The 57,100-nt window shown below is 70.7% G+C and carries 44 protein-coding genes and 5 pseudogenes (2 of these 49 only partly in view); 18 read left to right on the forward strand and 31 right to left on the reverse strand.

Annotated elements, in window-relative coordinates:
• The 6 genes in view from ACZ6C6_RS08165 to ACZ6C6_RS08190 are tightly spaced (at most 55 nt apart) and all read right to left on the reverse strand, a layout consistent with a single transcriptional unit that may run on beyond the window.
• A protein-coding gene (locus ACZ6C6_RS08165; protein ID WP_469200323.1) for an alpha-mannosidase crosses the window boundary here: on the reverse strand, positions 1 to 2,523 show its 5' portion. It extends 495 nt beyond the left edge of the window; only the first 2,523 of its 3,018 coding nucleotides appear in the window; the start codon lies at positions 2,521 to 2,523; the stop codon falls past the left edge of the window.
• Positions 2,524 to 2,562: 39 nt separating this feature from the next.
• Positions 2,563 to 4,629: an endo-beta-N-acetylglucosaminidase gene (locus ACZ6C6_RS08170; protein WP_469200325.1), complete on the reverse strand. Its 2,067-nt coding sequence runs from the start codon at positions 4,627 to 4,629 to the stop codon at positions 2,563 to 2,565.
• A 55-nt stretch (positions 4,630 to 4,684) separates the two neighbouring features.
• The gene (locus ACZ6C6_RS08175) at positions 4,685 to 5,938 is read right to left on the reverse strand and encodes a glycoside hydrolase 5 family protein (RefSeq protein WP_469200327.1); all 1,254 of its coding nucleotides are present in this window, start codon (positions 5,936 to 5,938) and stop codon (positions 4,685 to 4,687) included.
• 46 nt (positions 5,939 to 5,984) lie between these two features.
• A complete protein-coding gene (locus tag ACZ6C6_RS08180) occupies positions 5,985 to 6,845 on the reverse strand; it encodes a carbohydrate ABC transporter permease (RefSeq protein ID WP_018524349.1) in 861 nt (286 codons plus the stop codon).
• Complete coding sequence (locus tag ACZ6C6_RS08185; RefSeq protein ID WP_469200329.1) at positions 6,842 to 7,759, reverse strand: carbohydrate ABC transporter permease; 918 nt, start codon at positions 7,757 to 7,759, stop codon at positions 6,842 to 6,844. Before ACZ6C6_RS08185 ends, ACZ6C6_RS08180 begins: the two co-directional genes overlap by 4 nt.
• Positions 7,760 to 7,767: 8 nt before the next feature.
• Positions 7,768 to 9,054, reverse strand: coding sequence for an ABC transporter substrate-binding protein (locus ACZ6C6_RS08190; protein WP_469200331.1), 1,287 nt, complete (start codon positions 9,052 to 9,054; stop codon positions 7,768 to 7,770).
• A gap of 364 nt (positions 9,055 to 9,418) precedes the next feature.
• Here ACZ6C6_RS08190 and ACZ6C6_RS08195 point away from each other — a divergent pair, with 364 nt between their 5' ends.
• The gene (locus ACZ6C6_RS08195; RefSeq protein ID WP_469200333.1) at positions 9,419 to 10,450 is read left to right on the forward strand and encodes a LacI family DNA-binding transcriptional regulator; all 1,032 of its coding nucleotides are present in this window, start codon (positions 9,419 to 9,421) and stop codon (positions 10,448 to 10,450) included.
• 114 nt (positions 10,451 to 10,564) lie between these two features.
• Positions 10,565 to 10,654: pseudogene (locus ACZ6C6_RS08200) on the forward strand (IS5/IS1182 family transposase); the annotation flags it as partial.
• 315 nt (positions 10,655 to 10,969) lie between these two features.
• Here the strand turns inward: ACZ6C6_RS08200 and ACZ6C6_RS08205 are convergent.
• The 3 genes from ACZ6C6_RS08205 to ACZ6C6_RS08215 form a co-directional block, all read right to left on the reverse strand.
• The gene (locus tag ACZ6C6_RS08205) at positions 10,970 to 13,348 is read right to left on the reverse strand and encodes a glycoside hydrolase family 65 protein (protein WP_469200335.1); all 2,379 of its coding nucleotides are present in this window, start codon (positions 13,346 to 13,348) and stop codon (positions 10,970 to 10,972) included.
• Positions 13,345 to 14,085 (reverse strand): beta-phosphoglucomutase family hydrolase, encoded by a 741-nt coding sequence (locus ACZ6C6_RS08210; protein WP_469200337.1) that lies wholly within the window; start codon positions 14,083 to 14,085, stop codon positions 13,345 to 13,347. Before ACZ6C6_RS08210 ends, ACZ6C6_RS08205 begins: the two co-directional genes overlap by 4 nt.
• A 280-nt stretch (positions 14,086 to 14,365) precedes the next feature.
• Positions 14,366 to 15,025: a TetR family transcriptional regulator gene (locus ACZ6C6_RS08215; RefSeq protein WP_469200339.1), complete on the reverse strand. Its 660-nt coding sequence runs from the start codon at positions 15,023 to 15,025 to the stop codon at positions 14,366 to 14,368.
• 174 nt (positions 15,026 to 15,199) lie between these two features.
• Here ACZ6C6_RS08215 and ACZ6C6_RS08220 point away from each other — a divergent pair, with 174 nt between their 5' ends.
• From ACZ6C6_RS08220 to ACZ6C6_RS08230, 3 genes are all read left to right on the forward strand, one after another.
• Complete coding sequence (locus tag ACZ6C6_RS08220; protein ID WP_469200341.1) at positions 15,200 to 16,003, forward strand: SDR family NAD(P)-dependent oxidoreductase; 804 nt, start codon at positions 15,200 to 15,202, stop codon at positions 16,001 to 16,003.
• Between the two features lie 38 nt (positions 16,004 to 16,041).
• Entirely contained in the window at positions 16,042 to 16,821 is a 780-nt protein-coding gene (locus tag ACZ6C6_RS08225) for a glucose 1-dehydrogenase (RefSeq protein WP_469200343.1), read from the forward strand.
• A gap of 913 nt (positions 16,822 to 17,734) precedes the next feature.
• A complete protein-coding gene (locus ACZ6C6_RS08230) occupies positions 17,735 to 18,946 on the forward strand; it encodes a PP2C family protein-serine/threonine phosphatase (protein ID WP_469200345.1) in 1,212 nt (403 codons plus the stop codon).
• A gap of 585 nt (positions 18,947 to 19,531) precedes the next feature.
• Here the strand turns inward: ACZ6C6_RS08230 and ACZ6C6_RS08235 are convergent.
• Complete coding sequence (locus ACZ6C6_RS08235) at positions 19,532 to 20,164, reverse strand: FMN-dependent NADH-azoreductase (protein WP_469200347.1); 633 nt, start codon at positions 20,162 to 20,164, stop codon at positions 19,532 to 19,534.
• Positions 20,165 to 20,282: 118 nt separating this feature from the next.
• On the opposite strand from ACZ6C6_RS08235, the gene ACZ6C6_RS08240 reads away from it, so the two are divergent.
• Entirely contained in the window at positions 20,283 to 20,909 is a 627-nt protein-coding gene (locus ACZ6C6_RS08240) for a TetR/AcrR family transcriptional regulator (protein ID WP_469200349.1), read from the forward strand.
• Between the two features lie 429 nt (positions 20,910 to 21,338).
• The gene (locus ACZ6C6_RS08245; protein ID WP_469200351.1) at positions 21,339 to 22,073 is read left to right on the forward strand and encodes a dienelactone hydrolase family protein; all 735 of its coding nucleotides are present in this window, start codon (positions 21,339 to 21,341) and stop codon (positions 22,071 to 22,073) included.
• Between the two features lie 373 nt (positions 22,074 to 22,446).
• Here ACZ6C6_RS08245 and ACZ6C6_RS08250 read toward each other — a convergent pair whose 3' ends face one another.
• Complete coding sequence (locus ACZ6C6_RS08250) at positions 22,447 to 23,370, reverse strand: aminoglycoside phosphotransferase family protein (RefSeq protein WP_469200352.1); 924 nt, start codon at positions 23,368 to 23,370, stop codon at positions 22,447 to 22,449.
• A 65-nt stretch (positions 23,371 to 23,435) separates the two neighbouring features.
• Positions 23,436 to 23,866, reverse strand: a pseudogene (locus ACZ6C6_RS08255) (IS110 family transposase); the annotation flags it as partial.
• A 131-nt stretch (positions 23,867 to 23,997) separates the two neighbouring features.
• Here ACZ6C6_RS08255 and ACZ6C6_RS08260 point away from each other — a divergent pair.
• Together ACZ6C6_RS08260 and ACZ6C6_RS08265 are read left to right on the forward strand one after the other, a co-directional pair.
• Positions 23,998 to 24,360 (forward strand): VOC family protein, encoded by a 363-nt coding sequence (locus tag ACZ6C6_RS08260; RefSeq protein WP_469200354.1) that lies wholly within the window; start codon positions 23,998 to 24,000, stop codon positions 24,358 to 24,360.
• Between the two features lie 898 nt (positions 24,361 to 25,258).
• Positions 25,259 to 25,993, forward strand: coding sequence for a hypothetical protein (locus ACZ6C6_RS08265; protein WP_469200356.1), 735 nt, complete (start codon positions 25,259 to 25,261; stop codon positions 25,991 to 25,993).
• Between the two features lie 347 nt (positions 25,994 to 26,340).
• Here ACZ6C6_RS08265 and ACZ6C6_RS08270 read toward each other — a convergent pair whose 3' ends face one another.
• Positions 26,341 to 27,042, reverse strand: a complete 702-nt coding sequence (locus ACZ6C6_RS08270) for a 2-phosphosulfolactate phosphatase (RefSeq protein WP_469200863.1) — start codon at positions 27,040 to 27,042, stop codon at positions 26,341 to 26,343.
• A gap of 584 nt (positions 27,043 to 27,626) precedes the next feature.
• On the opposite strand from ACZ6C6_RS08270, the gene ACZ6C6_RS08275 reads away from it, so the two are divergent.
• Positions 27,627 to 28,730 carry a DmpA family aminopeptidase gene (locus ACZ6C6_RS08275; RefSeq protein WP_469200358.1) on the forward strand — a complete coding sequence of 368 codons (1,104 nt, stop codon included), beginning with the start codon at positions 27,627 to 27,629 and terminating at the stop codon, positions 28,728 to 28,730.
• 247 nt (positions 28,731 to 28,977) lie between these two features.
• Here ACZ6C6_RS08275 and ACZ6C6_RS08280 read toward each other — a convergent pair whose 3' ends face one another.
• From ACZ6C6_RS08280 to ACZ6C6_RS08300, 5 genes and pseudogenes are all read right to left on the reverse strand, one after another.
• Positions 28,978 to 31,125 (reverse strand): protein kinase domain-containing protein, encoded by a 2,148-nt coding sequence (locus ACZ6C6_RS08280; RefSeq protein ID WP_469200360.1) that lies wholly within the window; start codon positions 31,123 to 31,125, stop codon positions 28,978 to 28,980.
• Positions 31,126 to 31,395: 270 nt separating this feature from the next.
• Complete coding sequence (locus ACZ6C6_RS08285) at positions 31,396 to 31,620, reverse strand: hypothetical protein (RefSeq protein ID WP_469200886.1); 225 nt, start codon at positions 31,618 to 31,620, stop codon at positions 31,396 to 31,398.
• Positions 31,621 to 31,825: 205 nt separating this feature from the next.
• Positions 31,826 to 32,023: pseudogene (locus tag ACZ6C6_RS08290) on the reverse strand (oxidoreductase); the annotation flags it as partial.
• Between the two features lie 394 nt (positions 32,024 to 32,417).
• Positions 32,418 to 32,861: a hypothetical protein gene (locus ACZ6C6_RS08295; RefSeq protein WP_469200362.1), complete on the reverse strand. Its 444-nt coding sequence runs from the start codon at positions 32,859 to 32,861 to the stop codon at positions 32,418 to 32,420.
• Between the two features lie 327 nt (positions 32,862 to 33,188).
• Positions 33,189 to 33,908: a TetR/AcrR family transcriptional regulator gene (locus ACZ6C6_RS08300; RefSeq protein ID WP_469200364.1), complete on the reverse strand. Its 720-nt coding sequence runs from the start codon at positions 33,906 to 33,908 to the stop codon at positions 33,189 to 33,191.
• A gap of 129 nt (positions 33,909 to 34,037) precedes the next feature.
• Here ACZ6C6_RS08300 and ACZ6C6_RS08305 point away from each other — a divergent pair, with 129 nt between their 5' ends.
• Positions 34,038 to 34,985, forward strand: coding sequence for an NAD-dependent epimerase/dehydratase family protein (locus tag ACZ6C6_RS08305; RefSeq protein WP_469200366.1), 948 nt, complete (start codon positions 34,038 to 34,040; stop codon positions 34,983 to 34,985).
• A gap of 446 nt (positions 34,986 to 35,431) precedes the next feature.
• On the opposite strand, the gene ACZ6C6_RS08310 is transcribed toward ACZ6C6_RS08305, so the two are convergent.
• Positions 35,432 to 36,286 carry a hypothetical protein gene (locus tag ACZ6C6_RS08310; protein WP_469200367.1) on the reverse strand — a complete coding sequence of 285 codons (855 nt, stop codon included), beginning with the start codon at positions 36,284 to 36,286 and terminating at the stop codon, positions 35,432 to 35,434.
• A gap of 133 nt (positions 36,287 to 36,419) precedes the next feature.
• On the opposite strand from ACZ6C6_RS08310, the gene ACZ6C6_RS08315 reads away from it, so the two are divergent.
• Positions 36,420 to 36,692 carry a hypothetical protein gene (locus ACZ6C6_RS08315; RefSeq protein WP_469200865.1) on the forward strand — a complete coding sequence of 91 codons (273 nt, stop codon included), beginning with the start codon at positions 36,420 to 36,422 and terminating at the stop codon, positions 36,690 to 36,692.
• On the opposite strand, the gene ACZ6C6_RS08320 is transcribed toward ACZ6C6_RS08315, so the two are convergent.
• The 4 genes from ACZ6C6_RS08320 to ACZ6C6_RS08335 all read right to left on the reverse strand — a co-directional run bounded on the left by ACZ6C6_RS08320 (position 36,595) and on the right by ACZ6C6_RS08335 (position 41,944).
• Complete coding sequence (locus ACZ6C6_RS08320) at positions 36,595 to 36,804, reverse strand: hypothetical protein (protein ID WP_469200369.1); 210 nt, start codon at positions 36,802 to 36,804, stop codon at positions 36,595 to 36,597. The genes ACZ6C6_RS08315 and ACZ6C6_RS08320 overlap by 98 nt on opposite strands.
• A 282-nt stretch (positions 36,805 to 37,086) precedes the next feature.
• Positions 37,087 to 39,033, reverse strand: a complete 1,947-nt coding sequence (locus ACZ6C6_RS08325; RefSeq protein WP_469200371.1) for an alkyl/aryl-sulfatase — start codon at positions 39,031 to 39,033, stop codon at positions 37,087 to 37,089.
• An 84-nt stretch (positions 39,034 to 39,117) separates the two neighbouring features.
• On the reverse strand, positions 39,118 to 40,314 hold the full coding sequence (locus tag ACZ6C6_RS08330; protein WP_469200373.1) for an acyl-CoA dehydrogenase family protein: 1,197 nt from the start codon (positions 40,312 to 40,314) through the stop codon (positions 39,118 to 39,120).
• Positions 40,315 to 40,348: 34 nt separating this feature from the next.
• The gene (locus tag ACZ6C6_RS08335) at positions 40,349 to 41,944 is read right to left on the reverse strand and encodes a class I adenylate-forming enzyme family protein (RefSeq protein WP_469200375.1); all 1,596 of its coding nucleotides are present in this window, start codon (positions 41,942 to 41,944) and stop codon (positions 40,349 to 40,351) included.
• Between the two features lie 118 nt (positions 41,945 to 42,062).
• On the opposite strand from ACZ6C6_RS08335, the gene ACZ6C6_RS08340 reads away from it, so the two are divergent.
• Positions 42,063 to 42,659, forward strand: a complete 597-nt coding sequence (locus tag ACZ6C6_RS08340; protein ID WP_469200377.1) for a TetR/AcrR family transcriptional regulator — start codon at positions 42,063 to 42,065, stop codon at positions 42,657 to 42,659.
• Between the two features lie 48 nt (positions 42,660 to 42,707).
• On the opposite strand, the gene ACZ6C6_RS08345 is transcribed toward ACZ6C6_RS08340, so the two are convergent.
• Positions 42,708 to 44,132 carry an MFS transporter gene (locus ACZ6C6_RS08345; protein WP_469200378.1) on the reverse strand — a complete coding sequence of 475 codons (1,425 nt, stop codon included), beginning with the start codon at positions 44,130 to 44,132 and terminating at the stop codon, positions 42,708 to 42,710.
• 290 nt (positions 44,133 to 44,422) lie between these two features.
• On the opposite strand from ACZ6C6_RS08345, the gene ACZ6C6_RS08350 reads away from it, so the two are divergent.
• From ACZ6C6_RS08350 to ACZ6C6_RS08360, 3 genes are all read left to right on the forward strand, one after another.
• Positions 44,423 to 45,649 (forward strand): serine hydrolase domain-containing protein, encoded by a 1,227-nt coding sequence (locus ACZ6C6_RS08350; protein WP_469200380.1) that lies wholly within the window; start codon positions 44,423 to 44,425, stop codon positions 45,647 to 45,649.
• Positions 45,650 to 45,982: 333 nt separating this feature from the next.
• The gene (locus ACZ6C6_RS08355) at positions 45,983 to 46,618 is read left to right on the forward strand and encodes a TetR/AcrR family transcriptional regulator (protein WP_469200382.1); all 636 of its coding nucleotides are present in this window, start codon (positions 45,983 to 45,985) and stop codon (positions 46,616 to 46,618) included.
• 130 nt (positions 46,619 to 46,748) lie between these two features.
• The gene (locus ACZ6C6_RS08360) at positions 46,749 to 47,135 is read left to right on the forward strand and encodes a YrdB family protein (protein WP_469200384.1); all 387 of its coding nucleotides are present in this window, start codon (positions 46,749 to 46,751) and stop codon (positions 47,133 to 47,135) included.
• 128 nt (positions 47,136 to 47,263) lie between these two features.
• On the opposite strand, the gene ACZ6C6_RS08365 is transcribed toward ACZ6C6_RS08360, so the two are convergent.
• Together ACZ6C6_RS08365 and ACZ6C6_RS08370 are read right to left on the reverse strand one after the other, a co-directional pair.
• Complete coding sequence (locus tag ACZ6C6_RS08365; RefSeq protein WP_469200386.1) at positions 47,264 to 48,121, reverse strand: hypothetical protein; 858 nt, start codon at positions 48,119 to 48,121, stop codon at positions 47,264 to 47,266.
• 204 nt (positions 48,122 to 48,325) lie between these two features.
• Positions 48,326 to 48,808, reverse strand: coding sequence for a hypothetical protein (locus ACZ6C6_RS08370; RefSeq protein ID WP_469200388.1), 483 nt, complete (start codon positions 48,806 to 48,808; stop codon positions 48,326 to 48,328).
• A gap of 801 nt (positions 48,809 to 49,609) precedes the next feature.
• On the opposite strand from ACZ6C6_RS08370, the gene ACZ6C6_RS08375 reads away from it, so the two are divergent.
• Positions 49,610 to 50,545, forward strand: coding sequence for a GNAT family N-acetyltransferase (locus ACZ6C6_RS08375; RefSeq protein ID WP_469200389.1), 936 nt, complete (start codon positions 49,610 to 49,612; stop codon positions 50,543 to 50,545).
• Positions 50,546 to 50,643: 98 nt separating this feature from the next.
• A pseudogene (locus ACZ6C6_RS08380) lies at positions 50,644 to 50,932 on the forward strand (dihydrofolate reductase family protein); the annotation flags it as partial.
• Positions 50,933 to 51,059: 127 nt separating this feature from the next.
• Here ACZ6C6_RS08380 and ACZ6C6_RS08385 read toward each other — a convergent pair.
• From ACZ6C6_RS08385 to ACZ6C6_RS08405, 5 genes and pseudogenes are all read right to left on the reverse strand, one after another.
• Entirely contained in the window at positions 51,060 to 53,177 is a 2,118-nt protein-coding gene (locus tag ACZ6C6_RS08385) for a bifunctional serine/threonine-protein kinase/ABC transporter substrate-binding protein (protein ID WP_469200391.1), read from the reverse strand.
• Between the two features lie 6 nt (positions 53,178 to 53,183).
• On the reverse strand, positions 53,184 to 55,319 hold the full coding sequence (locus tag ACZ6C6_RS08390) for a bifunctional serine/threonine-protein kinase/ABC transporter substrate-binding protein (RefSeq protein ID WP_469200393.1): 2,136 nt from the start codon (positions 55,317 to 55,319) through the stop codon (positions 53,184 to 53,186).
• 6 nt (positions 55,320 to 55,325) lie between these two features.
• Positions 55,326 to 56,078: a hypothetical protein gene (locus ACZ6C6_RS08395; protein ID WP_469200866.1), complete on the reverse strand. Its 753-nt coding sequence runs from the start codon at positions 56,076 to 56,078 to the stop codon at positions 55,326 to 55,328.
• Between the two features lie 458 nt (positions 56,079 to 56,536).
• Positions 56,537 to 56,920, reverse strand: coding sequence for a hypothetical protein (locus tag ACZ6C6_RS08400; protein ID WP_469200395.1), 384 nt, complete (start codon positions 56,918 to 56,920; stop codon positions 56,537 to 56,539).
• A gap of 53 nt (positions 56,921 to 56,973) precedes the next feature.
• Positions 56,974 to 57,100 (reverse strand): annotated as a pseudogene (locus tag ACZ6C6_RS08405) (AraC family transcriptional regulator) (its annotated part continues 32 nt past the right edge of the window); the annotation flags it as partial.

Below are 57,100 nucleotides of genomic sequence, written 5' to 3' on the forward strand. Positions count from 1 at the left end.
GCCGTACGTCGAGTCGTTGACGAGGGCGACGCCCCAGCCGGGCTCCTCCAGGTGGACGAAGCGGTGGTTGCACGCCTCGAACTTGGCTGCCTCCCAGCTGGTGTTCGTGTGCGTTGGCCGGTAGAAGTGCCCGAACTGGGTCTCCGAGGCATACCGCTCGGCGTGCACGTCCAGCGGGAACGCGGCCTTCAGGAACTTCTCCGTCTCGTGCCAGTCGACCTCGGTGGCGATGTCGAGCCGCTTGGCGCCCGGCTCCAGGGTAAGCAGCTGGGTCACCTTCGAGTCCCCGAAGCTGCGGACGATCCGCACGCCGTTCTCCACCGGGGCCAGTTCGTCCACGTCCGTCAGGTCCGTGACCGTGTTGCGGTAGAACGCGTCGACGTCCCACGCGTCCCACATGTTCGGGAAGTCCGGGTGGATCTGGAGCAGGTTCGCGGCCGCGCCCGGAGCGACGGTCTCGCGGTCCGCGGCGATGTCGTACGCGGAGACGACGAGGCCCCGGCCGTCGACCTCCACCCGGAGCAGGCCGTTGTCGAGCACGTGGCCGCCGCCCTCGCGCGGGGCGGACCGGGTGGTCCCGCCCGTCGCGGCGGTGGCCGCCGCGCCGGCGGGGACGCCGCCGCGGGCGTGCGGCGCGGCGTTGAACACGAGGGCCCGTCCGCCCGCCGGGTCACCGGCGAGCGCGCGCTGCGCGGCGTCGATGATGCCGGTCAGTTCCTCGGCGACGGCCGCGTACGTCTTCTCGGCCTCCCGGTGCACCCAGGCGATCGAGGAGCCGGGCAGGATGTCGTGGAACTGGTGCAGCAGCACCGTCTTCCAGATCCGGTCCAGCTGCTCGTACGGGTACGCGAAGCCGGTGCGCACAGCGGCGGTGGCGGCCCACAATTCGGCCTCGCGGAGCAGGTGCTCGCTCCGGCGGTTGCCCTGCTTCGTCTTCGCCTGGCTGGTGAGCGTCGCGCGGTGCAGCTCCAGGTAGAGCTCGCCGACCCACACCGGAGGGTTGGTGTACTCGGCCTCGGCCTTGGTGAAGAAGTCCGCGGGGGTCTCCCAGGTCACTGTCGCCGAGCCCTCCAGGCTCCGCAGCCGGGCCGCCTTGGCGATCATCTCGCGAGTGGTGCCGCCGCCGCCGTCACCCCAGCCGGTCGGCGCCAGCGAGTGCTGGGCGACGCCCTTGTCCTTGAAGTTGGTCGCCGCGTGGGCGATCTCGCTGCCCTTCATCGAGCAGTTGTATGTGTCGACGGGCGGGAAGTGCGTGAAGATCCGGGTGCCGTCGATGCCCTCCCAGTTGAAGGTGTGGTGCGGGAACTTGTTGGTCTGGCTCCACGAGATCTTCTGCGTGAGCAGCCACTTGGAGCCCGCGGCCTTGATGATCTGGGGCAGCCCGGCCGCGAATCCGAAGGTGTCGGGCAGCCACGCCTCGTCGTTCTCGATGCCGAACTCGTCGAGGAAGAACCGCTTGCCGTGCACGAACTGCCGGGCCATCGCCTCGGAGCCCGGCATGTTCGTGTCGGACTCGACCCACATGCCGCCGGACGGCACGAACCTGCCCTCCGCGACGGCGGCCTTGACCTTCGCGTAGACCTCGGGGCGGTGCTCCTTGATCCAGGCGAACTGCTGTGCCTGCGACATCGCGAAGACGAAGTCCGGCTCGTCCTCCAGGAGGGCGGTCATGTTCGACGTCGTACGGGCCACCTTGCGGACCGTCTCACGCAGCGGCCACAGCCAGGCGGAGTCGATGTGGGCGTGGCCGACCGCGCTGATGCGGTGCGCGGAGGGCGCGGCGGGCGTCGCGAGGACCGCGGCCAGCTCCACGCGGGCCGCGGCCGCCGTCCCGCCCACGTCCTGGAGGTCGACCGCGTCCAGCGCCCGGCCGACAGCGCGCAGGACGTCCCAGCGGCGGGCGCCCTCCACGGGCAGCTCCTGCATCAGCTCGCCCAGCACCTCCAGGTCCTGGACCAGGTTCCACACGTCCTCGTCGAAGACGGCGAGGTCCATCCGGGCCAGCGTGTACTGCGGCTCGCTGCCGGCGGTTTCCTTGTCACCCAGCTGTGTCGGAAGGAACGGGTGGTAGTCGAGGATCACCGGGTTGGACGCCGCCTCGATGTGCAGCAGCACCTTCTCGCCGCCCGCCACCGGGGCGCCCACCCGCACCCACTGGTTGCGCGGGTTGAGGCCCTTCACCGGGGTGCCGTCGGGGCGGTAGACCAGGCCCTCGCACTGGAAGCCCGGCATGTTCTCGTCGAAGCCGAGGTCGAGCAGCGCCTCCACGGTCCGGCCCGCCCACGCCTCCGGCACCGTGCCGGAGACCCTGAACCAGGACGTGCCCCACGGAGCGCCCCACCGGTCGCCGACCGCGATCGGCTCGGTGGGCCCCGCCAGGCCTTCCGCGACGGGGACGGGCTCGCCAGGCGCGTTCCACACGGCGACATCCAGCGGGACGGACTCCGGGTATACGGCGGGGCGGATGCGCTCGTCGAGGACGCGCTTGAGACGGGCTTCGACCAGGCTGCGGTCGTCGTGCATGAGGGGGACTCCGTTGTGAGTGGTGGGTCGGGTGGGGGGTTACCAGCGGTGCGCGGTGGAGGCGGTGCCGGAGGTCGTGTACAGCTCGCCAACAGCCCTGACCTGGAAACGAGCGGCTTTCTCGCCCGGTTCCCGGCGCAGACCGGGCACGAAGAACGCGGTGGAGGCGGTGGCGCCCAGGAAGCGCCGGGTGCCGTCGGGCAGGACGCGGTGCAGCTCGTAGTGGCGCGGCGCCCCGGGGGAGCGGTGCCAGCGCAGGCGCAGGTCCGTGCCGCCGGCGCCCCGGGACGCTGCGGTGACGCGGAGCCCCGACGGCGCGGCGGGCGTCTCGGCCCGGTCCCGGACGGCCACGGCGCCGAGCCGCCAGCGCACCGCACCGGCCGCCGTGAGGCGTACACCGAGGGCGTGGACCGTACCGGCCTTACCGGCGAGGGAGTTCAGCCGCAGCGTGGACGTGGTCCAGCCGCTGCCTCCCGCCCGGAGTTCGCCCGCCGGGACGTACGTGTACGCCACCGGGCCGCCCGGCCGGTCCGGCTCGTGCAGGGCGACGGCGAGCTCGACGGCGACCGGGCCCGAGCCCGCGTCGGTGCGGTGCGTCAGCTCCACCACCGTGCGCCGGGACAGCGGCAGCCGGGTGCGATGGAGATCGACGGTGACCGGGGCGCCCGGCTCCCCGGCGACCAGGAGGCTGCTGCCCCCGCGCCAGGCATCCTCGAAGTCGAAGCCCACGAACGGGCGCCGGCCTTCGGTGCGGACGACCCAGCGGCGGCCCGGCAGCCGGTCCTGGACCCCGAGGTGGTTCCACTCGGCGTCCGAGGCGACCCGGCCGTCCTCGTACCAGCGCAGCCCGTGGCCGGTGTTGAACGTCGTGGCGAACGGCAGCCGGTCCACGGTCGAGCGGTCGGCCACCGCAGTCGCGGGGGCGCGCCAGCCGTCCGTACGGTCCGGCCGGGCCGGGTCCAGGGACCGCCCGGTCCAGAACCGCTGGTCGGCGGCGTGGAACTGAGCGGGCGTACGGTCCTCCGGAAGATGGCTGCGGGTCCACTCCGGCCGGTAGAAACCGTAGCCGACGGTGTGCGGGCGGTCGGTCGGGATGATCGCGTCCCAGTCGACGGGCGCCTCCCATCCCTTGGACTCCACGTCCACACCCGCCCACAGGGCGTACCGGCTGCGACCGGCGGCTTCGGCGTTCGCCGCGGAGGACACGAGCGACGCGGGCGTCCAGCGGAAGTCGACGAACATCGAGTCCGCCTCCCGGAACAGCGCGGTGTTCTCGGCGTTGAGCGCGCCCTGCCAGCCGACCTCGCCCCGGACCGTCATCGCGTCGTACCAGGTGATACGCAGCCCCGCCGCGTCACTGCGCGCCCGCAGCTCGGTGACGAAGGCGAGCATCTCGGCGCCGAGCGCGGCGTCCCCGCCCTCGGTCTCGGCATTGAGGAACCAGCCGTCGAAGCCATGCGCCACCGCCGCCTCCACCAGCTTCGCGGCGAGCGGGAAGCGCCCGGCCGCGTCGCGCTGGACGAGGTCGCGGGTCCACCGGAGGTCGCCGCCGTGGTGCACGGGCGGCAGGAACACGGTCCCGAGGACGGGCACCCCGTGGCGGTGGGCGGCGTCGACGACCGGGGCGTTCGGCGCGAGGATCAGCCCCTCGCCGGCCGAGCCGCCCCAGAAGACCAGTTCGTCGATGTACGCCCAGTGGTTCAGGGCGTAGTAGTCGGCGGTGGCCGAGCCCTGGGACGGATTGCCCGCGGTGTTCCCGAACGCCACCAAGGAGGTGATCCGCGCCTGGTCGGTCCGGGCCGTGGTGTTGGCCGGAACCGGGGTGAAGCGGTCGGCGAGCGGCACGGACGCGGTGTTGAACGGCAGGTCCGGGTCGGCCTCGGGGCGCCACGCCTTCAGGCTGCGCCAGATGATGCCGTCGCCGGGCGTGCCGGTGGGCAGCGAGTCGGGAAACCAGTACGAGGCGCAGGGCCGGACAGCGGCGGGCGCTGCGGCGTGGGCGGTCGTGGCCAGGCCGGGGATGAGCAGAGCGGCCGCGGATCCGGCTCCGGCGAGAACCACGGTGCGGCGGTTGGGTGCGGACGGGCGCCGCGGGGACTGGGTCATGGTGTGCTCCGTATCGTGCGGGTTCGATTCCGGTGCGGTGCGGGGTGACGCGGGGTCAGCGGACCTCTTCGGGCGTGACGACCTTCGTGATGCCCCGGGCCACCAGGTGGTCATGGTCGGACGCCCTGCTCGCGAGGACGGTGGTGGGGCGGACGCCGTCGGCGGTGAGCCGGACGAAGGCTTCGAAGACCGCGCCGCCGGGGGCGCAGACGGAGCGGCGGGGCGCGGTCTCGTCGTCCCCGGTGTCGACGACGAGTGCCGTGGTCCGGGGCGCGGGCCGGTGGGCGCGGTCGCGCTGCTCCTGGACGACACGGGCGATGGTCCGGCCGGCCGGCTTGATCCGGCGGTCGTTGGTCAGCAGCCCGAGGCTGTACTCCAGCTCCGGGAAGTCGGCCAGCGAGCGGGACACGTCGTGGGAGCACCACCAGGTGACGCCCCATACGTCCTCGCAGTCCAGGGCGTTGGCCACGGTCGCCTCGGTGAACGCGGCGGCGTGCTCGGCGGGGATCAGCGGAGCGGGCGCGCCGACCTCCTGGAGCCAGACCGGCCGGTGCGGGTCGAGCGCCCACGCCTTGGAGAGTTCGATGAGGTAGGCGGCGTGGTGCTCGGTGGCAGTGCCGGTACGGCCGTGGCGCTGGGCGGTGCCGTTGAAGACCCAGGAGTGCACGGCGGTGACGGCGCCCTTGCGTGCGGCCTGCGCCGGGGTGAAGGCGTGGTCGTCCTGGTACCAGGCGGCGTCGTACTCGGCGTGCAGGTGGAGCTTGCCCGGCGCCCCCTCCTCGCAGGCCGCCAGCATCCGGGTCAGCCAGGCGTCCGCCTGCTCGGGCGTGATGCGGTCGGGGTCGGGGTGCGGGTCGCCGGAGAACTGGTTGATCTCGTTGCCCAGGGTCATCCCGATGAAATGCGGTCGGTCGGCGAGGGCGGCGGCCAGGGTGCGCAGGTACTCGGCCTGCCCGGAGAGGACGTCCGGGTCGGTGAAGAGGTTGCGCCGGTGCCACGTACCGGTCCAGGCGGGCAGGAAGTCGAAGCTCGACAGGTGGCCCTGGAGCCCGTCGACGTTGACGTCGAGGCCGCGTTCGGCGGCGGCGTCGGCGAGCCGCACGAGCTGCTCGACGGCGCTCGGGCGGATCAGGGTGCGGTTGGGCTGGAAGAGCGGCCAGAGCGGGAAGACCCGGATGTGGTCGAGGCCGAGCTCGGCGATCGAGTCGAGGTCGGCTCGTACGGCGTCGAGGTCGAAGTCCAGCCAGTGGTGGAACCAGCCTTGGCTGGGCGTGTAGTTGGCGCCGAAACGCAGGGGGGAGGTGCTCATACGGAACAGGAGTCCTGGTTCTTGTGGTGCGAGGGGGCGGTCCGGGTCAGCCCTTGACGGCGCCTTCGCCGACGCCCCGGAAGAAGAAGCGCTGCAGCCCCGCGAAGAGGATGATGAGGGGCAGCACGGCGATGATCGTGCCCGCCGCGACGAGCCGTTCGTCGTTGGCGAAGGTGCCGTGCAGGTAGTTCAGGCCGATGGTCAGGGTGAAGTTCTCCGGGTCGCTGAGGACGATCAGCGGCCACAGGAAGTCGTCCCACGAGCCCATGAAGGCGAAGATCGCGACGACGGCGAGGGTGCCCTTGACGGAGGGCAGCGCGATCCGCAGGAAGCGCTGCCAGACGTTGGCCCCGTCCACGAAAGCCGCTTCCTCGATCTCCACGGGAAGGTTGAGGAACGCGTTGCGCATCAGCAGGACGTTCATCGCGCCGACCGACCCCGGCAGCAGCACACCGAGCAGGGTGTTGTTCAGCCCCAGGTCACGCATGGTGGTGAACTGGGCGATGATGATGCCCTCCACGGGTACGAGCATGGCGAGGATGAACGCCAGCGTCGCGGCCCTGCGCCCCCGGTAGCGGAGCCTCGCCAGGGCGTACCCCGCGAGCGCCGAGCCGACGCAGTTGGTGACCACGTTGGCGGAGGCGACCTTCAGGGAGTTCAGCGCGTAGTCCCAGACCGGGATCGTGTCCGCGACCCGGCTGTAGTTGTCCAGCGTCGGATCGCTGGGGAAGAACTTCGGAGGGGAGCTGAAGATGTCCTCGTTCGGGCCCTTCAACGAGGTCGACAGCTGCCACAGGAACGGCCCGACGGTCAGCGCGAGGACTGCCAGCAGCAGCACGTAGCGCAGCACGAGCTGCCAGACGGGGACCCGCCGGCCCTCGGCGTCGGTGGTCTTCAGGAAGCTCACGCGTCCTCCTTGCGGTCGGCGCGCAGCACCAGCAGCATCAGGCCGACGGTGACGACGAAGATGACCACCGAGATGGCGGAGGCGTAACCGACCCGCCCGCTCAGCCCGGTGCCGACCCGCTGGACGAGCATCACCAGGGTGGTGTCCTCGCCCGCGGGTCCGCCGGACGGGCCGGCCATCAGGTAGACCTCGGAGAACACCTTGAAGGCGGAGACCGAGGAGAGCGCCGCTACCAGCACCATCGTGGACCGGATCGCGGGCACGGTGACCGTGAAGAAGCGGCGTACGGCACCGGCACCGTCCACGGACGCGGCCTCGTGCAGTTCCCTCGGTACGTTCGCGAGGGCAGCCAGGTAGATGATCATGTAGTAGCCGAGGCCCTTCCAGACCGTGACCGTCATCGCGCTGCCCAGGAGCAGCCACTGGTCGCTGAGGAAGCCGACCTTGCCGATGCCGACCGCCTCCAGGACCGCGTTGACCAGCCCGCGGTCGTCCAGCATCCACACCCAGATCAGGCCGACGACCACGATGGACGCGACGACCGGGGTGTAGAAGGCCGACCTGAAGAAGGTGATGCCGGGGATGTGCCGCTGGACGAGCATCGCCAGCAGCAGCGGCAGGATGACCAGTGCGGGGACGACGCCCACGACGTACAGCACGCTGTTCCGCAGGCCGGTCCAGAACATCTCGTCGTGCAGCAGCTCCCGGAAGTTCGCCAGGCCGACGAACGAGCCGGGGACCAGCGTCCGCCGGTCGGTGAAGGAGTTCACCAGCGTGCTGAAGAACGGGTAGAGGCTGAAGGCGCCGACCACGATCAGACCGGGCGCGGCGAACAGCCAGGGGCTGAGGGGCAAGTGGCGGCGGATCCAGCCGGCGGGCCGGCCCGCCGCAGCGGTGGGGGAGGGGGATTTCACGGGAGGGCTCAGCTCTGCTGCAACAGCCGGTCACACGCCTTGACAGCGTTGTCAAGAGCTTCCTTGGGGCTCTGCTTCCCTTGCAGCGCCTTGGCGATCTGGTTGCGCAGCTCGGTCTTCATCTGCTCGCTGAACAGCACCGGGGTGTAGTTGACGGCCGTCTTCAGGGACTTCGCGGCGGCGACGCGGACGCGGGTCTCGTCCGTCCCGTCCTCCTTGGTGAAGTACGGGTCGTCGAGCGAGCCGGCGGTGCTCGGGAAGATGGCGACCTGCTTGGCGAACTCCATCTGGCGGGTCGCGTCGGTCACGTAGTGGGCGAAGGCCACGGCGGCGGGCTTGCGCTTGGACTGCGCGTTCACCATGACGCCCATGACGTACATGTTGGCCTTGCCGGTACTGCTCACCTGGTCGGTGATCCCGATGTTCTTGTACAGGCTCGGGGCCTGCTTCTTGAAGTTGGCCAGGTCCAGCGCGCTGCCCGGGTTCATCGCCACGGACTCGGTGAGGAACTTGTGGCCCGAGGACTCGGGGGTCGCGGTCAGCGCCTGCGGGTCGAGCGCCTTGGCGTCGTACAACTCCTTGTAATGCGTGAGGAGTTCGACGCCCTTCGCGTCGTTGAAGGCGAAGCCCGTGCCCTCCTTGTTCATCAGCTGCCCGCCGTACCGGCCGAAGTCCTCGATGGTGGGGACGTTGGCGAGGGTGGCGACCTTGCCGTGGCTCTTCTCGGCCAGCTTCAGGCCGGCCGCGAACACCTCGTCATAGGTGGTCGGCGGCTTCGCCGGGTCGAGGCCGGCGTCCTTGAAAAGTCGCTTGTTGTAGAACATCGGCCCGGTGTTGAGGTACCAGGGGAAGGCGAACGTGCCCTCTGTGCCGGGTATCTGGTGGCTCTTCCAGGCGCCGTCCAGGTACTCCTTGCGGTACTTCGGCGCGGCCTTGTCGAGGTCGAGGGCGATACCGGCCTTGGCCAGCGGCGCCACCAGGTCCGGCGAGACGTTGACGACGTCGGGCAGGGTGCCGCCGGCCGCGTCCGCGCTGATCTTATCCGCGTAGCCCTCGCCGGGGCGGTCGACCCACTTCACCTCGGTGCCCGGGTACTTCTTCTCGAAGTCCGCGATCACCCCGTTGAAGTAGTCCTTGAAGTTCGCCTGGAGGTTCCAGGTCTGGAAGGTGATCTTCCCTTCGACCTTGCCCGAGGCATCGGATGAGTCCGAGCCGGATCCCCCGCCGCAGGCGCTCAGTGGCAGGACTGTGGCGAGGACGGCGGCAGCGGCGACTGCTCTGCGGGAGATGTGCACGGTGAATGGCTCCTTCGCTCGGACCAGGCGCGCGAACCGTGGCCCCGGGGTCCCTGACCCGGCGGGCCGCGTTCGCCCGACAGACCCTGCAATGCGCCTGTGCTCAAAGTCAATACATTCACCGGAACGTAATCTCCCCTCGTTGCGTCAGTGCAGGTCAAAGGCTTGGGAGGTGCTATTGACGGCTGCTCACTAATGCGCTTTAGCTTGGTTCAGCTCAAGCGCATTAGTCGGTTGAGCTTCACCTCTCGACCAAACGGTGGGGGAAGCTCTACGATGCCCGGGGGCGACCGGGTCCGACTGCCCGTCAGTACCCCCGGGCGAGGCAGAAAGTGAGGCACGGGTGGCTCCGAAGCGGCCGACCATGAAGGACATCGCCCAGCGGGCCGGTGTCTCGGAGAGCGCCGTCTCCTTCGCGCTCAACGACCGTCCGGGTGTCTCCGAGGTCACCCGCGCCCGGGTGCGGCGCGTCGCCGAACAGCTGGGCTGGCGCCCGAGCGCCGCCGCCCGCGCCCTGTCCGGCGAGGGCTCGGCCACCGTCGGCCTCGTCGTGGCGCGCCCGGCGGCCAACCTCGGCGTGGACTCGTTCTTCCTCCAGTTGATCTCCGGCATCCAGGAGGTGCTGTCCGAGCGTCATCTGGGCCTGCTCTTCCAGGTCGTGGACGGCGTGGACGACGAGTGCGGGGTATACCGGCGCTGGTGGGCCGAACACCGGGTAGACGGCGTGCTCGTCGTGGACCCGCGCACGGACGACCCCCGCGTCTCCCTCCTCGACGAACTGGGCCTCCCCGGCGTCATCATCGGTGCCCTCCCCGGCACCGACACCGGCCCCCACCCCGGCCTCTCCCAGGTCCGCGCCGACGACGCGGGCGCGATGGCGGCGATCGTGGGCCGTCTGTACGAGCTGGGGCACCGACGCATCGTCCACATCGCCGGCCTGCCCTCACTCGCGCACACCGACCGCCGCATCCGCTCGCTGCGCCTGGAAGCAGACCGGCGCGGCCTGACCGGGGCGCACTCGGTGACCACGGACTACTCCGACACCGAGGGCGCCGCCGCCACCCGCCGGGTCCTGGAGCGGCCCGACCCGCCGACCGCGCTGATCTACGACAACGATGTAATGGCGGCGGCCGGAGTGGCCGTGGCGACCGGGCTGGGGGTCCGGGTCCCGGGCGATGTGTCGGTGGTGTCCTGGGAGGACTCGGCGCTGTGCCGGCTGACCGCTCCATGGCTCACCGCACTCTCCCGCGACCCGGTCGCCTTCGGCCGGCTGGCGGCACGGGAGCTGACCACCCTGCTCGACGGCGGTCCGCCGCGCACCGTGCGGGTGGCCCTGCCCGACCTCATCGAGCGCGGCAGCACGGCGACGGCGCACGAGACCGCCGGCACGCCCTGACTCCGGCGCCTCCCACCACCGGAGGCGCTACGAGGCGCCGGGGCCTCGTCGTTGGACCAGCGGATGGCCGTGGGCGTCCTGAACGGTTGAGGGTGCGTCGCGGATCGGGGCGAGCGCGGCGTCACACCCCTGATCGCACGGCACGGTGTGGCTCACGGCTATGGACTGGGCAAGGTGCGCCGGGTGCTCGGGCGCGCCTTCGCCCGGCCGTACCTCCGCCCGAGCGATCAGCTGGCCACGCTGAACCACCCCGGCCGCACCTCGGTCAGGAGGGGGTGCAGTGAGTGCACTGCGGACCGCAGTTCCTCGTCCGTGATGTCAAGAGGCTCCGGCAGGCTCAGTCCGTGACTGCGCAGCCGCCAGAGATCGAAGACTTCCTTTCCGCGCACCTGAGACGCCGGTCACCGCAGACCCGCTCGCCAGTGGGCTTCGTGGCCGCCAAGCGGCAGCCGCCCCGGGGTGGCCGGGCCCCGGGGCCGCCCGGGCGACTGTCCGGTGAGCCCGGTCAGTGGCTCCGTCTCACCTCTGCTCGGGGCCCGGCCGGTCGGTGGCGCCCGGACGGCGGTGCAGTGGTTGTTCGGGCGTGGGCCGCCGCTTCGGCGGGGTGATCGTCAGGGTGACGGGCCCCTCACCGTTCACGTGCGCCTCCGTGCCGTGGTGGTGGATCGTCAGGGGATCGCCGAGCAGTAGCGAGTACGTTGCCCGGTCCGGCTTGATCTCCACCTGGAGGCACCGGCCGCGGAACTGGAGCCGGAAGGCCAGGCGGCTGAACTTCTCGGGCAGTCGGGGCGCGAAGCGCAGGCTGTCCCCGTCCCGTCGGGTGCCGCCGAATCCGGCGACCAGCGCCATCCATGTACCGGCCAGCGAGGCGATGTGCAGTCCGTCGCGGGTGTTGTGCTCCAGGTCGGCCAGGTCCATCAGTGCGGCCTCGGCGGTGTAGTCGTAGGCCAGCCGCAGATGCCCGGTCCGGGCGGCGACAACGGCCTGGCAGCACGCGGACAGGGAGGAGTCCCGTACGGTCAGCGGCTCGTAGTAGGCGAAGTTCGCGGCCAACTGGTCGTCGTCGCAATGGCTTTCGAACCAGCTGCCGCAGGTGTACATGGCCAGCACGAGGTCGGATTGCTTGATCACCTGCTTCCGGTAGATGTCGAAGTAGGGGAAATGGAGCATCAGCGGGTACTGGTCGGCGCGTGTGTTCGCGAAATCCCAGCGTTGGTGGTGGGTGAAGCCGGCGTGCTGCTCGTGCACACCGATCTCCTCGTTGTACGGGATGTGCATGGCCTCGGCGGCGTCCCTCCAGGTGGCGCTCTCCTCCTCGTCCACACCCAGCCGGGCCGCGTCCTCCGGGTGGCGTTCGCACACATCGGCCGCGGCGAGGAGATTGGAGCGGGCCATCAGGTTGGTGTACGTGTTGTCGTCCACGACGGCGCTGTACTCGTCCGGCCCCGTGATGCCGTCGATGTGGAACACGCCGTGAGGGTCGTGATGGCCCAGGGAGCGCCACAACCGCGCTGTTTCCACGAGGAGTTCCAGGGCGGTCTCGCGTTCGAAGGCGGTGTCGCCGGTCACCGCGGTGTGGCGCACCGCGGCGTGCGCGATGTCGGCGGCCACGTGGAAGGCGGCGGTGCCGGCCGGCCAGTACGCGGAGCCCTCCGAGCCGTCGATGGTCCGCCACGGGAACGCGGCACCGCGCAGTCCGAGCTGCGTGGCCCGGTCCCGGGCGGCGGGCAGGGTGGCCTGCCGCCAGCGAAGCGCCTCGGCGACCGCCTTGGGCTCGGTGTAGGAAAGGAGGGGCAGCACGAACATCTCGGTGTCCCAGAAGGCGTGGCCGTCGTACCCCGAACCGGTCAGCCCCTTGGCCGGGATCGCCCGCTGCTCGGCGCGGGCACCGGCCTGGAGCACATGGAAGAGGGCGAAGCGGACGGCCTGCTGGATCTCCTCGTCGCCGTGCACCTCGACGTCGGCACGTGCCCAGAAGTCATCGAGGTAGGCCTGCTGCTGGGCCACCAGTTCGTCCCAGCCGCCGTGCGCGGCGGCAGCCAGTGCGGCCTCGACCTGATCGCTCATCGCGGGCCGGGAGCGGGCCCCCGACCAGCCGTGGGCGACGGTCTTCTGCACCCGCAGCCGCTGTCCCGGGTCCAGGACGGAGGTGATGGTCAGGCGCGCGACGTCCGTGTTGCTCTCGCTGCTGGTGGTGATCTCCCCGGGGGCGTCCACGACGTGGTCGGCTGCCACGGCGACCCTGAGGCCGCTGCGCCGGGTGCGGTGGACCAGACGCAGCCGCGACCCGACGGCCTGGTCCTCCTCCGGCTCCAGCGGGGACTGCAACGCCTTCGCCGTCCGCGGGTCGCCGTCGGACGAGGGCAGACTCTCGTTGGTGACCAGCTCCGACTGGATGACCACCCTGGTCCGGCTGTCGACGGGCTCCACCTCGTACTGCACGGCGGCGATGGCGCGCTGGGTGAGGGAGACGAGGCGGGTGGAACGGACCCGGACGGTCGTACCTGCCGGGGAGGTCCACTCGCAACTCCGCTCCAGCACACCGCGCCTGAAGTCCAGAGTGCGTTCGTGCTTGCTGAGCCGCCCGTAGCGCAGGTCGAAGGGCTCGTCGTCCACCAGCAGACGCAGCAGCTTTCCGTTGGTGACGTTGATGACGGTCTGACCCGACTCGGGGTAGCCGTAGCCCGCCTCGGCGTAGGGCAGCGGGTGCAGTTCGTACACGCCGTTGAGGTAGCTGCCGGGCAGGCCGTGAGGTTCGCCCTCGTCGAGGTTGCCGCGCCAGCCGACGTGTCCGTTGGACAGGGCGAAGACGGATTCGCTCTGTGCCAGGAGATCGAGGTCGAGAGCCGTCTCGCGCACGCGCCAGGGCTCCACGGTGTACGTCCGGTTGGTGATCACGCGTTGCCTCCCAGCTCGGCGAGGTCCTTGACGACGAGGTCGGCGCCGTGGGTGTACAGCGCGTCGGTCTGCCCGACGCGGTCGACGCCGACGACGAAGCCGAAGTGCCCGGACCTGCCCGCGTCCATTCCGGCCAGTGCGTCCTCGAAGACGGCGGCCTTGGAGGGCTCCACGCCGAGGTCCCGGGCGGCGGCCAGGAAGGTGTCGGGGTGCGGTTTGCCCGGCAGTTTCCGTTCTCGGGCCACCACGCCGTCGATCCGTACGTCGAACAGCTGCTCGGCCGCGATGGAGTGCAACACGTCGCGGGTGTTGGCGCTGGAGGAGACGATCGCGGTGGCGAGCCCGGCGGCACGGACCGCGTCGATGTAGCGCAGCGTGCCCTCGTACGGTTCCACACCGTCGGTACGGATCTTTTCCAGAAGGAGCTCGTTCTTGCGGTTGCCGACACCGTTGACACTCCGCGTGTCCGGTGGATCGTCGGGTGTGCCCTCGGGGAGCTCGATGCCTCGGGAGGCGAGGAAGGCGCGGACGCCGTCGGCCCGGGGGCGGCCGTCGACGAATTGGGCGTAGTCGGAATCGGAGAAGGGGCGGAAGTCCGATCCGTCACGCTCGCGCAGGAAGGCGTCGAAGGTCGCCTTCCACGCGGCGGCGTGCACCACCGCCGTTCTGGTGACCACCCCGTCGAGATCGAAGAGACAGGCCTGGATGTCTTCGGGGAGTCCGAGCTGTGTCGTCATGACCCCACAGTTCCCCGCCGAGGCGGGTCCGGTCGGATGACACGCTGTGAGGTGCGTCGCCCGGTGCCCGCCCCCGAAGCCGTCGGCGGATTCGGTGCCTGCTCCGCTTCCGGGTTTCCCGACCGCCGCAGTCCCCGGGCTGGAGGCGTCTTGCCGCACCGGTGGGTGACCTGCGGCGGAAGGATCGTCTCGTGCGGCGGAAGTCCGCAGCCCGCTGTTGCCGGGGGCCGGGGAACGGTGCCGTGCCGGCCAGGCCGCGTCCGGGCCCGGACCGCCCGGGTCAGTGCAGCCGCGCGGGGTCGTCCTCGTCCTCCGCCGTGACCACGCCGCCCAGGAGGCGCCGCAGGCAGCGCACCGCCAGGTCGGCGGGGGAGTCGGGTCCCTCGGTCGCCGCTTCGGTGCCGGACCAGATCTCCAGGGCGATCCGGATGGCATCGGTGGCCGCGGCGGCGACCAGGCGCACGTCCAGTGGGTCGCGGCAGCCGTCCGTCAGCCGGGCGATGACCGGAACGAGCAACTCCTCCGACTCCTGGTTCACGCGGTACCAGACGGCGCGCAGTGCGGGATCCTCCGCCGCGGCGCGCAGCAGGCCCCGTGTGCGCAGGAGCGCCTCCGTGGCCTGGGGGTCCGGTGTGGCCAGCGCCTGTTCGACCGCGCCGCGCAGGGCCGGCCCCAGTGCCGTGCCCGGAGGCGTCTCGGCCAGCAGCGCCCGCCACTGGTCGGCGCCGACCGTGAGCAGCGGGCCGACCGCGTCCTGCTTGGAGCGGAAGTAGCGGTAGAAGGTGCGCAGCGCGACCCCCGCCCGCCGGGCGATCTCCTCCGCCGTCGTGGCCTCCGGGCCCCGGGTGGCGAAGAGCTCGGCCGCTGCATGCGCGATGTCGAGCTGGGTGGCGGCCTTGCGGCGTTCGGTCAGCGACGGGGATGGCGGCTCGGTACTCACCCCAGAAGCGTACGGCCTGCGACCACCCGGAGGCACGTCGTGACGTGATGGCAAAACGTGCCACTTAGGCGTACGGTGACGTGGAAGGCAAGGGCGCCGACGGGCTGGACAGGCCGGGACAGGCGCCGAACGGGGTCCGCCGACGTCGTCGGCAGGCCGAGTAGGAGAGCGCACATGACCCACGAGAACCACTCCCTCCGCTACGACGGCCGTCGCGCCCTGGTCACCGGCGGTGGCTCGGGCATAGGCCAGGCCACCGTGCTGCGCCTGCTCGCGGAAGGCGGGACCGTCGTCGCGGCGGACGTCAGCGAGCCGGGCCTGAAGGACACCCTGGACAAGGCCGGCAGCCACGCGGACCGGCTCACCACCCTCGTCGTCGACATCGCGGACGAGACATCGGTGCGCGAGGGCGTCCGGGCCGCGACCGACGCGCTCGGCGGACTGGACGTCCTCGTCAACGCGGCCGGCATCCTGCGCTCCTCGCACACCGAGGAGACCAGCCTGGCGGACTTCACCCGTGTTCTGACGGTGAACCTCGTCGGCACGTTCCTGGTGATCCGAGAGGCGATCCCGGCGCTCCTGGAGGGCGAGGGCGCGGCCGTCGTCAACTTCAGCTCGACGTCGGCGGTTTTCGCGCACCCGTACATGGCGGCCTACGCCGCGAGCAAGGGTGGCATCCAGTCGATGACCCACGCGCTCGCCTCCGAGTACGCGAGCCGCGGCATACGTTTCACCGCCGTGCAGCCCGGCTCGATCTCCTCGGGCATGACGGACGGCAGCGGGGCCAGCGGTCAGAGCGTCGGCCCGGGCCTGCCCGAGGACGCCGACATGAGCCTGTTCGCGAAGCTCTCCCCGGCGCTCGGCCAGGGATTCGCCGGTCCGGAGACGGTGGCGTCGGTCGTCGCGATGCTGGCGTCGGAGGACGGCCGGTTCATCACCGGCACCGAGGTCCGCGTCGACGGCGGCACCCACTTCTGATCCCCCGAGACCCCACCAGCCCCTGGAAAGGACACACCATGCACGAGTCCCCCCACCACGACCTGACCGGCAAGAATCTGATCATCACCGGCGGCGCCCGGGGCCTGGGCGCGGAGGCCGCCCGGCAGGCGGTGGCCGCCGGGGCCCACGTCCTGATCACTGACGTCCTGGACGAGGACGGCGAGCGCACGGCACGCGAACTCGGTGACCACGCCCGCTTCCTGCACCACGACGTGACCTCGCAGGAGGACTGGCGGCGGGTCGCAGACTTCGCCGTCACCGAGTTCGGGGCGCTGCACGGCCTGGTGAACAACGCCGGCATCTCGACAGGGAGCCTGCTGGAGTCCGAGTCCGTCGAGCACTTCCGCAAGGTGCTCGACATCAACCTCACGGGCGTCTTCATCGGCATGAAGACCGTGATCCCCGCACTGAAGGAGGCCGGCGGAGGGGCGATAGTCAACATCTCGTCCGCGGCGGGCCTGATGGGCCTCGCCCTCACGGCCGGCTACGGCGCCTCCAAATGGGGTGTCCGCGGGCTCACGAAGATCGGCGCCGTGGAGCTGGGCACCGCCCGCATCCGCGTGAACTCGGTGCACCCGGGGATGACGTACACCCCGATGACCGCGGCCACCGGCATCGAGCGGGGCGAGGGCAAGTACCCCAACACGCCGATGGGCCGGGTCGGCGAGGCCGACGAGATCGCCGGCGCGGTCGTCTTCCTGCTCTCGGACGCCGCGTCCTACGTCACCGGGGCTGAGCTCGCGGTCGACGGCGGCTGGACCACGGGCCCGACCGTCGCGTACGTCATGGGGCAGTGAGCAGGGACGCGGACGAGCACCGTACGACCGGGGGCGGGTGCCGCGGGGCCGAACCATGTGCATTGCTTCGTCCCTGCAGCGCCTCCCGGGCCGGGTCGCGTGGCGTCGCGGGCCTGGGTCCGCATCGGCTCCGGGGGCGATGGCTGCGCCACATCAGGTGTCCGGATGGGCGTCCGTCTTCAAGGCCCACGCACCTCCGGGACAACCGGCCGGGAGCGGAGGGAACCGGTGGCCCTTGACGTCAGTGCTCCAGTGATGGCCGGCCCCGCAGTCGCACTCGTAGATACCGCTCTCGGGCACGATCTCCCCGGGATGCCACGTTCGTTGTTCATCGCCCATATCTCTGGTGTACGTCGCCCGGGCCCGTCCGGCGACTCGGAGCGCCTACCCGTTCCGCAGGTGCCGCGAGCCACTCGGATGAGACGCCGTGTCGCCGCATGGGGGGCGTCGATACGGCCGGGAGACGGGCGGGCCGGCAGCCCCAGCACCCGAAGGATCGGACCATGGCCGAGGAGCGCTACGCGATGTTGAAGACCAACAAGGGTGACTCCGAGGTCCGGCTGCCGGCGAACCAGGCACGAAGGCCATCGAGGCGCGCCGGCATTCAACCCACGGCGCGCCTCGCCTCCAGGAGCCCCGCCCGGAACCGTGCCGCTGGCCCGGCCCCGTCCGACCTGGGCGGGGCCTGACCTCCAACACCTGGGTGCTTTCGTGGTCTCCCCCAGCATCGGCTTACCCGCAACCGGGCCCGGCCCGCTTCCTGCAGTTCACGCGCCTCGGCTCGACCAGCCCGGGGCACGCCGGTGTCGGATCCCCGCTCGTCGAGGGGGACTCAGTGCTCCATCTGCGCCATGGCCGGTGGGTCCGCGTTTGGCTAGGTGTGAGAGTGGGCGTATGGAGTGGAGGTAACGCCGTGACGGACGAGCGTGACCAGACGAGCGACCCTTGGCCGGACGAGCGGCTGCTGGAACAGCTCCTTGCCGAGGCCCATGCGAGCATCCCCTACCGGCTGCCCGTCGTGGTGAACCGCTGCGCCCGTGCGATGGGACTGGGCAGCGCGACCACCTACCTGGTCGACCTGCAGCAACAGGTACTGGTCCCCCTCGACGATGAGGATGCCTGGTTGCCCGTGGAGGGCAGCAGAGCCGGATGGGCCTACCGCACGATTTCGGTGCGGGTCGAAGAGGACCAGAACGAACTCGTCGTCTGGGTCCCCCTGATCGACGGCACCGAACGCCTGGGCGTGCTCGGCGTGCGCCCCGGCACCATGGACGCCACGCGACTGCGCCGTTGCCGACTGCTGGCTCACACGCTCGCGCTGGTGATCACCTCCAAGCGCACGTACAGCGACTGGTTCATCTCCCGCACCCGCACGAAGACCATGCAGACCCACACCGAGATGCTCCGCGCCTTTCTGCCACCCCGCAGCGTTGGTTCCGCCTCGGTGATCTCCACCGGCGTCCTGGAGCCGGCTTACGAACTCGGCGGGGACGCGTTCGACCACTCCCTGACCCGCAATACCCTGCATGCGGCCATCTTCGACTCCATGGGCCACAACCTCGCCTCCGGTCTGACCACGGCCGTGGCCCTGGCATGCTGCCGCAACGCACGCCGCTCCGGCGCCGACCTGCCCGACATGGTCGCCACTGTCGACGAGGAACTCGCCCGCTGGCTCCCCGACCAGTTCTGCACCGGCGTGATGTGCCAGCTGGACACCGACACCGGTGTGCTGCGCTGGTGCAACTGCGGCCACCCGGCACCTTTGCTGATCCGCAACCAGCGCGTCGTCGACCGGGCGTTGGAGCGCCCTTCGCAGCCGCCCATGGGCCTGGGCTCGTTCCTCGGCACCGACACCGCACGCGACGTACACGAACAAGTCCTGGAACCGGGCGACCGGGTCCTGCTGTACACGGACGGTGTCACCGAGGCCCGTCGGGGCGGCGATGACGAATTCGGCCTCGGCCGGTTCACGGACTTCATCATCCGCTCCGCGGCGGCCGGGCAGCTGCCCGCCGAGATCCTGCGACTGCTCATCCACGACATCCGCGCCCACAACAGCGACAGACTGACCGACGACGCGACCATCGTCCTGATCGAATGGCAGCCTCGACCCTCCTCTGGCTAGGCACGGGTTCGCGGACCTCCTGACGTGGGTGGGGTGCAGGGGTCGGGCCGGCCGTGCGGGGCGTGGGACCCGGCGAATGCGGAGGGGGACCGGCCTGGGCGTTTCGGGCCAGGGAAACGGTCTGCAAACGGCATCGTCGCCGGTCGACGCATGGGACCTGGCGATGCCCGACGTGAGCGGGTACGTGGCCTGGCTTGCCGGTGCCGCCGTCCGCACCGCCGCTACGAGTGCGAGGCCGCACACTTCCAGACGATCTCGCCCGGCCCTCCGGGCCTGCCGCACGACTTCGCTCCGTGGGAAACCGCCCATGGATCCTTCGCCGCCCGGCAGAAGGCGAAGGTCCGGCGGTGGGACCGGAACCGGGCCCCTGACGGGTAGGGGCCCGGCGCTACGGAGGTGGCTTCGGCGCCACGCCGGGCCATCCGGCAGCGGCCATCCCCGGGTTCATCCGGCGCCGTGCTTCCGGCGCCCCGGTCTGTTCGACGGGGCGTGATGCCGTCAGGGCCGCCCCGGCGGATCTCTGCCTCCCTCACGTCCCGCGTAGCGGGAAGCTGACCGGCGGTGGTGCCGTGGGGCTGGGCCGCGTCAGTTGCCGGCCAGGGCGAGTCCGGCCTCGCGTGCCTGCTCCTTGGCGGCGGCGTGGTGCTGGTCCGCGAGCTCCCGCAGTTGCTCCATGGCCGGTGTGGTGGCAGCCAGAGTCAGCTCGCGCTTGACCAGGGTGAGGTCGGCCTGCCATACGTCGCGGACGATGCGTTCGAGGTACGAGGTGGAGTGGTCCCAGCCTTCACGCGGTGTGCCGGGGCCGTAGCCGCCACCGATGGTGGTGATCAGGGCGGTGGGCTTGCCCTTGAGCACCGGGTCGGCGGGGCCGGCCGCGGCGATCACGAGGTCGACCCAGGCCTTGAAATGCTGGGAGACCCCGAAGTTGTAGAACGGCACCGCGAGGACGACCGCGTCCGCGTCGCGCAGCTCCTGTACGAGTGTGGCCGCGAGGGCCGCAGCGTCGCGCTGGGCCGGGCTCCGGTCCGCCTCGGGGGTGAAGCCGGCGGTGGTCGCCAGGGCCCAGGCCTCGGAGGGGAGGGGGTCCGTGGCGATGTGCCGTCGCGTCACGGTGGCGCCGGGGTGCGCGGCAGTCCACTCGGCCTCTACCAAAGAGGCCAGTTCTGTGCTGGCTGAAGTGGCCGGAAAAATGCTCGCGTCCAAACGGAACAGGTTCATGGTGGAACTCCTCAAGGACAGTCGTTAGGGGGCGGGCGGCGGAACGCTCGGTGGGCACGTCGCCACCGCCATAAACGGACTGTACCCCGTTTAACGTGGAGGGCGGTAGGTTGGACAGGTGAACGGATCCCTCATCCCCCTGGGCCGGCCCCGCCCCGAACGCGCCGATGCCGTGCGCAACCGCGAGCTGCTCCTGGCGACCGTCCGGGAAATGCTGGCCGATGGGGGCGCCTGCAGCGTCACGATGGACGCCCTCGCAGAACGCGCCGGCCTGGGCAAGGGCACTGTCTTCCGGCGCTTCGGCACCCGGGCCGGCATCTTCCGCGCCCTGCTCGACGCCGAAGACCGCGCCTTCCAGGAACGGGTGCTCTACGGGCCGCCTCCACTGGGTCCGGGTGCGCCGGCACTCGACCGCATGGTCGCGTACGGGCAGGCCCGGATCGCCTTCCTGCTGGACCATCACAGCGTCGCCCGCGCCGCCCTCGACCGGAACCAGCCCGTTCCCGCCGGCCCGGCGTCGATCACGCGCGTGCACCTGCGCGTCCTGCTGGGACAGGCCGAGGCCGATCTCCCCGACCTGGACAGCCTGGCCGTGCAGCTGACCGGCGCCCTCGAAGGCCCGCTCCTGCTGTTCCTGGCCATGCCCGAGACCGCCAGGCCCCTCTCCTCGGCCGAAGGCGGCCCACTGGCCGACAGCTGGAGCATCCTCGTACACCGCCTGCTGGGCACCCCGCCCGACCGCTAGAGCGGCTGACCGGAAACGCGGTCACGGCCTGGCGGCAAGGCGAGGACGGAGAGGAGCGCTTCACCGGGGCGTGAGGACCGTTCGTGCTCAGCCCCCTGAGACCCTGGCGTCGTACGCCGAGCGACTGATCGACACCCACTGTTGGGGATTCCGGTGGGACTGACCCCGGAGCAGCCGGGAAACGATCATCCTCGCCCACCGTGCTGCGGATTGCGTGCTGGCGTCGGCTTGGTCCGGTCCACTACGCTGCCGATCATGATGACCGGGACGGCCTCGCGCCACACACGGATCGGTTACCCGGCGCTCTTCTGAGCGCCGCACGGGCCGGTTCGGGCCCGCTGTTCAGGCCAGGACCTGGTGCCTCTGCGCGAGGCCCGCCTCTGCCGTGTTGATCACAAGCTCGATACATCAACCACGACAGGAGCATTCATGCCCATCAAGACGCTGCGGATTCCCACCGCGGACGGTCAGGCCGACGCCTTTGCCGCATTCCCCGACCACGGTGGACGGCATCCAGGGGTGCTGATGTACGCGGACGGCTTCGGCATCCGGCCCGTGCTGCAGGACATGGCCCACGAACTGGCCGGCCACGGGTACTACGTGCTCGTCCCCAACCTCTTCTACCGGCACGGCCCGGCACCAGTGGTCGAGTTGCCCGAGTACATCGGAGGGGTGGCCCGAACCGCGGTCTTCGCCCAGCTGATGCCCTTGATCGAGGCACACACCGCGGAACGTGTCCTTCGCGATGCCGACGCCTACCTCGGGTTCCTCGCCGCTCAGCCCGAGGTAAGCGCCGGACCAGTCGCGGTGACCGGCTACTGCATCGGCGGTCTCGCGGCGGTACGCACCGCCACGGCCCACCCCGGCCAGGTCGCCGCCCTGGCCGCGTTCCATGGCCCGGTGGGAGCCGACGGAACGAACAGCCTCTCCAAGCTCACCGCCGAGGTCCACTTCGGCCATGCCGAAAGCGACTTGACGCCGGAGGCTCTCGGCGAACTCAACCAGGCCCTGGTCGCCGCCGGGGTCGCCTATACCTCCGAGATCTACCCCGGCACCAACCATGGCTTCACCATGCCCGACACCGACGCCTACAGCGCCTCCGGGCTGAAGCGTCACTGGGACCGCTTGCTCCCGCTTTTGGACCGCGCCCTGGCCAACCACTAGGAAGTCAGCGTGGATCAACCTGAAGTGCACGGCTTCGGAAACCCTTGCGACACTGATCAGGCCGCGACCGACAGCCGTCGGCCTCTCCAGCGGATGCCTTTCTCGCTCCGGATTCGGACGCGTTCGCGCCGGTGTGAACCACGGCTCGACCTGGTTCTTCGCGGCCCACCGGCTGATCCGCCAGTTCTTGTGGCCGGACAGGTCGTCCCGGATCACGTAGGTCGGGGCGCCGTTCGGACACGCCGCGCGGATGGTCCTGAGGGGCGCCCGCGAGAGGCCGCAGAGCCTCGCGGCCGATCCGTACAGGACGGGCGACATCGCGCCGCAGATGGTCTGCGAATGTGCCGACGTCTCGCGCCCGGCGGTGAAGTGTTCAGCGGCGGAGCAGTGCCTCGGCGACGGCGGTCTGGGAGGGGGCGATGGTGGACCGCCCGTCCTCGATGTCCCACAGCGTGTTCTGCAGCAGCCGGGCCAGGGTCCAGCCGGCCGCGCGCTGGCGGTCCAGCCCGAGCGCCTCGGTCAGCAGGTCGAAGCGGCGCCGCACCGCCCGGGGAGCGTCCCCGGTGGCGTGGAGTTTCTCCCAGCCGGTGTCCAGCGCCGGCCACAGGTCGAAGCCCGGGTCGCCGACGAGGGGTTCGGGGTCGATGGCCAGCCACGGCTCGCGCTCGGCGGCGAGCACGTTGTCGTAGTGCAGGTCCCAGTGCAGCATCCGGTGGCCGGGCTCGCCGACCAGCTCGGCGACTGCCGACGCCCAGCCGTGCAGCCGCCGTTGGTCCTCCGGTTTCGCCAGGGCGGCGACGGCCGCCGGCACGGACGCCAGCATGCCGCGCGCGATGTCACCGAGACCACGCAGGCCCTCGGGCGCCGGAACGGCGTGCAGCCTGGCCAAAAGTCCGGCCAAGGCGCTCATGGCCACGTCGTCGTCCTTGACGGAAGCCAGAGTGCGTGAGCTGTCCAGGTGTTCCAGCAGTATGGCGCCGCTCTCCGGGTCGTGGTCGAGCAGTCGTACGATGCCGTCGCCGTTCCACGCCCGCAGCCCGATCAGCGCGGCGTTCGTCTCCTCGCGGGGCAACTGGAGTTTGAGCGCGGCGCGAGTGTCGTCCGTGCGGCGCACCGGCACCACCAGTGAGGCCTCGCCGGAACCGATACTGCCGTCGCGCTCCAGTTCCCATCGGTCGAGCAGTGCCGCCACCAGGTCAGGCAGCCGGGCGATCCAGGTCCGTTCCTTGTCGCCACCATTCCCTGTGTACGACGCGACCAGGCCGTCGGGGACTTCGATGCCTTGCGGTGAACTCATGGGGGTTGTCCTTTGGGGGAGTGGGCGCCCCACCGCGACGACAGGTGAGGCTGAGCGTCTTGCGGCGGGGCGGCGTTCATGCAGGCGAAGGCGGAGAGGATTATGGCGTGTTTGATCTGCCGGTTTCCGCCACGTGGGGCGTGTTCGCCGTGGATCGAGGTGCCCGACGACTCCGTGGTCGGGGCGAGGCGGTCGGCGGTGGGGAGGCTGGTGCCGTCGCCGACGGCCCCCAGCGGGATGGCGGCGGCCGGATTCTCGCAGGGCGGCCGGGACCCGTGGCGCTCCAGGAGCCGGGTGCCGGCCTGGTGGTCGAGGCCGGGGTGGAACGGGGTGGGCAGGCCCCGTTTCGGGTCGCTGGTGCGGGTGGCCTCGGCGGCGAGGTCCTGGTCGAAGCCGACGAGCACGGTGATTTCGGGAGCTCCGGCGAGCGCAGGGTGTGCGGCCTGGTGCGGGCCGCGTCCGCGATCACTACGGCTTCCTTGGCGTTGCGGTGGGCCACGAAGACCTCCGTGCGTGGGGCGGAACCGAGAGACCACCACCACGCCGGAGGTCTTCGCCATGATCAATACACCCGGAGCCTCTCCTTTGAATCAAGCTGTTGCAGCGGTCCTCCGCTACAGTGCGAGGATGACGATCCGTCGCATCATGCCCAACGTCGTCACCCAGGACATCGAAGAGAGCCGAAGCTTCTACAGCGATTTCCTGGGCATGGACGTGCGCATGGACGAGCCCGGCTTCTTGATGCTGGCCTCGTCCAGTAACCCGACGGCACAGATGACTCTGGTCTCCCCCGCCGCGGCTTCATGGGACCCGCATACCGCTCATTCGACACTGGCGGTTGAAGTCGAGGATGTTGACGCCGCGTACGCCGCAGCCGAGCGCCAGGGGTACCAGGTGGTCTATCCCTTGACCACGGAACCCTGGGGAATCCGACGTTTCTTCGTTCAGGCGCCCGACGGAAGTGTCATCAACGTCCACAGTCACGTCTGAGGCCGAGGGATCGGGCAGGCCAGAGGAAGATACCGGCGATGTGGACTCCGGCCGGACAGACGGTGGCAGTCTTCCCGTAGCGGGTGGCGATCCCGCGCCACTGCTTCAGGCGGTTGATGCACCCGTTCGACAGCGTTGCTCCGCCTGTAGGCCTCGCGGTCGAAGCCCGGTGGTCTGCCGCCCCGCGTGCCCCGGCGTGGCTGGTGTCCGCGTCGAGACCGGGCTGCCCGGCCATCCGGATGGGCTGGCGCTCGGCGCGGTGTTCACGACGGCGGAGGCCCTGCCACGGGTTCGGCTCCCGGCGCCGACCCGTTCCATCCGGCATGATGCGGACCGGTTCGTCCTGGTGCACAACTCCCTGGCGTCGGCCGGGGCGACCGTCGTCGCCGACCCTGGGCGCGGCACCGGGCCGCCCGCGGCTGCGCGCCGTCCCGGAACGGCAGCGGCACAGAATCACCCGGGCCATCGCGATTGCCGCAGGCTGTGCTGCCGTCGCCGGGGCGGTGGTCGCTGGGGCGGTGATTGCCGCCGAGTTCCGCCATCAGGACAAGAACAGGGGCACCGCGGCGCCAGGGCACAGCACGTCGGCCGTGGCTACGCCTCAGGCATCCGCGCCCACCCCATCGGTCCACCCCTCCGCTACTGAACCGGCCACCGAGCCGTCCCCGAGCGCCCCCACGACGAATCCCCCGCCCACCCCGAATATGGAGATCGATCTGCGCGCATCACCCGCAAGTTCGAGCCGGCTTCTGCGGCGGCTTTCCCACCCTACGGACCGGCGAGAGCGACGTCAGTTGCGTCGAGAGCCTGAAGGGCTGTCACGTAGTGATCAAGGTATTGTGCGGCTCCGCCTCTGATTGGTTGACATCGGGGGCTCCAGGAGCGGTTCAATGCCGTGGTGACGGACTGGACGCATGTGGTGGACGCCTACGGGGAGACTGGGCGAGTGCCCGTGCTCCTCGATGTGGTCGAGCGCGAGGAAGCTCCAGAGGCATGGGAGGAGCTTTGGGATCGTCTGTGCTTGTACGGTGAGACTGTCTCGCCGGCGAGCTTTTCCGCTCTGCCCCGGTTGGCGGACCTGGCCGCCTCAACCGCACAGGCTCTGGAACTGGCTGGCGCAATCGCGCGCGGCACCTTGCAGCATTCTGACGGGGAAGTCCTGTTCGCGGGCCTTCCGGAGGTGCTTGGGCGACTGAGAGACCTGACAGACCAGCGACTGCGAAGCCGCCCTGACGAATACGTCCGGGTCTTCGGCGATCTGCTCGCGCTCGCGGGGCAGTACCACTGGAGTGCCGCCGTGGAGAACTTCGCCGACGACTTCTACCCGGTGCCCTGTCCGCACTGCGGGGTGGAGGTGACCATCGCGATCGGGGACTATGGCTTGTACTCGGCCATACGCGACTGGGATCGCGGCGACGTCGAGCGGCGGGAGCTGCTGCCGGCCCGAGTCGAAGAGCTTGCCGACCGCGGCCGCTGGATGCACGCCACGGCGGTCCGTGATGGGCAACAGCGCCTCGCGGAGGGCATCAGGCACCTCTTCGGCCGTGCTGAGTGCCCGACGTGTGGCAGTGCGTTCAGCGTCGCGGACGCCTACACGAGCACGAACCTCCCCCCGGCGCCAGAGACTGCCTGAGCGGGAGAACGGCTCTTGGTACGACTGGTGCGATCATGCTCGGAGCCTTCGTGGATAGTCCCGTTCACAGGGCTGAGCCCGCTCCTCTTCCGCGAACTGATCACCACGTGACAACCTGCGACCACACGATCGCGGAGCAGTCGAGAATCTATGGAAACTCCACGAAGCACCAGGCCGTCACCGACGCCGTCAGCCGCCAGGTCGTTGTCGTGGATCGTCCGATGCCTGGCAACCCCAACGACTGCACACCTGGTCCGAGTCCGGCGCAAAGGCCGCCGGCAGCAGGACCACAACGATTGCCTACGGTGGTACCCGGGAACCGGGCTGATCAAGTTGCCTGTCGCTGATCAGATCGCGCGGTCGTCGGCCTGTGCGGGTACGGCGTACGGACGCAGGACCATGAGCGAGTCCTCCAAGGCTGCCAGCATGGCGAAGGGGAACCGGTCGAGCTCCAGGCAGAGGGCGACGTCGTCAGGATGCACTCCCTGCCGTACCCCCTCCACAAGCTCGGCAGCGGCGCGCGACTCGGCAGCTCGGCGCAGGAACTCAGAAGCATCCGCCTCTGCGTCGTTCGACCTGCATGCGATGTATTCAGCGCACGCCAAATCCTCGTCGGCCTGTCCGTCTTCGCCAGTGACCACGAAGGTGACACTGTCGCTCTTGCGCATCCGCAAGAGCCGAGCGGTCGCCTCCGCCACGACAAAGCTGGCGCACAGCACGAGCGGTGCATTCTTGACCGCATGGGCGCCGACAGTCCCCGCGGTGGTTTTCTGCACGACGGTCCGGCCGCGCAGGTCAGCAGCCCGCAGCATGCCCGGAGAGTTGACCAGGTCGAACCCGGCCGCGGGCGGACCGTCTTTCAGGGCCACCCAGTCCGGGTGGCGGGTCTTCAGCGCCAGAGCGTCGTCCAGCGACCCGGAAAGAACGATCTTTTCCGCCCCCTGGGCAAAGGCCCAGGCAGCCACGGTGAAAGCACGCATGACGTCGACCACGACCGCCACGGACGGGGCCTCGACCAGCTCGGCGATACCAACGAAGTGAGCGTCCATTCCGATCATGCCGGGGGAGTCTACTCAGGCTGCTTGCGTCTCGATGCGTTCGACCGGTCCGCCGTTTCCGAAGCGTGCCCCCGCGCGCAGGAGTGGCACGAACGGGGCTCGGTGATCGCGCGCCAGCGGGCCCGGGCGGACTCGACGCGCTGGAACACCACTGCCGCCGACGGGCTGCATACGAATCGCGAGCACGCCCCGTACCGGCCAGGCGCAGGCGTGGAGGGCGTCCGTGATCCTCTCGTGGTGGCCCTGGTCGTAGCTGTCGGGGGGATCGTCGAGAGTCCGGCAAGGTCTGCGGTCCGGTGATCCAGCGATCCTGTGCCGGGCGCCTGGACCAGGCCCAACAGGGCCCTTGGGGAAGGTTAATTGCCTCCACGCCTGCCTTTGGCGCGCTCAGCGGCGCCCCGCTCGCCGCCCACGTGTTCCTGGAAGGGCCGCTGCTGGACTGCCTGCCCGGCGGCCATGCGGTGCGGGTAGTCGAAGCCAGCCGCCATGGCGCTGCCCCGGCGTCAGCCTGTGCTGCCTCACTCACGGCCACCTGATCCGTTGGCATGTCGGCCGTGCGTGGCTAGCATCCCGGGATGACGCGAGCCAGGGATCTTGGGATCGGGGCCCGATGGGGCCCCAGCGGGAAGTACAACGCGATCACCGACGTGCCTGGAGTGCGTGTGGGCCACAAGACTCTGATCCGGGGCGACAGCCTGCGTACCGGCATCACCGTCGTCGTGCCCAGGCAGGGGTCGGCAATGTGGCAGGACCCGGTGTTCGCCGCGGCGCATACCCTGAACGGGAACGGCGAGTTCACGGGCTTGGAGTGGATCCGCGAGGGCGGGTTGCTGGAGACGCCGATCGCCATGACCAACACCCACAGCGTCGGTGTCGTCCGTGATGCCCTGGTGGCCCATCAGACAGCTCAGCGCGGCCCGGACGAGGAGTACTGGGCGCTCCCAGCGGTCGCGGAGACCTGGGACGGCCGACTCAACGACGTCAACGGACAGCACGTCGCAGCACAAGACCTCTTCGATGCGATCGACGTGGCTGCGGGCGGCCCCGTCGAGGAGGGGAACGTCGGCGGGGGCACCGGCATGATCGCCCACGGGTTCAAGGGAGGCATCGGCACCGCCTCACGCGTCGTCGACGACGGCGAAGGCGCCTACACCGTTGGTGTCCTGGTCCAGGCGAACCACGGCACGCGGGACCGTTTCAGCATCGACGGGGTTCCGATCGGCCCCGAGACGGCGGACATCCCTCTCCCGGGAGTACCCGGCGTGGCTCCCGGCCCCGGGCGGCTCCCTGACGGGTCCGGCAGCATCATCGGCGTGGTCGCCACCGACGCACCGCTGCTCCCCACCCAGTGCCGGCGCCTGGCACAGCGGGCCGGCCTTGGAGTCGGCCGGCTCGGCGGCGTGGGAGAGCACTGGAGCGGGGACATCTTTCTGGCCTTCGCCACCGGTAACTCCGGTTTGACCGGCGCCTACGGAACACCTGACGTCGCGGAGATCGCGATCCGGATGCTGCCCAACCGCCGGATCAGCCAGTTGTTCGCCGCAGTGGTGGATGCCACCGAGGAAGCGATACTGAACGCGATCCTGGCCGCACGCACCATGGCCGGGCGCAACGGATTCGTCGCGCACGCACTGCCCGCCGACAGGCTCCGCTCCGTCCTCGCGGCCGCTGCCCGATGATCTTTCCCGGTGTGCTTGTTGCCCAGCTGGAGCGGGAGGCGCCGTAGCACTTCGGCTTTCCGCTGACCTGCTGTCCGACGGTCTCGTCCTCCATGTGCGGTCACCGGCCCGAGGCGGCGGCCCTGGCCACGGACGGCCGGCGCCACGAGCGCTGCGCCCTGCCGCCCCCGGCGCCACCGTCACCCGGGGCGCCGACCGGACCTGTTACGCCCTCACCTGGAGCCGGTGCCGATCGGCGGCGGAACAACTACCCGGACGCGCCCGCACGGTCGGGCGGTTCGAACGCGGCCAGGGTGCGTTTGCCGACGGCTGCGAAAACGACACCGTCGGCCCGGACCGCCAGGTGCGATCCGCCGCCGGACGGTCCGGGCTCCGATGTCCGGACGGGCTTGGACCGCCACAACTCCCGCCCGTCGGCGCCATCCAGACAGACGAGCGTGCGGTTTGCCCTGAGCACGTAGACGCGGCCCTTGGCGTCGATGTACGGATCGGCGTCCGATCCGGCGATCGGCAGCTGCCATCGCACCGTGCCGTCCTCCAGACCGGTGGCCACCAGGCGGCCCTTCGCCCGGTCTCGCACCACCTTCCACGTGGGGCCGAAGACGAGGGTCTCGGGTTCTTCGCCTGTGGTCTGCGGCCGGTCGATCTCGTGGCTCGCCCGCCGGGTGCCGGAGGTGTCGAAACGCATGTACTCCGTCATGCGGGTCATATCGCTGTTCCAGACCCCGACGCCGACGGAGTCCTTGTCGGACTGGTGCGCCCAGGACACATCGGGGGAGGGCAGGTCGCGGCTCCAGCGCACGTCGCCCGTATGCGGATCGATTCGCTCCACGACCGCCCGGGCCCGCTTCGCTGTGGGGCCGGGGCGAAGGTTGACGACGGCTCCCGCCACCATTCTGGGGTAGGCGGGCGCGCTGCTCGACGTGGTCCGGTCCCAGGTCTCGGTGCCCGTCTCGACGTTCCTGCCACTGACGCCGAAGGAGCTTCCCACCACGAGGTCGGTACCGCTCAGCACCGCCGACGTGCCCATCGGAGCCTTGACGTTCCACCGGTCGCTGCCGGTGGTCAGATCCACGGCGCGCAGCACCTGCCTCTCCCATCCACCGATGTCGATGAAGTTGTTCCCCTCGGCGACGATCACCAAAGACCGCCTGGGCGAGACGGTGAGCATGATGCTGTTGTCCCTCGTACGCGGGGTTCCCCATCGTCTCTTTCCCGTGCGGGCGTCGTAGGCGGTGACCGCCTCCTTCTGCGACTCGCACAGCACCAGTTCGTCGGTGGCGGTGCAGTGGCCGACGTCCGACGGCAGTTTGGACGTCCAGCTCGCCGCGGCCACCGGCCCCGCCGACGAGGGGGCCGCGCCGGACGCGCCCTGCCCGCTGTCCGCATGACCGGCCCACAGGTGCTGCCAGGCGACGAGCCCGAGAGCCAGCGAGACCAGGAGCGCTCCGGCCCCCAGTGCCACCCTTTGCCGCAGCCGGCGGCTGGGGGCGGCAGCGCGCTTCCCCGTCTCGTCCCCTTCCTGCCGTTCCTGTTCTGGTGCTGGGGGTGCGGACTCGGTGGACGTGGTCGCCGGTGGCCGGATCGTGCTCTCCCGGAGCAGGTCCAGAACCTCCGCGGGGGCCGGCCGCGCCGCGGGGTCCTTGGCCAGGCACCGGCGGATGAGCTCATGCAGAGGGTCCGTCCCCGCGAGGGGTGCCGGCTCGCCGTGCACGACGTGCCAGGCGATCGCGTAGGGGCTGTCGCCCTCGAACGGACCCGCGCCGGTGAGCGCGTACGTGAGCACCCCGCCCAGCGCGAAGATGTCGGCGGGCGGCCCCGCCGCGGCTTGGGCGAGGAACTGCTCCGGGGCCATGAACGCCGGCGTGCCCACCAGGGCGTCGGTCCGGGTCAGGCGCTCGGTGCCGTCGACACGCGCGATTCCGAAATCGATGACGCGCGGACCGTCGCCGGTCAGCAGGATGTTGCTGGGTTTGAGATCGCGATGGACCAGCCCGACCCGGTGGATGTCCCGCAGGGCCTCGGCCAGTTCGTAGGCAAGGACGCGCACCTCGTGATCCGGCAGCGGGCCGCGATCACCCACCCGGTCGGCGAGCGAAGGCCCCGGTACGAACAGCGTGGCCATCCAGAGCAGTGGGCCTTCGGTGGCGGCGTCGATCACCGAGGCCGTGTACGCCCCGCTGACCCGCCGGGCCGCCTCCACCTCGCGGGCGAATCGCGCCCGGAAGCGGGGATCGGCCGCGTACTCCTCGCGTATCACCTTCATCGCGACGCGTCGACCGGTAGGGGAGACCGCCACGAAGACACGGCCCATGCCTCCCGTCCCCAGGAGCCGCTCGACCACGTAGTGGCCGACCGCCGCCCCCGGCCCCAACCGCTCCCCGTACGCATCCATCACTCCGGTCCCCCCGCTTTCGCCGGCCGACGACGATACCGATCCGGGATGCCCGCCGTCAGAGCGTTCTCGGCCGTAGCCGTCCCGCCGACGAGCGGAGTTCGACTTGAGAAGCGGCCCCCCTGCCCGCAGCCCGGACGGCCTTCAGCAGCTTGATGAAATATGGCGCCAGGAGTTCCCGGAACAGTCCCGCCCTGCGTGAGGGGGCCTCTTTGCTGTCTCGGGCGAACTCGGGGCGGCCGGACGGGATTCTCCCCATTCCGGCGCCTCTCAGCGAGCGCTGCTCCCCACTGGCACGGCGGTTCCGAACGTGTACGGGCGCTCGTCCGTGAGCGTTGGGTAATCGGTGTATCCCTCCGCTCCGTGTGTGTAGAGGTATTCCGTCCTGATCGGGGTGGCGAGTGGATCGTTGGCGGCGATGCGCGCGGGCAGGTTCGGGTGGGTGAGGAAGGCGCGGCCGTAGGAGATCAGGTCCGCGCCGCCCTCGGAGAGCACCCGCTCCCCCTGGCTCCGGTTGGTCCGCCAGGGCCGGGTAGCTGTCGTTGTCGGTGAGGTGGAGGTAGGCCAGCCGGAGGGGGTTCAGGGCTGCGAGGAGCGAGCGGTAGACGGGTGCGGGGGCGCGCTCGACCATGCCGAACTGCGGATTGCCCGGGGAGAGTCGGAGCGCCGTCCGGTGGGGCCCGATGGCTTCGGCGACGGCGGTGACCAGCTCCACGGCGAAGCGTGGTTTGTCGTGTCCGTACGCGTCGTCGCGAACGTTGGTGTTGTCTGCCAGGAACTGATGGATGAGGTAGCTGTTGGCTCCGTGGAGTTCCACGCCGTCGAATCCGGCCCGCATGGCGTTGCGAGCGGCAGCTGCGTGGTCGGCGATGGCGGTGCGGATGTCCTGCGTCGTCATCGCGCGCGGCAGGGGCGCTTCGACCTTGCCGTCCTTCACGTGCACGGGGCCGGGCACCCGGCCGGGAGTCGTGCTTCTCGCCGCCAAGATCGGCGAAAGGTTCCGTCGGCGACCTGGATGAAGGCGCCGAACGGGATCGGCTTGGTGGCCCGGTCAGGCGGTGTCTGCCCCACCACGATGGTGTCGGCGAATCCCTGGAAGCTGCGCACCGGGTAGGAGGTGTCCTGGCGCTGTGGTCCTGAGGGGCATCTGCCCCGGCGGGTGCCCCTCAGGACCGCAGCGCCAGGACGTCACGGCGTTGGCGCAGGTGGGGGTGCCGGGCCTGCGTCCGGACGGTCCGGTTGGGGGCGGGAGCCGGCGTGGGCGGCCTGATCGAGGCCCGGTCCCGCCCTGCTCAGTACTTGATTTCTCTGGCTTCGTACCCTTCGAGTCCCGTCTCGACGAGGACCGGGACGAGGGCGTGCAGGTACCAGGCGAGGTCGGTGAACGCGGGCGCCGCCGGGATGCGCCGACGGTCGATGCTGGGCGAGAAGCAGACTTTCTTGCGGCCGGGCATCAACATGAACATCCCGCCGGTCCCGGCTTCCGGTTGGTAGACATGGATGGCCACGGTGTACGGCAGGTTGCCGGGCGCGTCCAGGCGTACCAGTACCTCGTCGATGTCTTCGGGGGCGCCGGCGTACCACTCGTACATGTCATCCGCGTCGTTGATCATGTGGGTGACACCCCCGGCTGGGTCCTCCACCGACCAGCCCACCGCGGTGAGGGCATCCACGATCGCGCGCGCGGTGATCGGGTGTGTGAACGTGAAGTCGATGTCGGCGTCACTGGATCCCACGGGACCTCCGCTCAGTGTGGTGTAGGTACGCAGGCTCGCTCTTCGAGCGCAGGACTGTCGATCGAGTTTCCATCGGCCCAGGGCTCGTCCGTCGCTGACACGGGGCGCCACAGACGGCTCCGCCGGTCAGCCTCGGTGCTCAGGATCCGTTCGCGCAGAGGCTGAGGGTGTGGGTGCTGGAGCGTTTGCCCCAGTAGCCGCCCGCTTGGCCTACGTCGTCGCGGCGTACAACGATGAGGTCACCGAGCTCAACGCGCGGATCGAAGCGCGATTCCGCCGGCGCCCGGAGGAGATTGTTCTGCCAGCGGCGTCGGAGGGCGGGCGCACCTACTCCAGACCGAAGGCGTCCGCGAGCATGCCGTTCTGGGCCACGAGCAGGGTCTCCCCGTCGTGGCCCATGCCGGCGAACTGCCCTGCCGCTTCCAGGCCCACCGCCCCGTGCAACTGCGCCCATGCCAGCACCGCACCGGCCAGCGCAACGGCCGAGGCCCTGACGTCCTCCGCGGCGCTGGGGACGTACTCCGCCACCCAGGACCGCACGCCGGTGTCCGTCTCCAGCCACGCGATCATCCGGTCCACCATCGAGGCCGTGTCGGCTCCCGGGGAGCCGCCCGCGAAGACTGGCAGGAACGGCCCGAGGACGGCACGCGCGCGCTCCAAGGTGTCGTCCGGGGCCACGTAACCCGGCAGCGGAGAGCCCTGGATCAGCAGATAACGGTGTGGCTCGGAGATCGCCCAGGATCGGTAGGCCCCGCCCAGTGCGTGCAGCCGCTCGCGCGGGCCCCGGTCGCGCGCCGTGGCCGCCGCCGCGCCGATGGCCGTGGCGGCGTCGTCGTACGCGTCCCTGATCAGGGCGCTCAGCAGATCGTCGCGGTTGGCGAAGTAGCGGTAGAGGGCGGGGCCCGAGAGCCCCAGCGCCTTGGCGATGCGTGTGAGCGCGAGCGCCCCCACGCCGCCGTCGGCGAGCTGGCGCAGCGCCACATCCTTGATCTCCGCCCGGGTCTGCTCGCGGTACCTGGCCCGCGGCCCCTGCTGCGTTCCCGCCATTCCTTGCCCTCTCGTTAGGTGCGCTCACTCCAGTTATGGAGTCTAACAAGAACTGTTGCGATGGCCCATTGCAACAGTTACAGTCCATAACTAAAGCGACGACCAGTCACACCTACTTCGGGAGTCCTCATGACCACAGCACGTGATCTCCACGTAGTCCTCGGCGCCGGCCCCGCCGGCACCGCGCTCGCGGCGGAGCTGGCAGGCCGGGGCCACCAGGTCCGACTGGTGGACCGGAACGGCCACGGCAACGCCCCGGACGGGGCCCAGCGGCTCGCCGCCGACGTGTCCACCGCGGACGGAGCGCGGGCCGCGCTCGACGGAGCGGCGGTCGCCTATCACTGCGTGAACGTCGGCTATCACCTCCAGGTCGAGGTCATGCCGCGCATCCAGCGATCCGTCCTCGCGGCGGCCGAAGCGGCCGGTGCGCGTCTCGTCGTCCTGGACACGCTCTACCCGTACGGCGAGACGCACGGCGCGGTGATGACCGAGGACACCCCCTGGAACGCGACCTCTCGCAAGGGCCGCATGCGCGCGGAGCTCGACGCCCGCTACCTCGCCGCCCACGACGAGGGCCGGCTGCGCGTCGTGCTGGGCCGGTCGGCGGACTTCGTCGGCCCCGGGGTCCTCAACTCCACACTCGGCGGCGCGGTGTTCCCGGCCGCGCTGACCGGGGAAGAGGTCCCGGTACTCGGCGACATCGATCTGCCGCACAGCTACACGTACATCGGGGACGTGGCGGCGGGCCTGGCCACGCTCGGCGAGAACCAGGACGGCGACGGCCGCGTCTGGCACCTGCCCACCGCGCCCGCGCTCACCACCCGCCAGATCATGGACCTGGTGGTGCAGCGCATCGGCCGCCCCCTGAACCTCGCCGTCATCGCGGAGCCGCGCCCGTTCGGCCCGTTCGACGAGGTGTTCATGGCGGAGTACGCCGAGATGTTCTACCAGCACACAGAGGCGCAGATCGTCGACTCCACGGCCATGGAAAAGACGTACGGCCTCGTCCCGAACCCGATGCCGGCCACGATCGAGGCCACGCTCGCCTGGTACGGAGAGCTGCTCGTCGGGCGGTGAACGAAGGCGACTGCCAAGGATGGTGGCGCTTGGCGCGTCCATTGAACGCGTCCTTCGCGTCGGGCGTGCCCTCACCCGGGTAGAGGTCGGCGATCCGCCGCATCGTCAGCTCCGGCAGGCAGGCGACCGCGCCCCCTCGGCGCTCCCGGAAGCAGCTGCTCGGTTCTGCGGATCTCGGCGCCTGCGACCACGCCATCCCACGGGCGCCCGGTCAGCGATGCCACGAGGGCGGACTCGGTCGATGCGTCGATCGGGCTGGCCCGCATCGAGCGCCGCCGCCAGGCCGACGTCTCCCGTTGTCCCGCCCTGCGCCGGGGTCGGGCCGAACGCGCTGCCCGCCGGGACGGGCGATGGCGGCGGCTGCCGTGGTACTGGCCGTCATCGCCCTGCTCGCCGTCGGTCTCAACCCGCCGTTGCCCTGAGCGGGCGCCGGCCCGTGGTGCCGGTCAGCGGCCGCATCCGACGCGTTCTGTGGACAGCGTCAGGTCGTCCAGGCGCAGGTCGTAGGCGTCCGGGGTGGGATTCCCTTGGTAGAGCTGCCAGCCGATGCGGACGGTGTCGAAGGCGGGGAGGACGAAGTCCACCGGATTTCCGCCGTGCCGGGTGGTGGTGACGGTCATGTCGGGCTGGGGCTTGCCGTCGATCCATACCGCTACGCGGTTGTCCGAGGCGTCCACCTCCCATTCCAGGCATGTCCACTTCCCCGGTTCGGCCCGGGCGGACTCGCGCCAGTCGGTCCAGTCGCCCGTGGGGCCGCCGTCGGAGCCGATGCCCCACAACTGCTCCCCGTCGCCGACGGTTGGTACGTACTGGCCACCGATCGGTCGGACCACGCTGCCGTCGCCCCGGCCGGTGGCTTCCACCAGGGTGAAGTGGGCCCAGTCCGGAGCGGTGGGGAACTCGTCGACCTTCACCCGCATCCGGCCGAAGAAGCTGTTGTCCGGAGCGGAGAACTCGTCGACCTCCAGGAACGCGTATCCATTGCCCTCGGTGCGCAACCGGAGTACTTGGTCAGCGCCGCGCTTCCCGCCGTGTCCGCGGCCCCGCTCGCGTTCGACGGACAGCGTGCCGTTCCGGGTGTCCACGCCCCAGTGCGGGCTGGTGCCCGGGCCGCGCGGCAGGTCCTCGAAGTCCTCGCAGAACAGTAACGCCGGGTCGGGGGCACAGTCGCCGGCCGGCCGGCCGCCATGGCGCTCGTGGGCCGGGGCGACGCCGGTGGCGGCCATCACCGTGAAGCCGGTCAAGGCGACGGCGACGAGCAGCCGGGGCAGCCGTCGGGCGGAGAAGAGGGGATGGCGCATGCGAAGTTCTCCAATCGGGGTGAGGTCGGTCGCAGGGGTTGATGGGAGCGCTCCCATGAATTGTCCGGCACCCTACGGCAACTGCCGCTCCCGCACCAGAACCTGGAACACGACCGTCAGCGAGTGGGACCAGGTGCTCTGCGACGAGGTCCTGGCCACCACCCTCGACGGACTCCTCCGCCACTGCCACGTCATCTCGATCGACGGTCCCGGCAACCGGCACAAGAACCGCCTCATGGGCATCGAGCGAGAAAAGGGCATCGCTCAGGGACCGCCGGCCCCCGCTGGGAGGCCCCGTTCTGTTTGTCTTACTCGGGCCTCATCACCTGGGCCAGGCCCTCGGGGGTGTCCTTCACCTCCGGCGGCAGCCCCGGATTGCCCCGATAGGTCACTCCATCGAGGGTGACCTTGCCGGTCGCTTCAGCCAGCGGCCGGTGTTCGGTCAGGCCATTGGCAGGACCGCCGACGAAGGTCACCAGGACAGTGATCAGGTTCGGGTCCACTCTTCGGATCTGCATCGAGGCATCCTGCCAGGATCGGGTCGGACGGCCTCCAGCCGGGGCGATCTTGTGACCTCGGCGCGGTCCGGAGCCGGACGCGTTTCATCACATGGGGGCCTCCATCCACCCGGCCGGCGAGCTGAGGTCGTACTCCGACACCGGCCAGGCGTCCACGTCACGGACGCGGACGTGCCGCCAAGCGCGCCGCGGGACACCGTCTCCCCTTCGGCCGAGGGCGGAACGCGTCCGGGCCGGTCCGCCGACCGCGCCCCTGGCGCGGTGTCCCGACCGGGCCGCCCCTCAGGGGGTGACGATCGGGAACGTCTTGTCCGGCTGGTCCAGTACCGACAGCAGTTGGGTGAGCAGGCTCGCGTCGCCCTCCATGGTGATGCCCTCCACCCCCTTACCCGCGAGCATGCGCAGGAGCTGGGCCTTGGTCATCGTCATGGTGAGGCCCCCGTCGACGGACGGCTGGGTACCGGTGGTGCGGGTGAGGAGTCCGTTCGCGAGGCGGAGGCGCCGGCGGTCATCGCCGATGTGCCAGTCGATCGTGAGGTCGAGGAACCATGCCTTCGGCCCGTTCACACGGACGGCGAGCCCGTCGATGAGCTGATCGACCGTCAGGGCCTGTCGCATGTCGGGGCCGATGGTGGCACTGGTGCCCGCGATGACTCCGTGAGTCAGTTCCCGCGCGCCCGTGAGATAGAAGTTCCGCCAGACCGCGTTCTCGACGGTGTGCCCCAGGCGGGTGTAGAGGGCCGCCAGTTCGCGGCGGGTCCGCTCGTCCGTCGGGTCGTCGAATACGGCGTGGTTCAGCAGGGTGACGGCGAAGCGGACGTCACCGCGTTCCGCGTAGTGACGGGCTCGCGCGCGGACCGCGGCCTGGCCGCCCAGAGTTTCCACCCAGCGACGGGCCTCCTCGACCGGGGGGTGCTCCCACAGGTGCGCGGGGTTGCCGTCGAACCAGCCCATGTAGCGCTGGTAGACGGCCTTGACGTTGTGGCTGAGGGAACCGTAGTAGCCGCGGTTGGCCCAGACGCCTTCGAGTTGGGGCGGCAGCCGGAAGGTCTCGGCGATCTCGGTGCCGGTCAGACCTTGGTTCATCTGCCTGACCGTCTGGTCGTGGAGATAGCCGTAGAGGTCCCGCTGGTGCGTGAGCAGCTCGACGATGTTGTCGTTGCCCCAGGTGGGCCAGTGGTGGGAGGCGAACGCGACATCGGCGGCGCCGGTGTAGAGGCCGATCGATTCGGTGAGGTAGCCGGCCCAGGCGTGCGCGTCGCGTACCTGGGCGCCGCGCAGGGTCACGATGTTGTGCATGGTGTGGGTGGCGTTCTCCGCCATGCAGACGGCGCGAAGGTCGGGGAAGAGGAAGTTCATCTCCTCCTGGCACTCGGTTCCGGGCGTCATCTGGAAGCGGATCCGGACCCCGTCGAGCGTCATCTCCTCGCCTGTGGCACCGATGGAGTGGGTGGGAGGGATGAGACCGACCGTGCCCAGCGAGACGTTCAGACCGAGACCGCAGCCGACCTGGGACGTCACGCCGGAGGGCAGCCCGGCACCGTACATGTACGAAGAGCGGCGGGACATGGCGGGGCCGGCATAGACGTTCTCGCTGACGGCGTGCTCCATGAACCCGTTGGGCGCCACGACGGGGATGTCCCCGGGGCCGTCCGGGAGCACGCCCCTGCAGCCGCCGAAGTGGTCGACGTGCGGATGGGTGTAGATCAGCGCGCGGACGGGGCGTTCGCCGCGGTGGTCGCGGTAGAGGCGCAGGGCCGCGGAGGCCGTCTCGGCGGAGATCAGCGGGTCGATGACGATGACGCCGGTGTCGCCCTCGACGATCGTCATGTTGGACAGGTCCAGGCCCCTGACCTGGTAGATGCGGTCGGTGACCCGGTAGAGGCCCTGGTGCGACAGGAGCCGGGCCTGCCGCCACAGGCTGGGGTCCACGGTGTCGGGAACCCGGTCCCCGGCCCCGTCGAGGAAACCGTAGGCCCCCGGGTCCCAGGCGGTCCTGCCCTCTGCGGTGGTGATCGGGCCGCCCGTGAACGCGGCGACGAACCCGCGGTGGGCGTCGTCGAAGTCGGTGGTGTCGTCGTAGGGGAGGCCGTCCGTACGCGTCGGCGTCGGGGTTCCGTGCGCGCGATGGTCCGAAGCGGCCCGTGCGGTGGCTGGGTTGAGCGAGACGGCTGCTGCGGCGGCGCCCGCCGTGGCGGCGGCGAAGCCGCGCCTGTTCATCGGTGTCATGAGTGAAAGACCTTTCCCGGGCGCCCGGAACGGCACGACCAGAAGTGCGAACGAGGGAGCGGACGCCGTCCGCTGCGACAGGTGTCAGTGGTGCAGGGCCAGCAGCTTGGCGATGCCGTTGCGCTGGATCTCCGACGTGCCGGTCAGCACGCGGAACATCCGGATCTTGCGGAAGAGGAATTCGATCTCGTTGCCTTGCGTGAGCCCTTCCTTGCCGTGGATCTGCACCGCCTCGTCAAGGATCCGGAAGGCGGATTCGGCGACGAAGAGCTTGCACATGAACGCCTCGGTGTGGACCTCGCGGCCCTCGTCGAGGGCCGCGAGCGCCGCGTACGTCATGGAACGTGCGGCGTACAGGCCGGTCGCCATGTCGGCGACCCGGTGCTGGATGGCCTGGAGTGTGAGGAGCGGCTGACCTCCCGCGACCATGCGGGTCCGGGCTCGGTTCAGCGTCAGATCCAGAGCGCGGCGGGTGGCGCCGAGGACACTGGGGCAGTGCAGCAGCCGGTTCGTGGTGACCCTGCCGAGTGCGATACGCATCCCCTTGCCCTCCTCACCGAGCAGGTTGGCGGCCGGTACCCAGCAGTCGTCCAGGACGATGTCGCTCTCGATGTGCTCGCCGGACATCGGCGTCGCGCCGTCCTCGACACGGCAGCCGGGGCTGTCGAGGTCCACGAGGAAGGCCGAGAACCGGGGCTTGTCGTCCGGGAGTTCACCGGTGCCCGCCATTCGGGCGACGACGATCGCGAAGTCGGCGAACGGGCCGGCGGAGGAGAAGACTTTGTGCCCGGACAGGCGGTAGCCCTCGCCGTCCCGGGTGGCAACCGTGCGCATGGAGCGGACGTCGGACCCGGCGTCGGTCTCTGTGAGGGAGAAGCAGCACGCCCGCTCGCCGCGGATCAGCGGCAGCAGGTACGTGTCCAGCTGGTGCCGGGTGGCGTACTTGAGGATGTCGCCCGCGCGCAGGGGGCCGCCCATGTCGCCCAGCACGCAGTGCGACAGGACGCGTCCACTGGCACCGAGCTCCTCCTTCAGGGCGGCGAGCTGGGTGTACGTGAGGTTCTGGCCGCCGTACTCCTCGGGCAGGTGGATGCCGTAGAAACCGAGGTCACGGCTGCGGCGCCAGACCGGTTCGAGATCGGCGCGGGTCAGACGCCCCGTCGGGGTGATGCCGCGCTCGCGTTCGTAGTCGGCGAGTTCGCCGTCGAGGTAGCCGCGCAGGCGGTCGACGAGTTCGGCCGTGCGCGGGTCGTCATAGGTGGGACGCAGGGAGAAGGTCACGAGGGCTCCTGGAAGAACGGGCGTGCGACGGCAATCAGTTGACGCGGCGGGAGGCATTCGCCCAGTACGGTTCGCGCACGGCCTTGCGGTCGAGCTTGCCGTTGCGGTTGTGGGGCAGCTCGGCCACGAAGTCGACGGCCCGGGGCTTCTTGAAGCGGTCGAGGCGGTCGGCGCAGAAGGCGATCAGCTCGTCGGCGGTCACGCCGGTGTCACCGGGGCCCTGGACGACGACGGCCCTGACCGCCTCGCCCCATGTGTCGTCCGGTACGCCGACGACGCAGGCCTCCTGGACGGCAGGGTGCTCGTAGAGGGTGGCCTCGACCTCGGTGCAGTAGATGTTGAAGCCGCCCGAGATGATCATGTCCTTCTTGCGGTCGACGAGGAAGAGGTAGCCGTCCTCCCGCATCCAGGCGAGGTCACCGGTGTGCACCCAACCCTCGCGGAACGTCTCCGCCGAGAGCTCGGGTTCCTTCCAGTACTCGCGCACACAGTCCGGGCCGCGCACGATGACTTCGCCGACCTCACGCGGGCCGAGCTCACGGCCCCCCTCGTCGACGACACGCACCTCGGTGTCGTAGGAGGGCCGCCCGCACGACTGGAGCAACTCGGCGTCCTCCTCGACGGCGTGGGCGATCTCCCCGGCGCTCAGACCGGCGACGACACTGGTGGTTTCCCCGAGTCCGTAGCCCTGGGCGACGACGGGCCCGAAGAGCTTCACCGCGTCTCGCAGGCGCTGCGGTGAGATGGGCGCGCCGCCGATCCGCACGCTCGTCAGGGAGGACAGATCGCGGTGCCCGGCAGAGGGGTGGGCGAGCACCATGTTCACCATGGCGGGGACGAGGAAGGTGGCGGTGATGCGGTCCTTCTCGACCGTCTCCAGGAAGCTCTCAGGGCTCCAGGCGGGGAGCACGTACGTCGTGGAACCGCCGAAGACACCGGCCAGCAGGCCCATTCCGGTGGCGTGGGTGATGGGCCCGCAGGCGAGGTAGCGCGTGCCGGGCCGCGGCCGTGACTCGTCGGACATGAGCAGCTTGCGCATGTTCGCGAGCCGGTTGCCGACGGTCTGCACCGCGGCCTTCAGCGCTCCGGTGGAACCTGAGGTGAAGTTCAGGACACAGGGTTCGTTCTCGTCCACGTCCACCAGGAAGGGGGCGGCATCGCCCTCGGCGAGCAGGGCGGAGTAGGGGACGGCTGGCACTTCGGACGGGGCGTCCGCCTCCGGTTCCTCGTCGAGCGGTACGGGCAGGCAGTCGCTGCCGGCCGCGGCGATCGCGGCGAGGGCGTCTTCGCGGTGTGCCGTGTCGTAGACCAGGGCGCGTACGGACGCGTAGCGCAGGATGTGCGCGATCTCGCCCCGCCCGAGGCGCGCGTTGATCGGTGCGCGGGTCAACCCCGCCTTGTAGAGGGCGAACTCGGTCTCCACCAGCTCCCCGCGGTTCCATGCGACGGCGGCCACCACGTCACCGGGGCGAAGACCGCGCGCTGCGAGGGCGGAGGCGAGGCGGTTCGCCGAGGACTCCAGCTCGGCGAAGGACCAGGAACGCTCCCCGCACACGAGGGCGGGGGCCTCGGGCCAGTAGCGAGCGCTGCGTGAGAGATAGGTGCCGAGGTTCATGAAGCCGTACTCCAAGAGACAGAAGATGCACAATCAATTCAGTTACAGACAGGGTGTTCAGTAAAATAGGAAGTGTCAAGAGTCTTCTAGACTGGGCGCGCTCGCAGCGTCACGTTCGAGGAAAGGTGGCTTCGTGGCCGAGGACAGACGGACGAGGCGGTCCCGCCGCGCCCTGGGGACTGCCCTGGTGGAGCTGGTGCTGGAGCGCGGCTTCACCGCGTTGACCGTCGAGGACATCACCGAGCGGGCGGACGTGGCCCGTGCGACCTTCTACGCACACTGCCGCGACAAGGAGGATCTGTTCGCCCGGGTGACGGCGGATCTCCTGGCCGGGCTCGCCGCACGGCTTGAGCCCGTCGTCGCCGACAGCGAGGTCGGCTTCACCGGCAGGCCGGTCCTGGAGATGCTGCGACACGCCCGCGAGGAGCGCGATCAGTACCGGATCGTGCTGCGCGGCGAAGGCGACGGCAAGCCGCTGCAGATGTTCATGGACGCCCTTTCCCGGGCGACGGCCGAGGAGTTCCGCGGCCGAGCGGAACGCAACGCCGTACAGCCGCGCATCGACCCCGAACTGCTGGCCCGCGTCTGGGTCGGGGAGCAGATCGCGGTGCTGCGCTGGTGGGTGGAACAGGACGTCCCGTCACTGACCGACGAGGAAGTCGTCCGGATGCTGCTCAACCTCGCGCTGCACGGCCGGTACTGGGCCAGCGGCTTCGCGAGCCCGGCCTGAGCCCCGGACGGCCGCGAGATGCGGCTCTTCGCGGCCGTCCGGGGGCGCTCAGCCCAGCCTCAGCCGCAGTGCGTCCCGTTCCGGCCGGATGGTGATCAGGGCGGCCACGGCGCAGACGAGCATGACGGCGGCGGACAGCAGGTAGGCCTGGGTGTAGCCGGCGCTGCGTGAGGCGGCGGAGTCCAGCATGTACCCGGTCAGATACGGGGAGACCAGCCCCGGCAGGGTCCCGGCCGCGGCGACGACACCGAACACCGCGCCGCGCTGGACCGCGGGGACCACGGCCGAGACGGTCATGTAGTGCAGCGGAAAGACGATGGCGTGACCGCCGAACGCCAGGGCGAGCAGGGCGAGGTGGGCCCCTCGGCCGTCGACGAACGGGAGGGCTGTCATGGCCAGCGCCGCGACCGCCACGGAGACCCCTTGCGGGACCGCCGTGGACCAGCGGGTCGAGCGGCCCCGGCGGCGGAGGGAGTCCACCAGTACGGGTACGGAGAGCAGCAGCACGAGGCTGAACGCGGAGATGGCGCTGATGACCGTCGCTGCTCCCCCCGGTGTCATGCCGAGTTGCGTGCGCAGGTAGGCGGGGAGCCAGGCGTGGCTCAACGCCAGCGCCCAGGAGGCCCCGAAGGCGGCGGCGATCGACCCGAGCACCGTGCCGTTCAGCAGGAGCCGCCGGTACGGCAGCCGCTCCGAGGCGCGCGTTGTCTCAGGGGCCGGAGTACCGGCAGCCCGATGTCCGCTCGCGCCGGGTGCGGCCGGGGCCGCGGAATCCGGAGCGCCGGGGGCCCGATGGCCGCCGGGTGCGGCCTCGCCGCCGTGCGGCCCGTCGTGCCCCACCCGCCACCAGACCAGGCTCCACAGCGCACTCGACACCGCGAGGACCACGAACGCCGAGCGCCAGCCGAAGCTCGTGATCAGCCAGGTGACCACCGGGGCCGCGATCAGCGTGCCCAGGGCGGCCCCGCTGATCTGCAGGGCCGACGGCAGTCCGCGGCGGTCCGCCGGGAACCACTTGTACAGCGCGTGCATCGACATCGACGCCGCCGGTCCTTCGGCGGCCCCGAGCAGTACGCGCCCGGCCACCAGCGCGGGCACCGACGCCACGACGAGCACCGGCAGTTGGGCCACCGCCCACAAGGCGGCCATGGTGAAGAGCAGGACCCGGCTGGAGAGGCGGGCCGAGGTGAAACCGACGATCAGCCCCGAGAGGCTGAACAGCAGCGAGAACGAGCTGGAGATCATCCCGTACGTGCTGTTGCTGATCCCGAGCTCATCCATGATCGGTACGGCTGCGAGCCCCAGCACGGACTTGTCCGCGTAGTTGATGAGCATGAACGACACGATCATCGCGGCGATCAGCCATGCGTGCCGCCGGTCGAACGCGGGGGGCGGCGGTGCCCCCTTGGCGTCGATGTCGACGGGGCCGCCGGCCGTGTCGAGAGGCGGGGCGGACGAGGGCGGTTCGACCATGAGGCACACTCCAGCGGCTCGGGATGAAGGGGTGCGGAGGAGGCGGAGAACGGGGTTCGCCCGGAAAGCACGTCGCCCGCGGCGGGATGCGCGACAGCCGCGCCCAATGTTCCGGACTACCTGTCTGATATTGATCGCTTCATTTGGAAACGTAGCCCCCGGCCCGCCGCGCGTCAACGAGTTCGCGCGGCCGTAAATGACCTCTGTTCCCAAAACTGAACCATGTGTACGGTAACGGGAAGCATGTTTGGGATCTCGCAGGCTCTTGCTGCAGACGGACGGAGCGACACATGACCGAGACGGCCCCGCTGAGTGACCTCTCGTGGGCGCGCGGCTACACGGACCCCGCCTGGATCCGCCGTTTCACGGCCTCGGGCCGCGAGCTCTCGCCGAGCCGCAGGGTCTGGCGCGGCTCCGGCCGGCCCTGGGACCTGCCCGGAAGGTCCACCGCTCCCGGCCTCGACGCCCACGCGCTCGACACGCTGCCCCTCGAACTGAACGGCGGTGGCGCACTCACGCTGCCGGACCTGTTCGCCGCCGCGCAGACCGACGCCTTTCTCGTCCTGCATCGCGGCTCCGTCGTCTACGAGAGGTATCTGCACGGCACCGAAGGGCACACCCCGCACTTCAACGCCTCGGCGGCGAAGTCCTACCTCGGTCTCGTCGCGGCGGTCCTGGCTCATCAAGGGCACCTGGACCGCACGGTCCGGACGTCCGCCTACGTCCCCGAACTCGCGGGAACGGCCTTCGGCGAGGCCCGGATCGAGGACCTGCTGCACATGGGCACCCAGGTCTCCTACGGGGGCCGGCGCTTCGACAAGGCCATCGAGGCGCAGCGGTACTTCGCTGTGATCTCTCCCCGGCTGCGCCCCTTCGGCTACCACGGACCGGCCACCATTCGCGAGCACCTCCTTACCGCTCGCGCCGCGGGTGCGCCCGGAACCGACTTCTGCTACGAGAACGGCAACGTCGAGGCCCTCGCCGAAGTTCTCCGCCGGGTCACCGGTACGAGCGTCTCGGCCCTTGTCGGCGAACTCCTCTGGTCCCGGATCGGAGCGGAGGAGGACGCCTACTACATCCTCGACGGCGACGGTGTCGAGGCGGCGAGCGGGGGCTTCAGCGCCACAGCACGCGACGTCGCCCGGCTCGGCGAGATGCTGCGCTGCGGCGGAGCGGTCGGTGACCGGCAGGTGGTGCCCGAGGCCGTGGCCACCGCCATCGTCAGCGGCGTCCCCGACGGCTACCCGCGCCGTGTGCGCTTCCCCGGTGCGCCGCTGACCACGCCGGCCACGCTGTCGTACCACGACCTGTGGTGGATCCCGAACGACCCCTACGGCTCGTACATGGCCAGTGGAATCCACGGCCAGCGGCTGTTCGTCTCGCCGGGACTCGACCTCGTCGTTGTCCACTTCGGTTCCCAGGTGATCTCCTCCGCCGTGCCGGTCGTCCCGTTCGTCCCGGCATTTCAGCGGATCGGCGCCCACCTCAACTCGGAGGCGCAGCCCGCGATCCGGTGAGGCGCGGCGACTGGCCTCCTCGGTCGTGTGGGGGAGTGCCTAGCCAACGCTGGGCTCTTGAGGTGGTCGACCAACGCCTTCGCACAGTGCGGGGCTTGAGCAGGAGCGGGCGTTCTGTGCCGGTGCGCCGGGGCGCTCCCTGTCGTGCGGACGGCTGAGAGATGAGTGAGCTCGGCGACGTCACGGGGGCCTGGCGGTGGCATGCAGCGAATTTCGATACGGTCGTTGCGTAAACGTGGCGTGCTCTATAGGCTCAATAACGACACCATCGTATCGAAACGGCGAGTGGCCGCCGGATCGGCATCAGGACGAGGACGAGAAGGAGCGATGCCCATGGCGGCCCCAGGGCGCAGAGGACGTCCCCGCAACGAAGACGCCGACGAGCGGATTCTTGAGGCGGCCCACGAACTGCTGGTCGAACGCGGCTACGACCGGTTCGCCATCGACGAGGTGGCGACCCGCGCCACAGTGGCCAAGACCACGATCTACCGGCGGTGGCCCACCAAGGACCACCTGCTCGTCGCTCTCGTCGCCAAGATCCAGGACGAGGTGGCGGTCGCCGACACCGGAGACATCGGGCGCGACCTGAGCGTCTATCTCACCGCCATCGCGACCGGACTCAATCGGATGAGCCGGGTCGGCAGGGATGCCACTGACAAGGGGGACCGGTCGGCCGGAGTCGTCGCCGAACTGGTCGCGGCCGCTGCCCGGCATCCTGATGTGGGCGACGCGGTGCGGAATCTGTTCGCCCGGCGCAACGCCCAGCCACTGGCACTGCTCGACCGCGCCCGTGAGCGCGGCGCTCTGCCCCCGGACACGTCGTCCGAAGTGCTCTTCGACCAGCTGGCCGGAGCCCTCTACTACCGGCTCCTGATCACCGGTGTCCCGATCGGCGCCGACTATGTCGAGCGGCTCGTCGGTCAAGTGCTCGCCGGCTCCGGCTCCACCCGCCGCCCAGAAAGCAACTGATCATGTCTTGTCCTGCCGCTGAGTCTTCGGTGCACGCCAACTTATTTGGGGCGCCCGCGCAACCTTCGTGCCGGGATGCCGAGCGGAGGATCAAGAGGCCGGCGCAAGCCCGGAGAGTGGGGGCGGCCCGGTGAACCACTCGCTGGCACTCGCCGACAACGGCGCTCTGTTCGCCGTCCGCTTCCTGCTCGAAGTGACCTCGGTGGTGTGCGTGGGCATCTGGGCCTGGCGCAGGACCCCCACCCCCTGGCGCTGGCTTCTGGTCATCGCACTGCCCGTCCTCGTGGGCTGGGCATGGGGCACGTTCACCGTGCCGAACGACCCCTCCCGAGGTGAGAACGGCGACGTCCCCACGCCGGGGCCGGTGCGCCTTCTGCTCGAACTCGCGGTGTTCTTCGGCGCGGTGGTCGCGCTTCATGGTGCGGGCCTGCGCCGCGCGGCCCGCTGGCTCCTCGCGGTCGTGATCGCCTATCAGATCCTCGCCTACGACCGCATCGGCTGGCTGCTCAGCCACTGAATGCCCGGTGATGCTGCGGGTGACGGACTTGCGTATGCCGGGGAGCGCCCCTCTCGCCGGCGCACCGAGTGTCTGCGCCGCGTGTACCTCAAGGCCGGGGTGGAAATGGCCTATCGGCCCTCGGGCGTTCAGCTGCCGAGGTCGAAGAGGCCCCACCCGGTGAACGGCTGAGCCTGGACATAGATCCTGCCTCCCCGGCCGACGACCCGGCGGCGGCCGGGGAGAAGGCCGTCGGGCAGGGTGAGCAGGCCGACGTCCGTCGGCTCGACGGACGTTTCGGTGAGCTCTCCATGGGCCAGCCGGTCCGACTCCTCGCCGTACCCGCCGTAGAAGGCGACCCGCTCGCCGTGGACGGCCACCGCCTTGGCGCCCCGTACGCGATTCGTCCACACCTTCACGGGCCGGCCGGGGCGTATCTCGACGAGCGGGAAGTCCGTGTACGTGCACGCCCAAGCGGTGGTGCCCACCACGTTCAGGGCGTAGCAGTCGAAGAGGCCGGGGATGCTTGCGCCGTCTGACGTCCAGTGGATATGGCCTGTGGGGCTCCAGCGGCGGATTCCGGACGGGTTCTCGTCGAAGTGCCCGACCCAGATGTGACTGGCCTCGTCCACGAGCAGGTGCTCGATGGCGTCCCCGACGGAGAAGGACAAGGTCTCGCGGCCGAGCGCGTCGAAGACCTGCACCTGGTCCGCGTCCTGGTAGCGGCGGGCGCGGGAGGCCGCGACGACGAACCCGCCGTCGGGCAGGCGGTCCAGGCGCGGCCATCCGGCCCGGAGGGCGCTCAGCTCGGTGCATTCGACGTAGCCGCCCGGATGGACGGAGACGACCAGCGCGTCGAAGGGCGGGACATTGCCGCCGGGCTGCGGAGCGCGGTCGGCAAGCAGCCAGTGGGCGACGCCGAAGGCGTCGACGGTACTGGTCAGGACGTGGCGGTCGTGGTGCGTTCGGGGGAGATGGGCGTAGGGAACGAGGGCGGTCTTCTGCATGGGCGGGCTCTCCTGGGTGGGCGGACGCGGCGCGTTCGGACGCTGGGATGAGCGGCAGTCGGCGGTGCGCGTGCGGTGGAGAGGGAGACGGGGCGCCTAGAAGGCATGGCCCTTTCTGGTCGTCATGAGGTGATCATCGTTGACGGGCGCCCCCCGCGCCAAACCCTTTCGGCCCAGCCCTCACCCGTGCGTGATCACACCCGCTCAGCCTCGACGGGAGCCACCCTGCCGGCCCATTCGAATGCGCAGCGCGACTGGCCCAGCACTCATGGGCCTGGCCCTGGGCCTGCTGACCGCGAACGCGGTCAGCAGCAGGACGGTCAGGCCGCCGTCCCAGGTGATGATCGCGTCGGTGTCCGCGATCCCGCCGTGAGCCTGGTAGGCGAGGCCGGTCACGGTCAACGCCAGCTTGTTGATGATGACCAGCAGCCACACCGCGACGTTGCCCAGGGGTTTGACAGCAAGGAGTGCGAACAGGCCCGCGAAGACCGCGAACCCGTAGAGCCGCCAGGTTTCCACCACCTTCGTCGCACCGCCCGCATCGAACACGACCTGGATCTGGGCCACCGCGGCGCCAATCGCGCTGACTGTGGCGATGACCAGCAGTATCCGGGCGAGATGTAGTCGCCCGGGCGGTGTCGAGGAGTGGGCGGCGGGTTCCTGTGGGGCAGTGAGGGGCGTGGACATGGCTTCCTCCGGAGTGATGCTCAGGTCGGGTGGGCTCGGGACGGTCGGCACCTCGAAGAGAACCGCCGATGATCAGGTCCAGGGAGGGGCGGTCGACCGGCACGCCGCTCACCAGGATCCGGTGTGCAGCGGGCCGGCCAACTGGCCGAGCGGGGCGGAGACTTCAAGGACTGTGCGCAGTTCGCCGCGTCCGAGACGACCCCGGTAGGGGCGACGCCCCGGAAGGGGAACCGTATTTACGCTACTCAAGTAGCGGAAGTGAGCCTAGGCCGGGTCACTCGATTACGCAACCCGTGTAGCGTTATTGCCCGTGCCGGCCGGTGGGCTGGCAGTTAGGCGGTGGCGGGGGTCGGTGGCTGGTGGAAGGTTCCGTCGCGGAGCATCGCGAAGAGGACGTCGGCCCGGCGCCTGGCGAGGCAGAGCAGAGCCTGGGTGCGATGCCTGCCCTGGGCGATAGACCCCGATCGGCTTTGACGGGCCGAAGTTCTGGGTCGCTCACGGCGATGGCCGCGTTCCCGCCTGCATCCATGCACATTGACCACGCGTCAGGTTCGTGCGGCGAGTGGGCGGTAGCGCGTGCGCGTCACCCCAGTCGTTCCGTTTACAGAACGTTCTGTTTATGGAACACTTCTCACGTCCCGATCATGCATCACCGCCCCGGAGGGGGCGGGATGCCATCCCCGGGCCCAGAGGCATGGTGGCGTGTCAGACAAGGGCCGGAACAGTCAGGCGTGCCGGTGGCCACCGAATGGATCCGCGCAGAGCCGACCCCCTCACCCACAGACAGGACGATCCCCGAACATGCCTATCCGCATAGCACGCCCCGACGAACTGCCTGCCCTCGTCCAGTACTCCGCCCAGCCGGAGCAGAACGATGGTCGGGCCGCCTACCTCAGCGACCTGCTCGCCAAGCGGTGCACCCGGCCGGAGTGGTGCCTGGTCGCGGAAGACGAGTCCGGTCGGCTCACTGCGGCCACCGCGCTGTGGACCCTCCCCGGCAGGGAGGTCCCGATGGCTCTGGTCCTCCTGGAAGCGCCGTGGGGCGAACCCGGCCTGGTCACCGGCCGGGCCCTGCTGGCCGAGGCGGTCGCCCTGGCCGGTTCGCTCGGTGCCACTGAACTGGAGCACGTCACCGACTCGCCGACGCAGGCGCCGCAGTACCAGGCGCAGCCGGAACGACGGGCCGAGCTCCTCCGCTTGGCGGGTTTCGAGCGGGCTCGCGACGGTCGTCGATTCCGCCGTCGTCCCCATACGGAGCACACCTCGCATGACAGCCGATTGACCTGGCATTCCCTGCCGCGTCTGGGTCGTGAACCGTTCATCGCTCTCCTTGCCGAGTCGCTGCCGACCAGCGCCGACGCCCAACTCGCCGCCAGGGTCGCGAGGCATGGCGCCCGGCGTGCCGCGGAGAGTCTCTTCGCGGACATGGAGGAGTTCTCGTACGAGCCCTCGTGGTGGGAAATCGGCTACGCCGCCGACGGCACACCGGCGGCCCTCAGCCTCCCCGCCCGCAATCCGTCGGCCGCTGTGATCGGTCTGGTGGCGGTATCACCCACCTGCCGCGGCAACGGCTACGCGACGGCGGTGGTGGCGCGCGGGACGCGTCTGCTGGTCGAAGGGGGCGCCGAGGAGATCCGCGGGGACTGCGACGCGGCGAACACCGCCATGATCATGGCTTTCGAACGGGCGGGCTACGAGTGTTTCGCCAACCGCCAGGAGTTCACCCGCCGGTTGTGAGTGGGGGCACGGGCGCAAGGCGGCGCGACGCAGGACTCGTCCGATGAGACGCTGCCCCCACAGGACACGGTCCTGAAGTGCGGCGGCGATGAGCTTCGCCGTCGTTCTCCGTCGCGAGCGGCGACCCCGTCGACATCGTCACCCGGCTCAAGGAGGAATCAGAGGTGCCGCTGCGCTCGCACGGCAGCCCGACTCTGAACCGGGCGCTGCTGGCCGCCGGTCTGGTCGACCGTGTCCCAGGTGACGCTCATCCCCGTGATCAACGGCCGGACCGGAGCAGACCCGGTCTTCCAGGGCGCGGCCGACTTCGACCTTGAGCTGATCGAGAGCCGGACGCTCGACGGCCACACCCAGGAGCTCATCTACCGGCCCACTCTGCATGTCTGAGGGCGACCCGAGGCGGCGGCGACCGGGGCGGCGGGAGAACGACACGAGGCGCAGAGCATTGCGCGTATCACCGGCCTGAAAGCGCGCCCGGAGGCCCGCTTCGGGTCCCCACGCCCGGAGCTCGCCTTCAGACCTTCGTGTACGGCCCCAGGAAGCGGGCCCGGCCGTCCTCGACCCGGTAGAGAAAGATCCCGTCCGCGTACCGCACCCGTCGCACGGCGTCGAAGGACAGCGTCCGGGTGATGCCCGGGTGGGTGGTCAGGAAGAGGCGCTGTGCCATGCCTTCGCGCTCCGCCCCGGTGGCGCTGGTGGTGCGGGCCGCGCGGGCGATCAGCCCGACCGCGTCGTACGCCTCGGCGGCCCAGCGGGCGGGCTCGGTGCCGTAGCGCTTCCGATACGCGGCGGTGAACGCCTTCGCGGCCGGGACCGCCGCCGGGTCACTGTACGCCTGGGCGAAGACCCAGCCCTCGGATGCCTTCCCGGCACCGCTGAGGAAGGCGGGAGCCAGTACCGCCCCCGTCGACACGCGGGTTCCGGTGAACCCGGCGGCAGCCAGGGCGGCGGCGCAGCGGGCGCCCCGGGCAGGGGACGTCGAGGCGAGAACGACGGCGTCCGCACCCCCGGCGACCACCGCACGGGCCACCGGACCGAAGTCCTCGGTGTCCGCAGCGACCGGGTGCACGGTCACCTCGACACCTTCGGGCGGGGGGTCCCGGAAGGTCTTCGTGCTGGCCCAGGCCCCCTCGATGTCGGCGCGGTCCTCCACGATCGCCACCCGGTCGGCCGGACGGACCTGGAACACGTAGCGCGAGATGCCGATGGGCAGCGCGCTGTCGAGGGGGCGGGCCACGCAGAGCGTATGCGTGGCCGACATCTCGGCGGTGGTGGCCCCGGCGGAGACGACGACCTGGGCGAGGTCGGCCTTCTCGTAGCGTTCGACGGCGGACGCGGCGAGGACGTCCTCGGTGGGGCCGACGACTGCCAGCACCTTCGGGTCGGCGGCCAGCCGGCCGGCGGCCCGGAGCGCACGGGCGGGGTTCCCGGCGTCGTCCTCGGTGCGCAAGGCCAGCCGGAAGGGGGCGTCGGCGCGGGCGTTGTGGTCGTCGACGGCGATCCGCATGCCCCGCTGGTGCGCGAGGCCGGTTGCCCGGCCCGGTCCGGTGAGGTCCGCGTGCAGGCCGATGGTGTGGGTGGGCGGGGTGTGGGGGGCGGGGGACGCCGTGGCGCCGTGGCGTCGCGCCGCCGTCCGGGCCGCCACCGCGCCCCCTGCCAGTAGGATCCCCGCCGCCCCGGCGATCAGCACGGTCCGCCGGGTGGGGCGGGGCGGGACGGATTTCCCGACGACGGTGGGCGGTTCCGGGACGGTGACGTCGAGGGCGGCGGCGGAGCGGGCGGCGATCAGCGTGGCCAGTCCGGGCGGCGCCCAGGCGCCCGGGTCCTCGCCGGGCGGTGCGGCGAGGACCCGCGCCACGTCCCGGGCCGTGGGCCGGTCCGCCGGGCCCTTCTCCAGGCAGGCCTCGACGAGCGACAGCAGGGCGGGCGGAAGGCCCTGCAGGGCGGGTGGCTCGTGCACCGTACGGAACAGTACGGCCGCGGCTCCGCCGTCTCCGAACGGACGGCGGCCGGTCGCCGTGTACGCGAGGACGCATCCCAGCGCGAAGACGTCGCAGGCGGGTCCGGCTCGCTCTCCACATGCCTGCTCGGGAGCGAGGAAGCCGGGGGTGCCGATGACGGCGTCGGTCGCGGTGAGAGCGGTGGCGCCCTGGTGGCGGGCGATCCCGAAGTCGATGAGCCGGGGCCCGTCGAGTGCAAGGAGCACGTTCGACGGTTTCACGTCGCGGTGGACCAGCCCGGCTCCGTGCACCGCGTCGAGCGCGTCGCCGAGGCGGGCCCCGAGCGCGCGGACGGTCGCGGGCGGCAGGGGGCCTTCGGCGAGGACGACCTCGGCCAGCGAAGGGCCCGGTTCGAACACGGTGGTGAGCCACGGTTCACGGGCTTCGGTGTCGGCGTCCGTCACCGGGACCACCCAGGGACCGGTGACCCGGCGGGCGGCCTCGGCCTCGCGCCGGAACCTGGCCCGGAAGCCGGGGTCGGCGGCGTGTTCGGCCCGGATGACCTTCACCGCCACGAGCTGCCCGCCGGACGTGCGGGCCAGGTACACGACGCCCATGCCGCCCGCGCCGAGCCGCGCCAGGACGTGGTGGGTGCCGACGGTGCGGGGGTCGTCCGGGGTGAGTGGCCGCATGCCTGGTCAGTTCTTGCTCGTGGCCAGCGGGCCGAGGTAGCGGAACGCGCCGCCGCGGACACCGTGGAGGTGGGCTGCCTGGCCCTTGAGCCGGTTGCCCTCACCGAAGGCGTAGTCGCGCGAGATGCCGTGGTACGAGGAGGCGGCGATCTTCGCGACCAGGTCCGCCCGTGCGGGGGGCCGGTTCTTCCGGGCGAGGGCGGTGAGGGCGGCGAGAACCAGTCCGGCCGCGTCGTACGCCTCGGCGGCCCAGGGGTCGGGGGCGCCGCCGTACTTCTTGCGGTGCGCCGCGGCGAACTGCTTCACGGCGGAGGCCGTCGCGCCGACGCAGGGCGAGACGAACTCCCAGCTCTCGGCGGCGTCACCGGCGTCCCGCAGGAAGCGGGCGCCCATGGCCGAGTGCATGGCCATGCGGGGCCCCTTGTAGGAGGTGGCGGCGAGGGTCCGGGCGGCGCGGGCGGCCCCGGCCTGGTCCCCGGCGTGGAAGAAGGCGTCGCTGTGGTGTGCGAGCAGGTCGGCGACGACCGGGGCGAGGTCGCGGGTGCCTGCGGGCACGACGCGGGGGTAGGTGGTCCCGTCCGTGGAATCGACGACGATCCGGTTCAGGAAGTAGCCCGTCAGGTACGCGGACTGGCCGCCGGCCCGGTCGACGAGCACTCCGAGCCGTTGCACGTCGGGCCGGAGCACCAGCCGGTTGCGGATCGGGTACGCAAGCGCGACGTCGGACGGCACCGCCTGGAAGAAGGACCTCATGGACCGTACGGCGAAGCTGATCTGCTGGGACGAAACGGTGACGAGCGGCAGCATCGCCTCGTCGTAAACTCCGAGCACCGCGGTGGTGGCCGGGTCGTCGGTCGGGCCGACCACGGCGAGCACGTCGCGGTCCCGGGCGAACTGCTCGGCGGCGCGCACGGCCGCAGCGGTACCGCCCCGGTCGTCGAGCACCTTCACGCGCAGGCCGAACGGCTTGTCCGTAAGGGAGTTGAACCGGTCGACCGCGAGCCGCACCCCGTGTTCCTGGGCCCGTCCGTCCGCCGCCCGGGGCCCGGACAGATCGGCCTGCACGCCGATGGTCCAGGTCCGTGCGTCCGCCCCGGCAGCGCCGGATCCCGCGGTGTCGTCGTCGCGCAGCCACTCCCGCACCGCGAAGGCGCCGCCCGCGACGGCCACCGCTCCGGCGCCCGCGAGGAGGAGCAGCCTGCGCCGGGCCGGGCCGGCTGTCCCGGATTCGTCGGCGAGTGTGGCGTCGATGCCGGGAAGGGCCAGGATCGTTGCGGCCCGGTCGGCGATCAGCCGTACGACGTCCCCGGGAAGCCAGTCGACCGAAGCGTTCGGGGCGTCCTCGGCGATCCGTCCGTCGAGTGCGGCGGCGGTGGGGCGGGCGGCCGGGTCCTTGTCGAGCATGGCGCCGAGCAGAGTGCGCAGTCCGGGGTCGTCGATGCCGCCGAGATCCGGTTCCTCGTGGACGGTGCGGTAGAGCAGGGCGTCCACGGCGCCGCTCCCGAAGGGCAGCCGCCCGGTCGCGGCGTACGCGAGGAGGCAGCCCAGCGAGAAGACGTCACCGGCAGGTCCGACGGCGGCGCCCTCGGCGGCCTGCTCGGGCGCGAGGAAGCCGGGGGTTCCCACCACCAGGTCCGTCGCGGTGAGCGCGGTGGCGTCGGTGACCCGTGCGATGCCGAAGTTGATCAGCCGCGGCCCCCCGGCGCCCAGCAGGACGTTGCCGGGTTTGACGTCGCGGTGGACGAGCCCCGCCGCGTGCACCGACGCCAGCGCGCGGGCCAGCAGCCGGCCGAGGACCCGGACGCTCCGCGCGGGCAGGGGGCCGCACCGGGTGACCGCCTCGGAGAGTGCGGGGCCGGGTACGAACTCGGTCGCGAGCCAGGGACGTTCGTCCTCGGTGCCGGAGCCGGTGACCCGTACCGCCCAGGGGCTGTCCACTCGGCGCGCGGCCTCTGCCTCGCGACGGAAGCGGACCCGGAAGTCGGCGTCGCCGGCGTGTTCGGGCAGGATCACCTTGACCGCGGCCAGCGCCCCGTAGGCGGTTCTGCCGAGGTAGACGGTGCCCATGCCACCGGAGCCGAGGCGGCCCAGCAGGCGGTGTCCGCCGATCCATGACGGGTCCGAGGCCCGCAACTCTTCCACGTGTTCTCAGCCCTTCTTCCCGACGGCCGCGTGCAGCCGCATCAGCATGGCGCTCTGGGCCTGGACGCCGAGGTCGCCGATCTCGGCGTCCGTCCACCCCTTGGCGCCCTTGGCGGTCACGGCGAAGGTGAACCGGAGGATCTGGTCCTGTTCCCAGAAATACGGGTAGGGGCCGCCGAGTTCGGAGCTGCGATATTCACCGGATTCCACCAGCGTGTCCTCGGAGTTGACCTGATTGGCCTCGCCCCGGGCCAGGGCGCCGGCGCCGAGCCCGCCGATGAACTCACCCTGGCGCAACTGCTGCGTGGGGCAGCGCATCGATTCCTCCAGCGATTCGGCCATCTCCCACCGTGCGCCGTCGTCCGTGCGGTGCACCGTGACGATCGCGGCGAGCCGCAGCGGCCCCTTGCCCTTGCCCGCGGGGACCTCGAAAGAGCGTGTAAGGGTGGCGAGGATCCCGTGGTCCGGTTCGCGCTGCTGCCATACGCAGTCGGCGCCGAGCACCGGCCAGGTGCCCTGGCCGCTTTCGTACGGGGTACGCGCGACGACCCCGGGCCCGAAGCTCTCGGGGTCCGCGATGACCTGTCCGATGAGGTGGAGGGCGGCTTTCCGGGTGGTGGGCAGCCGTGCCGGGTCGGCGTCGATGACGGGCGCGCGTGTGGCCTCGGGGCTCTCGTTTCCGGTGGCGGCCGGGGAGGCGCCCGGCCGCTTCTTCGCCGCGTCCCCGTCTCCTCCACTGCCCCCGCCGCACGCGGTCATCAGCAGCAGCGGTACCGCCGCCAGGACTCCGTACCCGCGCCATCCGCCGATCGGCCCCCCGCGAACCACGAACAACCACCCCGTATCCCCGAAGTCACGTCGATCCTATGAGTACGGGAGGAGGGCTGCCGGTTCCCGAGGGCACCCTTCCGGAATTCCCGGCACTTGCGTCACGGTCGGCCAGAGGAACCTGGACCGGTTCGCGCGTGGTGGACCAGTGCGCACGGATGCTTCAGGCCTCCGGGGCGTGGGAGTTCGACGTCGTGCGGCTGGTCATCGTGAGGCGTTGGGCGGGCGGCATGCCGGGGCGCAGAGACGTACGGACTCCACCACCGGCAACGCCGCAAGGCCCGCTGAGCCGCCGCCGGGGTCGGGGCCGTCCCCAGCTGGTCGTGGCAACGGGAACGAAGCCTCCCGGGGCCGGGCGTTCGGCGAATGCGGGCGTGTTTGCTGCGCGCCTATCCACGTGTGGCCATGTAGGCGAACATTCCTGCGCCGGCGCCCAGAAGGAGGAGTTGCAGGACGCCGGTCACCCAGTAGTGGCGGAGAAGAAGCAACCCGCCGCTCACGACTCCGGTGCCCAGGACGATCCACGCTGCGCGTCGGGCCTCCGCGGGGGCGGCAGGTGGGTTGACGGCGTCGTAGCCGTCCGCCCACCCTGTCATTCCGTAGCGGAACAGCAGACAGCTGACCAGTGCCAGGTCGACGACGAACCATACGCATCCCGCCGCGACCTGAAAGCCCTTCGAAGGCTCGCCATACCTCACGCGCACCACCTCGCGCCCCACCGGGTCCGTTGCGGGCCCCGGCCCAGTGTGCCCGCACGCCAGTGCGTCGCGCATGAGTACGGCTACTCAGGAAGAGCGGAAGCCGGTTCTCGACGCACGCCGCCGGAGTCCGACAGGCTGATCACCGCGGTGAGCGCGCGGCGCGGCGGTCCGCAGTGCACACCGGTGGGAAACCCGCGGAGGTCGAAGCCGGCCTACGAGGCGACCTACTCGCGCCGGACGGGCGCCGGACAG

This window comes from Streptomyces sp. NPDC041814, from assembly GCF_055590565.1.

What these genes read in the sequence shown, in the direction of transcription:
- ACZ6C6_RS08170 (WP_469200325.1), bottom strand. Translation starts at nt 4,629, where the DNA reads ATGACCCAGTCCCCGCGGCGCCCGTCCGCACCCAACCGCCGCACCGTG.
- ACZ6C6_RS08175 (WP_469200327.1), bottom strand. Translation starts at nt 5,938, where the DNA reads ATGAGCACCTCCCCCCTGCGTTTCGGCGCCAACTACACGCCCAGCCAA.
- ACZ6C6_RS08195 (WP_469200333.1), top strand. Translation starts at nt 9,419, where the DNA reads ATGAAGGACATCGCCCAGCGGGCCGGTGTCTCGGAGAGCGCCGTCTCC.
- ACZ6C6_RS08210 (WP_469200337.1), bottom strand. Translation starts at nt 14,085, where the DNA reads ATGACGACACAGCTCGGACTCCCCGAAGACATCCAGGCCTGTCTCTTC.
- ACZ6C6_RS08220 (WP_469200341.1), top strand. Translation starts at nt 15,200, where the DNA reads ATGACCCACGAGAACCACTCCCTCCGCTACGACGGCCGTCGCGCCCTG.
- ACZ6C6_RS08225 (WP_469200343.1), top strand. Translation starts at nt 16,042, where the DNA reads ATGCACGAGTCCCCCCACCACGACCTGACCGGCAAGAATCTGATCATC.
- ACZ6C6_RS08235 (WP_469200347.1), bottom strand. Translation starts at nt 20,164, where the DNA reads ATGAACCTGTTCCGTTTGGACGCGAGCATTTTTCCGGCCACTTCAGCC.
- ACZ6C6_RS08245 (WP_469200351.1), top strand. Translation starts at nt 21,339, where the DNA reads ATGCCCATCAAGACGCTGCGGATTCCCACCGCGGACGGTCAGGCCGAC.
- ACZ6C6_RS08250 (WP_469200352.1), bottom strand. Translation starts at nt 23,370, where the DNA reads ATGAGTTCACCGCAAGGCATCGAAGTCCCCGACGGCCTGGTCGCGTCG.
- ACZ6C6_RS08260 (WP_469200354.1), top strand. Translation starts at nt 23,998, where the DNA reads ATGACGATCCGTCGCATCATGCCCAACGTCGTCACCCAGGACATCGAA.
- ACZ6C6_RS08270 (WP_469200863.1), bottom strand. Translation starts at nt 27,042, where the DNA reads ATGGACGCTCACTTCGTTGGTATCGCCGAGCTGGTCGAGGCCCCGTCC.
- ACZ6C6_RS08275 (WP_469200358.1), top strand. Translation starts at nt 27,627, where the DNA reads ATGACGCGAGCCAGGGATCTTGGGATCGGGGCCCGATGGGGCCCCAGC.
- ACZ6C6_RS08280 (WP_469200360.1), bottom strand. Translation starts at nt 31,125, where the DNA reads ATGGATGCGTACGGGGAGCGGTTGGGGCCGGGGGCGGCGGTCGGCCAC.
- ACZ6C6_RS08300 (WP_469200364.1), bottom strand. Translation starts at nt 33,908, where the DNA reads ATGGCGGGAACGCAGCAGGGGCCGCGGGCCAGGTACCGCGAGCAGACC.
- ACZ6C6_RS08305 (WP_469200366.1), top strand. Translation starts at nt 34,038, where the DNA reads ATGACCACAGCACGTGATCTCCACGTAGTCCTCGGCGCCGGCCCCGCC.
- ACZ6C6_RS08310 (WP_469200367.1), bottom strand. Translation starts at nt 36,286, where the DNA reads ATGCGCCATCCCCTCTTCTCCGCCCGACGGCTGCCCCGGCTGCTCGTC.
- ACZ6C6_RS08320 (WP_469200369.1), bottom strand. Translation starts at nt 36,804, where the DNA reads ATGCAGATCCGAAGAGTGGACCCGAACCTGATCACTGTCCTGGTGACC.
- ACZ6C6_RS08325 (WP_469200371.1), bottom strand. Translation starts at nt 39,033, where the DNA reads ATGACACCGATGAACAGGCGCGGCTTCGCCGCCGCCACGGCGGGCGCC.
- ACZ6C6_RS08345 (WP_469200378.1), bottom strand. Translation starts at nt 44,132, where the DNA reads ATGGTCGAACCGCCCTCGTCCGCCCCGCCTCTCGACACGGCCGGCGGC.
- ACZ6C6_RS08350 (WP_469200380.1), top strand. Translation starts at nt 44,423, where the DNA reads ATGACCGAGACGGCCCCGCTGAGTGACCTCTCGTGGGCGCGCGGCTAC.
- ACZ6C6_RS08355 (WP_469200382.1), top strand. Translation starts at nt 45,983, where the DNA reads ATGGCGGCCCCAGGGCGCAGAGGACGTCCCCGCAACGAAGACGCCGAC.
- ACZ6C6_RS08365 (WP_469200386.1), bottom strand. Translation starts at nt 48,121, where the DNA reads ATGCAGAAGACCGCCCTCGTTCCCTACGCCCATCTCCCCCGAACGCAC.
- ACZ6C6_RS08370 (WP_469200388.1), bottom strand. Translation starts at nt 48,808, where the DNA reads ATGTCCACGCCCCTCACTGCCCCACAGGAACCCGCCGCCCACTCCTCG.
- ACZ6C6_RS08375 (WP_469200389.1), top strand. Translation starts at nt 49,610, where the DNA reads ATGCCTATCCGCATAGCACGCCCCGACGAACTGCCTGCCCTCGTCCAG.
- ACZ6C6_RS08385 (WP_469200391.1), bottom strand. Translation starts at nt 53,177, where the DNA reads ATGCGGCCACTCACCCCGGACGACCCCCGCACCGTCGGCACCCACCAC.
- ACZ6C6_RS08395 (WP_469200866.1), bottom strand. Translation starts at nt 56,078, where the DNA reads ATGACCGCGTGCGGCGGGGGCAGTGGAGGAGACGGGGACGCGGCGAAG.
- ACZ6C6_RS08400 (WP_469200395.1), bottom strand. Translation starts at nt 56,920, where the DNA reads ATGCGCGACGCACTGGCGTGCGGGCACACTGGGCCGGGGCCCGCAACG.